Genomic DNA, 57,671 nt, shown 5'->3' with positions numbered 1-57,671 from the left:
CGGGGCCGCACCGTCGAGGAGATCTTCGCCGACCCGGTGGCGTTCTGGCGCTCGCTCAGCGCCGACGTGCAGCTGCGCTGGCTGGGCCCGGAGAAGGGGGTCATCCACATGGCCACCGGCGCGCTGGTCAACGCGGTCTGGGACCTGCGGGCCAAGCTGGCCGGCAAGCCGATGTGGCAACTGCTCGCCGAGCTGCCCACCGAGGAGTTGGTGGCCAGCATCGACTTCCACCACATCACGGACGCCCTCACCCCGGACGAGGCGGCGGCCATCCTCGACAAGGGGCTCATCGGGCTGGACGAGCGCCGCGCCGGGCTGGAGCGCGACGGGTTCCCCTCGTACACCACCTCCGTGGGGTGGCTGGGCTACCCCGACGACAAGGTCCGGGCGCTGACCCGGCAGGCGTACGCCGACGGGTGGCGGGCGATGAAGATGAAGGTCGGCGGGCCGCCCGCCGACGACCTGCGGCGGGCGCGGATCATCCGGGAGGAGATCGGGCCGGACGCGCTGCTGATGATGGACGCCAACCAGGTCTGGGACGTCGACGAGGCGATCACCAACATGGCCGCGCTGGCGGAGGTGGACCCGTACTGGATCGAGGAGCCGACGCACGCCGACGACATCCTCGGGCACGCCCGGATCGCGCGGGCGGTGACCGGGCTGACCGACGGCCGGTGCCGGGTCGCCACCGGTGAGGTGGCCGCCAACCGGGTCATCTTCAAGCAGCTGCTCCAGGCCGAGGCGATCGGCGTGATGCAGATCGACGCCTGCCGGGTCGGCGGCGTCAACGAGGTCCTCGCCGAGATCCTGATGGCGGCGAAGTTCGGGGTGCCGATCTGTCCGCACTCCGGCGGCGTGGGCCTGTGCGAGTACGTCCAGCACCTGGCCGTCTTCGACTACCTGCGGGTGGGCACCAGCCTCGACGGCCGGATGGTGGAGTACGTCGACCACCTGCACGAGCACTTCGTCGACCCGGTGCGCACCCGCGAGGGGCGCTACCTGCTGCCGCAGGCGCCCGGCTACAGCTCCACCATGAAGCCGGAGTCGATCGCCGAGTTCCGCTTCCCGGACGGGCCGGTGTGGCGGTGAGCGTCGGCGCCGCCCGGCTCGGTCTCGGGACGCTGCGCCGGCTGCCGACGGACAGCCGCCCGCTGCTGCGCCCGGGCAGCGTGCCGGCGGGGATCGTCCACCTCGGGCTGGGCGCCTTCCACCGCGCCCACCAGGCCGTGTACACCGAGGAGGCCATGGCGCAAGCCGGGGGCGACTGGGGCATCGTCGGCGTGGCGCCACGCAACCCCGACGTGGTGACGACGCTGGCCGCGCAGGACAACCTGTTCAGCGTCACCAGCACCAGCGCCGAGGGGTGCCACACCCGCGTCGTCGGCGCGCTGGCCGGGACGCGGCACGCCGCGGGTGACCCCGCCGCCGTGGTGGCGCTGCTGGCCGACCCGGCGATCCGGGTGGTCACCCTCACCGTGACGGAGAAGGCGTACCAGCTCGACCCGGTGACCGGTCGGCTGCGGCCGGACCCGGAGGTCGCCGCCGACCTGCGCACCGACCGGTTGCCGGTCACCGTCCCGGGCCTGCTGCTGCGCGGGCTGCTCGCCCGGGCCGCCGCGCAGGGCCCGCCGCTGGCCCTGGTCAGCTGCGACAACCTGCCCGCGAACGGCCGCCGGCTGCGCGGCCTGGTCGAGCAGTCGGTGGCGTACGCGGGCGTGCCGGAGCCGCTGGCCGGCTGGGTGCGGGAGTGCGTCAGCTTCCCCGGCACCATGGTCGACCGGATCGTGCCGGCCAGCACGGCGCAGACCCTCGCCGACGCCGAGCGGGCCCTGGGGGTGGCCGACCTGGCGGCGGTGGTCGCCGAGCCGTACCGGCAGTGGGTGATCGAGGACGACTTCCCGGGCGGCCGACCGGCCTGGGAGCGGGCCGGCGCGGTGCTCACCGCCGACGCCGGGCCCTGGGAGCGGCTGAAGCTGCGCGCCCTCAACGGCGTGCACTCGGCCGCCGCCTACCTGGGCGCGCTGGCCGGCCGGGAGACCATCGCCGACGCGCTGACCCTGCCGCACCTGACCACGGTGCTGCGTCACCTGGTCGCCGAGGACGTGGCGGCCAGCTTCGACCCGCCCGAGGGCGTCTCGGTCGTCGCGTACGGCGAGGAGGTGCTCACCCGCTTCGCCAACCCGGCGATCCACCACCGCACCCTCCAGGTGGCCATGGACGGCTCGCAGAAGCTGCCGCAGCGGATCCTGCACACCATCGCCGACCTGCGGGCCGGGGGGCGGTCGGCGCACTGGGCCACGCTGGTGGTGGCCGCCTGGCTGCGCTTCGCGCAGGGCCACGCCGACGACGGCAGCCTCCTGCCGCTGGCCGATCCGCTCGCCGAGGAGATCCGCGCGGCGCTCGCCACCGGAGCGCGTACCCCGGCGGGGGCCGTGGACGCGGTGTTCGCGCTGCGCGAGGTCTTCCCCGCCGAGGTGGCCGAGGACGACGACGTACGCGCCGAGGTGACCGGGTGGCTGACCGCCCTGCAACGGCACGGGGTGGCCGCGACGCTGGCGGGCGCCCGGTGACGGCCGCCGCCGCGGGGGCGACGCCGGGAGGGGCCGGCGCCGTGCCGAGGGTCGCGGTCGTCGGGGCCAACGGGCACGGGCGCTGGCACCGACGGGTCATCGCCCCGCTGCACGCCGCCGGGCGACTGCGGCTGGTCGCCCTGGTCGACGTACGCCCGGTTGAGGACGACCCGGCGGCGCCGGTGCCGGACGGCACCCTGGTGCACACCGACCACCGGGAGATGCTGCGGGCGGCGCGGCCGGACGTGGTGGTCGTCTGCACCCCGCCGCACACCCACCTGCCGATCGCCCTGGACGTGCTCGCCGCGGGCGCCGACCTGCTGCTGGAGAAGCCCCCGGTGCTGTCCACCGCCGAGCACCGGGAGCTGGCCGACGCCCTCGCCGCGACGGGCCGGGCGTGCCAGGTGGGCTTCCAGGCGCTCGGTTCGGCGGCGCTGACGGAGCTGACCGACGCGGTGCGGGCCGGGCGGCTCGGTACCGTCACCGGCATCGCGACCGTGGCGGCCTGGCAGCGCTCCGACGCCTACTACGCGCGGGCGCCGTGGGCCGGGCGGCGGACGCTGCACGGCCGGCCGGTGCTGGACGGCGCCCTGGCCAACCCGCTGGCGCACGCGGTCATGCAGTGCCTGGCGGTCGCCGAGGCCGACGGGGACGGGCCGGTGGTGCCCGCGCGGATCGAGGTGGAGCGCTACCGGGTCCGGCCGATCGAGGTGGACGACACGGCGACCCTGCGGGTGTCGTCCCGCTCGGGACCGCCGATCGTCGCGGCGGTGACCCTGGCCGGGGAGGACTTCGTCGCCGGGGAGGTGATCGTGACCGGCACCGCCGGCCGGGCCGTGTTGGAGTACCCGACCGACCGGTTGCTGCTGCCCGGCGACGCCGACCCGCGCGAGGTGCCGGGCCGGCGCGGGCTGCTGGAGAACCTCCTCGACCACCGGGCCGACCCGGCGGTGCCGCTGATCGCGCCCCTGGCGCGCACCGCCGGGTTCACCGCGGTGCTGGAGGCGGTCACGACCGCGCCCGAGCCGGCGCCGCTGGGCGGCGACCTCGTCACCGCCACGGGCGACGGCCCGCAGCGGGTGCTGACCGTGCGCGGGATCAACCGGCTGCTGCGCCGGGCGGCCGAGGAGGGGTCGCTGCTGTCGGAGCTGGCGGTGCCGTGGGCGGTGGCGCCGCACCGCACGGACCTGACCGGGCAGGAGGGACCGCAACGCACTGCAACTGAACCGCCCGCCTGACGCGGGTCCATATCGGATATAGCGGCGTCATCCCGACCCAGGGCGGTCGGGACGATACCGGCCGATCTGATCAATTGCAACACTTCTGCACACGTTTGTCATTGACTCGCATAAATCGCGAAACCTACCGTTGCCCCATATCGAACAGGCGACGAACAGGTGGTCCGATAGATGTGGAAGCAGACACTGGGCGCGGCGACGATCGCCGTCGCGCTCGCGGCGACGACCGGGAGCGCGGCGGCGGCCCCGGCCCCGGACGGCGGGGCCGCTCCGGCTCCGGGCGGCGCGGCCGCCACGACCGGCGGGCTTTCCTGGGCCGCCCGGCACCTCGGCCGGCAGGCGCTGCCGGCCGGTGACGGCTGGGCGGCTGAGGGGACCGGCACCACCGGCGGCGCGGCGGCGACGCCGGAGCAGGTGCACGTCGTCTCCAGCCGGGCCGAGCTGGTCGCGGCCCTCGGCGGCGACAACGCCACCAACCGGGGCAACGCCACCCCGAAGATCATCTACGTCAGCGGCGTGGTCGACGGCTTCGAGGGTCCCGACGGCAGCACGCTCGACTGCGCCGACCTCGCCGACCCGGAGTACTCGCTGCCGGCCTACCTCGCGGCGTACGACCCGGCGGTCTGGGGCCGGGTGGCGCCGAGCGGGCCGCTGGAGGCGGCGCGGGTGCGCTCGGTGACGAACCAGACCCGGCAGACCCAGATCAACGTCGGCCCGAACACCACCCTCGTCGGCCTGCGCGGCGCCCGGCTGACCGGCCTGACGCTGATGCTCGACGGCGCGCACAACACGATCGTGCGGAACCTGACCTTCGACGACGCCCGGGACTGCTTCCCCGCCTGGTCCCCCACCGACGGCGCCGCGGGCAACTGGAACTCCCAGTACGACCAGATCTCGGTGCGCCGCAGCGAGCACGTCTGGATCGACCACAACACCTTCACCGACGGCGACAACCCGGACAGCGGCCAGCCGGTGCACCTCGGCCGGCCGTACCAGGTGCACGACGGGTCGGTGGACGTCACGCACACCGCGAGCCTGGTGACCGTCTCGTACAACCGGTTCGTCGGGCGGGACAAGGTCATGCTGATCGGGTCGTCCAACACCGTCGGCCCGGACGTCGGGCGGCTGAAGGTGAGCCTGCACCACAACCTCTTCGACGGGGTGCTCCAGCGGCTGCCCCGGGTGCGCTTCGGCCAGGTCGACGTGTGGAACAACCACTACCGGCTGGCCGGCGACGGGTTCGAGTACGCGATCGGCGTCGGGGTGCAGTCCGCCGTGGTCGCCGAGAACAACTTCTTCAGCCTCGCCGCCGGCGTCGTGGCCGACGACCTGCTCTACGACTGGGGCGGCACCGCCGTCACCACCCGGGGCAACTGGGTCCGCGCCGCCGGGGACCGGGCCCGCCCGGTCGACCTGGTGGGCGCGTACAACGCGGCGCACGAGCCGGACCTGGCCCCGGACGCCGGCTGGACGCCGACCCTTCGACGCGGCCCCGTGCTGCCGGCACCCGCGGTGCCGGTGGTCGTGGGGGCGCTGGCCGGCGCGGACCGGCTGCCCCTGTAGGACGCCGGCCGCCGCGCCGTCCCGCGCGGTGGCCGGACGGCCGGTGGGCCGCCGCGTCCGGCGCTCAGCGCGGCGGCCCACCGGTGCCCACCCCACCACCAGGAGGCCCACCATGAACCGGACACCCCGTCCCCGGACGCGCACACCGAGACTGCTCGGCGCGGCGCTCACCGCCGGCGCCCTGGCCGTCGGCACGGTGCTCGCGACGACCTCATCGGCGCACGCCGACACCCTGTTCAGCGACACGTTCTCCGACGGCGCGGCCGACGGGTGGTCGCGCTCCGGCGGGAGCTGGTCGGTCGTGACCGACGGCTCGTACGCCTACCGGCAGTCCGGCACCAGCAGCGACGCCCGCGCCCTGGCCGGCGCCGGCACCTGGACCGACTACGGGGCGCAGGCCCGGGTCCGGCCGACGGCTTTCGGCGGGGCGAACCGCCACGTCGGGGTGATCGCCCGGGCGCAGAGCAGCAGCAGCTACTACGCGCTGGTGGCGACCGCGAGCGGCGGGGTGCAGCTGATCCGCCGCTCCGGGGGCGACCCGGTGTCGCTGGCCTCCGCCCCCGCCGGGATCACCGTCGGCAGCTGGGCGACGCTGCGGCTGGAGGCGGTCGGCAGCTCGTTGCGCGGCTACGTCGACGGCACGCTGCGGGTGCAGGCCACCGACGGGGCGTTCGCCGCCGGGCGGGTCGGCCTGGCCACCTCGTACGCCAGCGCCACCTTCGACGACGTCGAGGTGGACACGGCCACCGGCGCGCCGCCCACCGGCACGCCGACCGCCGGGCCCTCCCTGCCGCCGACCGGGCCGCCGATCGACCCGGGCGCCCCGCCGGTCGGCTTCGCCTCGGTCAACGCGCTGGGCCAGAACGGCACCACCGGCGGGGCGGGCGGACCGACCGTCACCGTGGACACGGCCGCGGAACTCCTCGCCGCGATCGGCACGGCCGGCCCGTTGAACGTGCGGGTGGACGGGATGATCGCGCTGCCCGGCCCGATGCACGACGTCACCTCGGACAAGACGATCGTCGGCGTCGGCGCGAACTCCGGCATCACCGGCGGTGGGCTGAACATCGGCCTGCCGGTGAGCGACGTGACCAGCCCGCCGGCCAACGCCGTGCACAACGTGATCATCCGGAACCTGAACTTCCGCAACACCGTCGACGACGCGATCAACGTGCAGATGTTCTCGCACCACGTCTGGATCGACCACAACGACCTGGCGTACGGCTACGACGGGCTGATCGACGTCAAGCGGGGGTCCAGCTACGTCACCGTGTCCTGGAACCACACCCACCACCACACGAAGAACATGCTGCTCGGCCACGACGACCGCAACGCCGCCCAGGACGTCGGCAACCTGAAGGTCACCTACCACCACAACTGGTTCGACCGCACGCCGCAGCGCAACCCCCGGGTCCGCTACGGCGACCCCGTGCACGTGTTCAACAACTACTTCGTCTACAACACCGACGTCGGGGTGGCCTGCCAGCTCGACTCCGGCTGCGTGGTCGAGGGCAACTACTTCGAGGACGTCGAGGTGCCCTGGTCGATCAGCTACGCCGGGGACCGGGGCCGGATGATCGCCCGGGACAACGTGCTCGCCGGCACCAGCGAGCCCGGCGACGCGGGGGGCACCGTCCAGGAGCCGCGCACGTTCTACCCGTACACCCTGACCGAGCCGGCCACCGTGAAGTCCGTCGTCACGGCCGGTGCCGGCACCGGCAAACTCCCCTACTGACCACGCCCGCGCGGGCCGCCGGACCCGGTCGGCGCCGGGTACCGGCCCGGCGGCCCGCGGCGCACCACACCCCTAGAGATCGATGTTTATCGATCATTTGATCACCACCAGGGAGGTCCCGTGCACAACTCCGACACTCGTCGGCGGAGGCATCGCCGAGGGTTCCTCACCGCGATCGGGGCCGCGCTCCTCGCGGCCACCCTCGCCGTCGGCATGGCCGCCACGGCCTACGCCGACACGCTCTTCTCCGACGACTTCTCCGACGGCAACTCGTCCGGCTGGACGGCCTCCGGCGGAAGCTGGTCGGTGACCGGCGACAGCGCGCGGGCGCTGCGCCAGAGCAGCACCAGCAGCGACGCCCGTTCGCTGGCCGGCACGTCGAGCTGGACGGACTACTCGGTCCAGGCGACCGTCCGGCCGACCGCGTTCAACGGGTCGAACCGGTTCGTCGCGTTGCTCGCCCGGGTGCAGAGCAGCACCAGCTACTACTACCTGGCGCTGCGCAGCAACAACACCGTCGAGCTCAAGCGGCTGAGCGGCGGCTCCTCCACCACGCTGGACACCGCGTCCGTGCCGGTCGCCGCCGGCACGACCTACACGCTGCGGCTGGACGTCGTCGGCGGCTCGCTCAAGGGCTACGTCGACGGCACCCTGCGCACCGAGGCGACCGACAGCGCGTACGCCAGCGGCCGGATCGGCGTGGCGACCTTCTACGCCAGCGCCGACTTCGACAACGTGCAGGTCAGCTCGACCGGCGGCGGACCCACGCCGACGCCGACCGGACCGACGCCCACGCCGACCGGCGACCCGGGCAACCCCGGCCCCAACGTGGCCGACGGCTGGGCCTCGGTCGACGCGTGGGGCCAGAACGGCACCACGGGCGGCGCCGGCGGACCGACCGTCACGGTCACGACCGCCAGCCAGTTCATCACCGAGGCGGCCTCCAGCGGCCCGAAGGTCATCCAGGTCAACGGGATGATCGCGCTGCCCGGCCCCATGCACGAGGTCACCTCGGACAAGACGATCGTCGGCGTCGGCGCCAACTCCGGGTTCACCGGCGGCGGCCTCAACATCGGCCTGCCGATCGACAACGCGGTCACCGCGCCGCCGGCCAACGCCGTGCACAACGTGATCATCCGGAACCTGAACTTCCGGAGCTGGGCGGACGACGCGATCAACGTGCAGATGTTCACCCACCACGTCTGGATCGACCACAACACCTGGACCACCGGGGCGGACGGCGGCGTCGACATCAAGCGCGGCTCGTCGTACGTGACGGTCTCCTACAACCACGCCGACGGCACCGACAAGAACATGCTGCTCGGCCACGACGACGGCAACGCCGCCCAGGACACCGGCCGGCTGAAGGTCACCTACCACCACAACTTCTTCGACAACACCAACCAGCGCAACCCGCGCGTGCGCTTCGGCGACCAGGTGCACGTCTACAACAACTACTACCTGAACACCGGCAACTACGGCGTCGCGTCGACCGAGAACGCCGGCGTCATCGTCGAGGGCAACCACTTCGAGAACGTCGACGACCCGTACCACCTGGCGGAGGGCTCCTCCGGCGACGGCCGGCTGGTCGCGCGCAACAACTGCCTGGTCAACTCCGGCGCCGGGCAGACCGGCGGCAGCGTGAGCAACCCGCCGTACGCGTACACCGTGGGCACGGCCTGCGACATGAAGGCCGTGGTCACCGCGCAGGCCGGGGTCGGCCGGGTCGGCCTGCCCGGCAACCCGACCACCCCGCCGCCGAGCACCCCGGCGCCGACCCCGACGCCGACCTTGCCGCCGGCCGGGGACCTGGTCGGCTGGGCCACCCAGAACGGCGGCACCACCGGCGGGGCCGGCGGCCAGACCGTCACCGTCTCCGACGGCCAGGCGCTCGCCGACGCCCTGGAGTCCTCCTCGCCGCTGGTCATCCGGGTCACCGGGTCGCTGACCATGCCCGACGCGATGAACGACGTGCGCAGCAACAAGACCGTGCTCGGCGTGGGCGCCGCGACGCTGGACAACGGGCTGAACATCAGCGGCGCGAGCAACGTCATCGTCCGCAACCTCACCTTCCGGGGCTGGGACGACGACGCGATCAACGTGCAGGGCTCGCGCAACGTCTGGATCGACCACAACACGTTCGACGGCGGCTACGACGGCGCGGTCGACGTCAAGCGGGCCTCCGACTTCGTGACCGTCTCGTGGAACCGGGTCACCAACCACACCAAGAGCATGCTGCTCGGCCACGACGACGGGCACACGGCCGACATCGGCCACCTGCGGGTCACCTACCACCACAACTGGTTCGACGGGAGCAAGGAGCGCCACCCCCGCGTCCGGTTCGGTGACCCGGTGCACGTGTTCAACAACTACTACTACGGCGCGGACTACGGCGTGGCGTCCACGATGGGCGCCGGGGTGCTGGTCGAGGGCAACCACTTCGAGAACGTGACCCGCCCCACCGCCGTCGGCTACGCCGAGTCGGGCCCGGGCGACCTGGTCCAGCGCAACAACATCTTCACCAACTCCGGCGCGCCGGAGAGCGCCGGGGACGTCGCCCCCATCCCCTACCCGTACCGGCTCGACGACCCCAGCGGCGTCAAGGCGGCCGTGACCGCCGGGGCCGGCGCCGGCCGGATCACCCCCTGAGGCGACCCCGGGGGGTGGCGGTCTGGCCGACCGCCACCCCCCGGGGCGCGCGCCCGCCGGGGCCGAGCGGGCTGCAACAGACCTGCACGTGCCAGGGCATTGACCGTTCTCTTCGCGGAAACATAATCTGAGGCCCACACGGGGAAGCGCTTTCCAGGCAGCTGACCTCCCCGTCGAGCCTCGCCGGATCCGGGCGTCCGACGCGCGGGCCGGCGGGTACCGGTCCCGGTCGCACCACGTACCGTCCCGGCCCTCCCCTCGGGCCACGGACCGCGGACCGCCACACCGAACCCCCTGCAAGGAGAAGAACATCGTGCACCTCAGACGCACTCACCGACGGGCCCTGGCGGCGGCCTTCACCGCCGGGGCGACCGCCGCCGTGCTGGCCGCCGGCATGGGCTCGTCGGCCTCCGCCGCCGCCGTCTTCTCGGACGACTTCAACGACGGCGACGCCAGCGGATGGTCGAAGTCCGGCGGCACCTGGTCGGTGGTCACCGACGGCTCCGGCGTGTTCCAGCAGTCCAACGCGGGCAGCGAGCTGACCCGGCAGTTCGCCGGCCAGACGAGCTGGACCGACTACCAGGTCCAGGCGCGGGTCAAGCCGCTGTCGTTCGGCTCGTCGAGCGGCCTGGTGGGCCTGGCCGCCCGTTCGGCCAGCAGCACGAAGATGTACCGGCTGGCCCTGCTCGGCTCCGGCCGGGCCGAGTTGCAGGCGGTCAACGGCAGCCAGATCACCTCGCTCGGCTCGGCCTCCGTGGGGGCCGCCGCCGGCAGCTGGTACACGCTGCGCATCGAGACCGCCGGCAGCACCGTCCGGGGCTTCGTCAACGGCACGCAGGTCGGCTCCGGCACCAGCGGCCTGGCCTCCGCCGGCCGGATCGGGCTGGTCACCTCGTACGCCAGCGCCAGCTTCGACGACGTGGCGGTGGACACCTCCGGCGGGTCCACCCCGACCACGCCACCGTCGACCACCGCGCCGCCGACCACGCCCCCGCCGACCACGCCGCCGCCCACCACGCCGCCGCCGACGAACCCGCCCGCGAACTGGCCCACGCCGACGGCCAACGTCAAGGTCGACGCCACCATCGACGTCCCGGTCAGCCTCGACGGCGGGCTCAAGCGGTACTACGGCATCGGCGACGGCGGGCAGGGCGAGAGCCAGGACCCGATGTTCGTGCTCGCCCCCGGGGCCACCCTGCGCAACGTGATCATCGGCGCCCCGGCCGGCGACGGCGTGCACTGCGAGGGCAACTGCACGCTGATCAACGTCTGGTGGGAGGACGTCGGCGAGGACGCCGCGACCTTCCGGGGCGGCACCACGTACACGGTGGACGGTGGCGGGGCGCGCTCCGCCAGCGACAAGGTGTTCCAGCACAACGGCTCGGGCACCGTGTACATCCGCAACTTCCGGGTGGAGAGCTCCGGCAAGCTCTACCGGGCCTGCGGCAACTGCTCCACCTCGTACCAGCGGCACGTGGTGATGGACAACGTCACCGCGACCTCGACGAAGATGCTGGCCGGCATCAACACGAACTGGGGCGACACCGCCCGGTTCAGCCGGATCACCATCCTCAACGACCCGAACCGCACGACCCGGATCTGCGTGAAGTACAAGGGCGTGCCGAAGGGCAGCGAGCCGAGCGAGATCGGTGAGGGCGCCGACGGCACCAACTGCCTCTACTCGGCGTCGGACATCACCTGGCGATAGCCCCCACCAGGGCGACGGCGGCCCCGCGGACCACCCGGTCCCGCGGGGCCGTCGCGTGGGGTCACCCTTTTCGCGGGGGCGTGCGACCGCGACGGTAGCGTGGCGCCACAGCACGGCCCGTGGGGCGGCTCTCACCGCCGGCGCGGCGCTCGCGATCGTACGGAGGAGGATGCATGTCCCACGGCGACGACCCGTTCGCGGCACGCGAGGACGCGGCCGCGCGGCCGAGCTTCGACCTCGCGCTGCGCGGCTACGACAAGCGGCAGGTGGACCGCTACGTCGAGCAGGTCGACGGCGAACGGTCGGCGCTGGCCGCCGAGCGGGACCGGGCCTCGGCCCAGCTCCGCGAGCTGACCGTCGAGGCGCACCGGCTGCGGGCGGAGATGACCGAGCTGCGGGACCGGCCGGCGCAGCCGGACCGGGCGTCCTTCCGCGACCTCGGTCCGATGGTCGACCAGATCCTGGCCCTGGCCGAGAAGCAGGCCGGCGCCATCACCGACGCCGCCGGGCAGCGGGCCGCCGAACTGGAGGCCGAGGCGGAGCGGGTGCTCACCGAGGCCCGCGAGCAGGCCACCACGACGCTGCGGGAGCTGGCGGAGGAGGCGGCCGCGCGGCGCGACGAGCACGACCGGGAACACGAGGAACGCCGCGCCAACGCCCAGGCCGAGCTCGCCAGGATCCGGGAGGCGGCGGAACGGCTGCGCGCGGCGGGCGAGGCGGCCCACGACCACGCGCTGCAGGAGGCGAAGCGGATCGACGAGCAGACCGCCCAGCAGATCGAGCAGGCCCGCGTCGAGTCCGAGTCGTTCCTGGCCTCGGCCCGCACCCAGATCCAGCAGGAGGTGCAGGCGGCGCGCGCGAAAACCCAGCAGGAGCTTGGCCAGTGGCAGGCCGGCGTGGAACGCGAGATCAACGAGCGGCGGGCCGCCGCCGAGCAGGAGATCGCCGAGCAGCTCGCGTCCGCCGAGCGGGAGCTCGGCGCCCAGCGTACGGCGGCCGAGCAGGAGATCGCGACGCTGATCGCGGAGGCCCAGCAGTACGCGGCCAAGGTGCGCCAGCACGTCGACGAGCAGGCCGCGACCCACCAGCAGCAGCTCGCCGCGACGCAGCAGGGCATCCGGGACCGGCGGGAGGCGCTGGCCCGGATGCAGGCCGAGCTGGACGCCGCGCAGCAGCAGCTGGCCCAGGCGCGGCAGGAGAGCGCAGCGGTCGAGCACGAGTTCGCCGAGGTGCAGCAGCGTCTCGCCGAGACCCGGCAGGAGCTGACCGACGAGCTGCGCCGCCTCGACGAGGCCCGCCGGGCCGCGGACTCCGCCGAGCAGCACGCCAAGGAGGTCCGCGCCCGGGTGAAGCGGGAGGCGAAGCGGGTGGCCGACCTGGCCGCGGCGGCGGTCATGGCGGCCGCCACGGGTGGCGCGGAGACCGCGGAGTACCCGCAGGTCGCGGCCCGGCCGAGGCCGGAGCGGCCGGCGCCGGTGGCGGTGGAACGCGCCACCGACGCGGCCCCGGACGGCGGCGACGACGCGGCGGCGCCCGCCCCCGGCGACGGCGGGCGGGCCCCGGCCGAGGCGCCGGCGCCGCAGCCGGCGAACCAGGTGGTGACGGCCGGCTGACCCGGCGGCAGCCGCGGTCCAGGCCGGTCAGCTCAGCCTGGACCAACGCTGGTTGCCGGGCCCGAGTCACCGGGCTGTCAGGTGCCCCCCGCCTGGCCCCAGGGAGCGGACGGCCCCTGAGGAGGCGGGAACGGACCGGGGCCGGCGGGCGGAACCGGCGGATCGAAGGCCACCGGGGGACCGTCGGCCCGCGGCCACGCGGATGGGACGGGCGGTCCGGCGTGCGGCGGCACCGGGTGGTGAGGCGTCGCGGTGTGCCACCCCGTTCCGCTGTCACCCGATGGCCAGGCCGCGGCGGGTGGCGCGGCGCGCTGCCGCAACGCGTCGACGGCTCGTACCGCGTCCACGGCGGCCGCCAGTTTCCCGTACCGCCAGGCGGGATGGAACAGCGCGTGCGTCCAGTGCACCGTCAGCGCCGCCAGCACGAACGGACGAGCGGTGTCGGCCAGCGTCAGTCCCATCAGGCTGACGTCCCGCACCCCGACGAACACGCTCACGCCACAGGCGGCGATGGCGACCGCGGAGGTCCACCTCCGGCGGCGCAGCAGTGCGAGGACGCTCGCGATCAGGGCCAGGACGATCAGGTCGGGGTCGCCACCGAGCAGCAGACAGGTGTAGCCGACCAGTCGCACGTCGAGTGCCCGCCGTGACGAGCGGGCGGCGAGCCGTCCGGTCACCGCCTCGCCCCGGGCGGCCCGCTCGGCCAGGTCGCGCCTGCCGCGGCGGCTGACGAGCACCGCGTACGTCTCGACCAGCGCCAGCACGACGACCGCGACGATCCCCGATGGCTGCCCCCAGTCCCCGTCAAAGGTGCGGCTGCTGACGAGGAGCAGCGCCAGAGGTACGAGCGGGAGCGCCCAGACGGTACCCGGCACCCCGCCGACGCCGACGACGAGCGCCATGGTGCCGGCGAGCACGGCGAGCGGGAAGGCCAGGACCACCACGGGGCCGCTGAGGGTGAAGCCGAGCACCACGGCGGCCACGACGGCGGCGATGATCCAGTAGCGGCCCCAACGCAGGTCGCCGGTCGCGGTGTCGTCGGGTGCTGTGACAGCGTCCGGCGCGAATCGCCTGCGCCAGGATGCGAGGGCCGCCGGTCGGGGCGGCGGTACGGCGGTGGACGTGTGGTCCGGGCCGGGTGCGGCCGGTGGTGGGGTCATGACGTCCTCCCGGGCTCCGCCGGTCCGTCCTGCTGAGCGGCACGCACGTCGTCGATCAGTCCGATCATCGGCTCGGGGCCGATTCGTTCGATCACACCCTTGTCGAGCAGTTCCCGGATGGAGTGAGGGAGCAGGTACTGGGTGCCGCCTCCGTCGCGGCCGAACGCGCCCGCCGCCGGACCGGCCTCCACGTCGTACGGTTCCAGGACCCGGTACTGACGGTCCTCTCTGGCCACGTCGGCCCCGAACGGGGACAGCTCCGCCGGGAGCGGCGGCAACGAGCGCGCCTGCTCCGAGGTCCCCTCCGGGCTGGCGTAGCGCCCCCCGGAGATGGTGCCGTCGTCGTTCTCGTGACCCTCGCCGCCCTGCCGGATCAGCACCTCGCCGGGCTGTAGCGTCCGGCTCTCCTTGACGGCCTCCTCGTCGCGGATGACGAACCCGTCCAGCTCCGGGTAACGCGGCACACGGCGAACCGCACCGCCAGCCGGTTCCTCGGGGCCGCCCGGTTCCGGGGGCTTGACCTCTTTTTCGCGGCCGCCCGGTTCCGAGGGCTCGACCTTGGTGAACTCCTCGAGGAAGCTCTCCCGGTCGTACCCCCGCACCGGCAACGGCGCGATCTGCTCGCGGTACTCCTGCCGCGTCCGCCAAGCCGGGCCGTCGCGGCCGGCGACGTCGGGTCCGTCCGGTGGCGGCCCGCCCGGCGGAGGCGCGTCGGCCACCGCACCCGCACCGGCCTCGGCGGGCCGAGCGTCGGGCGCCGCTGACGACGTCTCGGTCCGAGCGGCACGCCGATCGTCCGGCGCCTCACCGGCGCCACGGGCGGGGGCCTCGACGCTCTCGTCGCGCCGGACCGGGGCGCGGTCGGCGGCCCGCTCGGCGGCCGGTTCCCGTGGCACGGAGCCGAAGACCTCCCGGTCGAACCACCGCTCCAGGTTCAGTCCGTGCCGGGTCGTGAGGACCTCCGCGACGAAGGCGCGCGCGGTGTCGCCCCGTCCAGGGCCGTCGCCTCCGCTGTCACCGTGCTCCGGTCTCGTGTCGTTCTCCCGGTCGATCGGCATCATGCCTCCTCTGGTGTGGGGTCGGGAGTCGGGTTGTCGGTCGCCGCGGCGGGATCCACGTACGCCCGCAGCCAGCCGGCGTCCGGCCAGGCGTGCAGCGCGCTCTCGGCCCGCGCGGCCCAGTCCGGGTCGTCGAACCGCGCGCCGACGGCGTCCTCCAGGGCGGAGGGGGCGCACCCGCCGAGCAGCAACCGCCGTGGCGTCGCCTCGGGGTACGTCGCGACCAGGCGGGCGCGGGTCAGGCGGAGCTGCTCGCCGACGGTGCGTCCGGGCACCGGCGCGCCCAGCCACCGCTCCCACCGCGCGCTGGCCGGGTGCCGGCCGGCGTCGGGCCGCGCGGCCGCGAGCAGGTGCAGGTCACGCAGGACCCGGACCCACCGGTACGCCGGCGCCAGCCAGGCGGGCTCGTCCGGCGGGCACGGCGGCCCGCCGTCGAGCCCGGCGAGCAGCGCGGCGAGCACGTGCGCGGCGAGTCGGGCCGGCCCGATCGTGCGTGCGAACAGCACCGACCTGCTGGCCACCGCGGCGTCCACCGCCTCCGCCAGGCACAGCCGCAGGTGGCCCCGGTCGTGCGCGCGCAGCGCACGGAGGAGGTCCGCGCCGGGCGGCAGCTGTGGGTGACCGACGAGGTGCCCGACCACCGTCAGTTCGGCCCACAGGGCCAACCGTGGATCGGCGGTCGCCAGTCGGCGCGCCCGGACCAGTTCCTCCAGGGACGCGGGCGGCCCGGCGACCGGGTCGACGGCCGTGGCCAGCAGCGCCGCTGACGCGGGCGGCTCGGGCGCACGTCGTTCCCGCCCGGTGCCGTCGGGCATCCGGGCCAGCACCGGCGCGTCCATGCCGTCCGTGAACACGGCGGCGGTGCCCGGCCGCAGGGCGACCAGGTACTCGGACTGGCGCGGCGACAGGTTCATCGTGGCGCCGACGGCGTCCCGATCGTCGCGTGCCGGCAACCGGTGCACGATCTTCACGGCCGTGTTCTTGATGACGTCGGCGATGAGCTTGTCCGGGATCTGCTCGGCGATGACCAGCCCCTCCCCGTACGCGCGGATCTCGGCGAGCATCCCGGCGAACATCTCGACCGCCTGGTCGACCGCGCCGCCGGCGCCGGTGCGCCGCAGCAGTCGGTGCGCCTCCTCGATCACCGTCAGGTGCCGCAGACGATCGGCGTCGACGGCATGCACCCGCAGGTGCTCCGTGAGCCGGACCAGCAGCGTGCCCATGAGGAACGCCTTGTCCCGGTCGTCGCCGACGTCCTCGATCTCGATGACGACGGGGCGGCGCAGCAGCTCCGCGACGTCGATCGGGTAGCGGCCGTCGAAGAAGCGCCCGGTGGTGCCCGACCGGAGGCTGGACAGGCGTACCCGGATGAACCCCCGCACGTTGTCCCGTACCTCCCGCCCGTAGCCGATCTCGTCCACGACGTCGGCGGCGGTCCGCTCCAGATCGGCCAGGCGCGGGTACCGGGGCCGCAGCGGGACGTCGCCGGTCTCCGGGTCGACGTCGGGCCGGCCGAGTACCAGGTCCCAGCCGAGCTCCTCGTAGCACCGCGTGAGCGCGGTGGTGAGGACCTGGGGGAACGGCTCCTCGGCCTGGAACGCGGCGAGGAACGATGCGCGGACCAGGTCGAGGTGCGTCTGCAGCGGAAACCCGGCGGCCGGCTCCAGTGGGTTGAGCCCCACCGGGACGTCGGTGGGCGCGCCGGGCCTGACCACCACCACGTCGGCAAGCCCCGCCAACCGCGTGGCCATCGCCCGGTACTCCGCCTTGGCCGGTTCGATCACCAGCCACGGCAGTCCCTGTCGGGTCGCCTCTTCGAGCAGGTGCCGGACCGTCTGCGACTTGCCCGCCCCGGTGGCGCCGCAGACGAAGGTGTGCCGGTTCAGGCTGCTGTACGGCAGACGGATCGCCCCGGCCGGCCGTTCGTCCCGGTCGAGCACGTCCCCGAGCGTGACGGCGTCCGACGCCGCCTCCGTCTCGGGAACGACGTCGAAGTCCGGGCGGCGTACCCGGCGGACCCCCGGGATCTCGTCGCGGGGCGCGCGGGCGAGCGCGGCGAGCACGGCGGAACCTGCGGCGAAGTGACCGGGAAGCGCATCGGTCTCGTCCAACTCCGCCAGCCCGGCACTCCGGTCGCCGACGACGAGGGTGTACGGCAGGTCCGGCGCCTGAAGCGCCGCCGCCACGAGTGCCGCGACCCGGAGCGCGGCGTCCTCGTCGCCGCCGCCCGCGGCGAGTGTCAGCCTCCACAGGCCGCCGGTCTCCGCCCGGCGCAGTTCCCGGTGGCGCTCTCCGTGCCGCTGCGCCTGCACGGTGGCCAGTGGCGAGGTTCCCGCCCGGCTGCGCGCCAGCCGGTCCGCCGCCTCGACAGCGGCGGTCAGCCCGGCCGCCTCGTCGGCGCCGATCGGCTCGGCGAGCACGAACCAGGCGAAGGGCCCCGCCCAGATGGACAGCAGGCAGTCCTCCAGCGAGGGTGGCGGCTCGCCACGCCCTTCGGCGGGGTTCGGGGACTCGACGGTGAGCGGATCCACGATGGCGCCGATCGTGGTCCACCGCGGCATCCGCGCGCAGAGCGTCCGGGCGGCGCCCGGCGGAAGGGGGCGGCCGTGCGCGCCCAGGGGCAGGGCGAGCCGATGCCCGCTGTCGTCCGTGGAGGTTGCCGGCTCGGCGGTCGGCACACCGCCGGAGAGCAGCCGGACCGGACCGCCCGTCCGCTCCCGGCACCAGGCCCACAACACCGGCAGGTTGCGCCGGTGGGCACCGCTGAGCGCGGCGAGCCGGTGGGTGCGGTCCGGCTCCCCGACCGGCTGCTCGCCGGAGGCGGCGCGCGGGATGCTGTCCACCGAGTGGACCGGGATGCTGGCGAGCAGATCGGGCAGCCGCACCCGCGGCGCGGCGGAGATGGCCTTCACCGGCCACCTCCTGGGGAGGTCGCGACCGACGACGAGCGGTACGGCGCATCAGTCCCAGGTGCCGGAGTGCGGGCGTCCGTCGGCGGCGGATCCATCCGCACGCGGGGTAGCGTCACGATGTCGGGATTGATCTCTATCGGGGTCAGCGACACCCCGTGCGGCGCGTGGTTCACCAGCAGCAGCAGGTAGTCCGGCAGGCGCTGCAGCACCGTGGGCTCGAGGGCGTACTCGTACACGCGGGAGGTACTGGTCGCCAGCGTCCAGTTGCTCCCCTCGGCGACGCTGCGGGTGGTCCCCCAACTGCGTCCGACGGTGTGCGTCTCGCTCGCGCCGCGCGTCGTACCGGTGCCGGTCCCGCCGGTCCAGCCGCTGCCCAGAGTGGCACTGGTCGGCCAGCCGGCACCCGGAGGCCCACTGGCGGAGGCGTTGCCGGACGTACCGCGATTGGTCGATCGGGTCGACGAGCTGTTGGTGCCGGTGCCCGCCGACTCGGTGGTCCCCTCGTTGTCACCCACCGTGTGTGTCTCGTTGCCCCCGAGGGTGGCGGTGAGCTGGGTGAGCGCCACCTGGTGATGGCGGCCGACGAAGTCCGCAGCCCGGGTCGCCTCCTCGTGCTGGCCCAGCCGCATGAACGCCACCGCTCCCGAGCCGAGTCCCCGCAGCGCCTCGTCGCGCAGATGCCGGAAGACGAGCAGCAGCGGTACCCGGTGACGGGCGCACAGGTCGGACAGGCGCTCCAGGTAGCGCTGGGGCAGCTCGTCGGCGCCGGCCACGATCAGTACGTCCGGTCGGTCGGGGGTGTCGACCGCGACGATGTGCGGGAGGGCCTGCACGACCATGTCGCGCAGCAGGTCGTCGCGCACGCCGTTGCCGTCCGTGCGGAGGGCGACACAGGTCAGCTGCGGGGCAGGAGCGCCACTCCGCGGCGCGGTGCCGAGATCGGCAAGCGGCTCCAGTACCGCCACCATGCGACGGAGCGCGCGCAGGGCGTCGCGTTGCTCCCCCTCGGCGAGCAGGGCGTCCGCCAGCTGGCCGGTCTCCTCGGCGGTGAGCAGCGGCGAGGGCTCGAAGCGACCGGACACGACGCGCAGCGCCGCGACGATCCGGCCGATCGAGACGTCGGCCCCGAGCACCCGGCAGACGTCGTGCAGCAGGGTGGTGTCGAGACTGCGGTCCTCACGCCCCTCCGGTCCGGCTCGGCCGTGCATCATCTCCACGAGCGCGTCCACCAGTTCGTCGACGGGCAGGCCGGCGAGGAGCCGGCACCGGGCGAGGTCCCGGGGCAGCCACTGGTGGTCGAATCGATGCCCGGCCCGGTGCGCCAGCCGGACGAGCTCCCGCGCGACCCCCTGACCGGAGAGGTCCGCGACCCATACCCGGCATCCCGCGGCCAGCACACCGGCGCCGTACACCGTCAGCAGCGCTTCCCAGCCCCAGAGCGCGCCGCCGTACACGTCGAGACGACGCGGTGGCGCGGGGACGGACAACCACTCGTCGACGCCGTCCAGCCGGGCGTGCTCGGCGGCCACCCAGGCCTGCGCCTGCCGGTGCCAGTCCAGCAGGTCCTCCCGCACCTGCGCGGGCACCGCCCGGCGGGCCGAGTGAACCGCCGCCTGTCGGGCCATGCAGAGCACCAGCCAACCGGCGGTGGCCACCGCGGCCAGAAGCGCGATCACGATGGTGGCGCCCGCCCGGGTCGGATGCCCGGAGTTGACGACGGCGCCGCAGAACAGAAGTACCACCGCACCGCCGCCGAGCAGTCCGCCGACCTTCGCCTGTCGGCGTATCCGCAGGAGGCTCGCCTCGTGCGCGGCGTCCCGGTCCCTGGCGAGGGCGGCCGGGTCCGGCGCGCGCAGCGGGAACGGACGCAGCCCTCGGGCGCGGTCCTGGAACCGCCAGCCCAGCCGCGGGCCAGGAGTGAACAGCCGGCGCCAGGCGGCCTCAGCGACGGCGGCCGGTGCCGTCGCGTCCGGCGTGGGCGTCGGTACGGGGGACGTCATGCCGAGGCCTCCCGCCGCGGTGCCCGACCCCCGCCGGCCGCCGCGGCGGCGCACCACCGGAGCGGCGGGGTGGCCGCCACTCGGACCTGCACCATGTCCGTCCTCCTTCTCGTTGCAATAGCCGGTCGCTCGCCCGACAACGTGGGAATTGCAGCAAGGGCGGTTATGACTCGGCGGGACGCGCTCCTGGCGAATTCCACAAGTGGGCCCCGCCTCCCGACGGGTCGATCACGCGGTACTGCGATCGCACTTCTGTCTACCGCCCGCGTGTTTTGTTCACGGACCTCGGCTGTTGCTGAAAAACAATGAGTGCACAACGATGGCCGGGTGGGACGCCGTGAGAGGGCGTTGGATCCCGACGCCGACCCGATACAGCGCTTCGCCGTCGACCTGCGGCACCTGCGCCGCCGCGCGGGATTGACCTACCAGGAGATGTCGGGCCTGGCCAACTACTCGGTCACCGCCCTGTCGCAGGCCGCCGGCGGGCGGGATCTGCCGACGGCGTCGGTGCTGCGGGCGTACGTCCGTGCGTGCGGCGGCGACGAGAACGCATGGACCCGGCGGTTGTTGACGCTCACCGCGTCGGTGCCCACCAATCGGCGGGAAACGGTCGGGGCGGAACCCAGGACTCCCCCTTATCTCGGCATGGAGACGTACCAACCCGAGGACAGGGATCGGTTCTTCGGCCGCGAGCGACTGGTCGCGCAGTTGCTGGACAGGCTCGACACGCAACCCTTTCTGGCTGTTTTCGGCCCCTCGGGAAGCGGCAAGTCGTCGTTGCTCCGGGCGGGGATGATCGGCACGATCCGGGCCGACGACGCACCGGCCGGTCGGCACCGGGTGGCCCTGCTCCTCACCCCGGGGCAGCAGCCGCTGCGTGCGCTGGCCAGCAGCCTCGCCGCCCTCGCCGAGCTTCCCCCGGCGGCTGTCCTGGCAGACCTCGACAGGGACCCGGCCGGCGCCGACCTCCTCGTCCGCACCGCCCTGGCCGGGCGACCGCAGGGCACCGAGGTGGTGCTGGTCGTCGACCAGTTCGAGGAGGTCTTCACCCTCTGCGGCGACGCCCGCCAGCGGGACCGGTTCATCACCGCGCTGCTCGGCATCGCCCTGCGACCGCACTGCCCCGGCAGGGTGGTCCTCGGCGTCCGTGCCGACTTCTACGGTCACTGTGCCAGCGACCGGCCGCTGCTCGACGCCCTTCAGGACCGGCAGTTCCTGGTCGGGCAGATGTCCACCGACGAGCTACGGACGGTGGTCACCGAACCGGCCAGACGGGCGGGCCTGCGGGTCGAGTCCATCCTGGTCGCGGCCGTGGTGGCGGACCTGCGGGCAGGCGGCGGGCCCGGGGCTCTTCCGCACCTGTCCCACGCCCTGCTCGAGACCTGGCGACACCGCCACGGCGACAAGCTCACCCTCGACGCCTACCAGGCCGCCGGCGGGCTGAGCGGTGCGATCGCCCAGACCGCGGACCACCTGTACGACAACCTGGACGAGGCCGGCCGCAGGACCGCCAGATGGATCCTGCTCCGGCTGACCGTCGGCGAGGGCGGTGAGGCGACCCGCCGCCCGGTGGACCGTGCCGAACTGACCGCAGGACCGGGCGGTCAACGGGCCGTCGACACGGTACTGACGGCGTTGACCGACGCTCGCCTGGTCTCGGTCACCGACGGCCGGGTGCAGCTCGCGCACGAGGCGTTGCTGCACGCGTGGCCCACGTTCCAGACCTGGCTGACCGACGACCGCGACGACCTTCGCCTGCAGCGACGACTCAGTCATGCCGCCGCCGAGTGGACGACGCACGACCGCGACGCCGGCTTCCTCTGGAGAGGCAGCCGGCTCGCCGTCGCCTGGCAGTGGACCCAGTCGCATCCGGAGGCGGTCAACGAGCGGGAACGCGAGTTCCTGGCGGCGAGTGGCGCGCTGGAGCGCGACGAGCTGACCACGAGCCGCCGACAGAACCGCCGACTGGCCGTCCTGGCGGCCACTCTTGCCGCGCTGGTGCTGCTCGCCGCGACCGCGACGGCCATCGCCGTGGACCAGCGGCGCACGCTCGCCCGGGAACGGGACCGGGCCACCGCCGAGAAACTCGCCGTCCAGGCGGCGAGCAGCCCCCACCCACTCGCGCTGCTGCTCAGCATGGAAAGCCTCCGGTTGAACCCGTCCGACCGCGGTCGCGCGGCCCTGCTGCACGGCGTACTGCGGCCACAACGCAACACGACCACCCTGACGGGACACACCGGCAGCGTGCACGCGGTCGTCCTGAGCGCCGACGGGCGGACGGTGGTCTCCGCAGGTGACGACCGCACCGTCCGCCGCTGGGACGTGGCGACCGGAGCGCCCGTCGGAGCGCCCCTCACCGGTCACACCGACCCCGTCGAGGGCCTGGCGACCAGCCCGGACGGCACGATCGTCTCGGGCGGCGACGACGGCACGATCCGGCGCTGGGACGGCACCACCGGTGAGCCCCTGGGCGAACCGATCCGGGGGCACTCCGACAACGTCAAGTCCGTCGCGATCAGCGCCGATGCCGCGATGATCGTGTCGGGGAGCAAGGACCGCACGGTCCGCCGCTGGCACGCCGCGACCGGTGCCGCACTCGGTCCGCCGCTCGTCGGCCACACCGACCACGTGTGGTCCGTCGCCATGGGCGCCGACCGGCGGTTGATCGTCTCGGCGGGCTGGGATCACACCGTCCGTCGCTGGGACAGCGACACCGGACGCCAGATCGGGGCGCCGCTGCGCGGACACGTCGGTCCGGTGTTGGACGTCGCCGTGCACACCGGCAGTTCGTTGATCGTCTCGGGCGGCCAGGACGGCACGGTGCGGCGCTGGAACGCCGCCGCCGGCACACCCGTCGGCACCCCCCTGACCGGACACAGCGCCCCGGTGGAGGCGGTCGCCGTCACCCCGGACGGTAAGACCATCATCTCGGCCGGTCGGGACCGGACGGTGCGGTTGTGGAACGCCCGCACGGGAGCGCCACTCGACGCGCCGCTGCTCGGTCACCGGGACCAGGTGCGGTTCGTCGCGGTCAGCAGGGACGGCGGCACCGTCGCCACTGCGGGCCGGGACCGGACCGTCCGGCTCTGGCGGACCGAGCCGGGAGCGCCGATCGGCCCGACGTTGCGCGGCGTCAAGGACCAGTTCGCCCGGGTGGCCGCGCACCCCCACCAGGCGATGATCGCCTCCGGCCACGGCGACGGGACGGTCCGCCGGTGGCATGCCGTCACCGGCGAACCGATCGGCGCGCCACTCGCCGGCCACGGCGACCAGGTCACGTCGGTGGCTTTCTCGCCCGACGGTCGGCGCATCTACTCCGCCAGCCAGGACGGCACGCTCCGACGGTGGGACGCCGCCACCGGCGCGCCGATCGGGGCGGCGTCGCGGGGCCACACCGCCGAGGTCGCCTCGGTCGCGGTGGACCCGACGGGTGCCATGGTCGCCACGGCGGGCTGGGACGGCACGGTACGCCGATGGGACGCCGAAACCGGAGCGCCGCTCGGTCCGCCGCTCCTCGGGCACACGGACACGGTCAACACCGTCCTGTTCGCACAGGGCGGCGCGATGATCGTGGCCGCGGGTCACGACGGGACCATCCGCCGCTGGGACACCCGCACGGGAACCGCGCACGGCGGGCCGCTCCCCGCGGGGGCGCCGGTCGAGGCACTGGCCGTCAGCCCGGACGGCACGGTCATCGCGGCGGCGTCCGCGCCGAACGCCGTGCGCCGGTGGAACGCCGAATCGGGCAGCGAGGTGGGCGAGCCGCTGGTCGGGCACCACGAGACGGTGACGCAGGTCGCGTTCGACCCCGGTGGTCGGACCATCTCCGCGGTCGACCGCGACGGCGTGATCATCCGGTGGGACGTCGGGACCGGTCGTCGGACCGGGCCGCCCTTGTCCGGATACGTCGACCACGTGGGGAGGGTGGCCTTCGTGCCGGGTACCGCGGCCGTCGCCGTCGCCAGGCCCGACCAGACGATCCAGGTCTTTTCCATCGACGTACGGCAGTGGGCGGAGCACGCCTGCGCCATCGCCGGACGCAACCTCACCCCTGCGGAATGGAACCGGTACGTCGGTCACGGGCAGCCGTACCACCGCACGTGCGCCCGCTTCCCGGTGCCGACCGGCCCGTAGCCCGCGTTCCACGACGCTCACCGCCACCCGTCGTCGCGACGACGTGCGGGTGGTACCGGCGCTCACGGGCTCGGCATCCCACTGGTCCAACCAGTTGACGGGTTGATGTGCGCTGCGCCACACTCCTCGGCATGGCCTTCGCTCCCGTCCCCCGCTCGTCGGTCTCCGACCACGTCTTCGGCCAGGTCCGCGACGCCATCGTCAGCGGCGCCTACCGCCCGGACGAGGCGCTGCCCGGCGAGCGGGAGCTGGCCGCCACCTTCGGGGTCAACCGGCACGCCGTGCGGGAGGCCCTGCGCCGGTTGCAGCAGCTCGGCCTGGTGCGGGTCAGCCAGGGCGGGGCCACCCGGGTGCTGGACTGGCGGGTGCACGCCGGGCTCGACCTCGCCCTGTCGCTCACCCGCTTCCACGACACCCTGCCGGTGGACACCCTGGTCCGCGACATGTTGGAGATGCGGGCCTGCATCGGCGTCGACGCGGCCCGGCTCTGCGCCGAGCGCGGTGACCCGGCGGTGCGGGCCGCGATCCTGCGGGCCGTCGAGGAGTACGCGGACCTGGCACCCGACCTGGCCGGCATGGGCGAGGCGACCATCGTGCTCTGGCGGCACATCGTCGCCGGCTCCGGCAACACCGCCTACCTGCTGGCCTTCAACAGTCTGGTGGCCGGCGCGCTCGCCGTCGGTGAGGTGCCCCCGCAGCGGCGCGCCGCGGAACTGCTCGACGTCGCGGGCCACCGCCGGCTCGCCGACGCCGTCGTCACAGGCCGGGCCGCCGACGCCGCCCGCGAGGCGCGGGCCCTGCTCACCGCCCCCCTCACCACCCCCACCGCAGCACCGAGAAGGGAAGCCCGGGCATGATCCCCGCCGTGCTCTACGCCGTACCGGCGTTCCTGCTCCTCATCGTCGTCGAGGCACTCTCCTACCGGTTCGCCCCCGACGACGACGAACGCGGGTACGAGTTGCGCGACACCGCCACCAGCCTGACCATGGGCGCCGGCAGCCAGGTCATCGGCGTGCCGTGGAAGCTGCTGACGATCGGCCTCTACGCCGCCGCGTACACGGTCACGCCACTGCAGCTCTCCCCCACCAGCGTCTGGACGTGGGTGCTGCTGTTCTTCGCCGACGACCTCGCCTACTACTGGTTCCACCGCTCCCACCACGAGGTGCGGCTGCTCTGGGCCGGGCACGTGGTGCACCACTCCAGCGTCTTCTTCAACCTCTCGACGGCACTGCGGCAGAGCTGGACCCCGATGACGTCCGTGCCGTTCTGGCTGGGCCTGGCGCTGCTCGGCATCCCCCCGTGGATGATCTTCCTCCAGCAGTCGGTCAGCCTGCTGTACCAGTTCTTCCTGCACACCGAGCGGATCAACCTGCTGCCCCGCCCCATCGAGTGGATCTTCAACACGCCGTCGCACCACCGGGTCCACCACGGCGCCAACGCCGAGTACCTCGACCGCAACTACGGCGGCATCCTGATCGTCTGGGACCGGCTCTTCGGCACCTTCGAGCCCGAGCGGGCTACCGTCCGGTACGGCCTGACCAAGAACATCGACACGTACAACCCGCTGCGGGTGGCGACCCACGAGTATCGCGCGATCTGGGCCGACGCTCGGGCCGCCTCGTCCTGGCGGCACCGCCTCGGCTACGTGCTCGGCCGACCGGGCTGGCAGCCCGCCGCGCACGCGCAGCCGGCGGTGGCCCGGTGAGGCGCCTCTGGCCGTTCGGCGTGGTGGCCGCCGTCGAGCTGATCGGCGTGGCGGCCGACTCGGCCCTCCTGCAGTGGCTGGCCAAGCCCCTGCTCGCGCCGGTGCTGCTGGTCCACCTGCTGCGGGTGCGCCGGCGCGTCGATCCCGTCGCCGTCGGGCTGGTCTTCGCCACCGGCGGAGACATCGCGCTGCTGGTCTCCGGCGACACGGCGTTCCTCGTCGGCATGGGTTGCTTCCTCGGCACCCAGGTGGCCTTCCTGACCGCCTTCCTGCGCCACCGGCGGCCGCCGGTCGTCGCGGTCGCCGCCTATCTCGCCTGCTGGGTGGCCGCCAATCTGGTGCTGTGGAACTCCCTCGGCCCGCTGCGGCTGCCGGTCCTCGGCTACAGCCTCGCGCTCAGCCTGATGGCCGCCGCCGCGGCCGGCGTCTCCCGGCGGGTGGCCCTGGGCGGCGGGCTGTTCCTCATCTCCGACCTGCTGATCGGCATGGAGGCCGCGGGGTCCCGGGTGCCCGGCCACGGCCTGGCCGTGATGACCACCTACATCGCGGCCCTGCTGCTGATCACCACGGGATGGGTGGCCGCCACCGCCGGGCGCGCCCGGCCCGCGGCCGGCGACGACAGTCCCGCGCCCGCCCCGGGGCCCGTGCCCGGCACCGCTCGCTAGCCGAACCGACGACGCCCCCGGTCCAGGCCGGAGCGGGGGCGTCGTCGTCGCGTCCGCCGCCCTCGTCAGTTGTACGGCATCGTCGGGAACCAGCCGACGCCGAAGATGGCCGGCACCCGCAGGTCCCAGTACACGACGGTGAAGACGCCCAGCGCGACCAGCAGGGAGCCGGTGACGGTCGCGGCGCGGCGCGGTGACGCGATCCAGGCGAGGAACCGCCCCCGGCTGACCAGGATGAGGACCGCGAAGAGCGCCGCGACGATGAGGACGTTGCCCAGCGACTGCAGGGCGAAGGCGAGGGCGCCGTACCCGGGGTTGCCCGTGTCGACCGCCCAGTGGAACAGCTTGTTGAACAGCGGGTACGGCCGACCGACCAAAAAGCCCCCGACCAGGGCGCCCATGACGACCACCCGCGCCACCGGGCGCCTCGCGAAGACGTCCGGCAGCAGGCCGAGGGCCGCCAGCCCGAGGTAGGTCAGCGCGAGGCCGATCAGGCCGAAGACCACCGAGGACTGGATCAGGCGTACGGGCATCCCGCCGACGGTGTCCGTGGAGAGCTGCGGCAGGCGCTCGCCGAGCAGCACCCCCAGGGCGCCGTAGGTCGCCGACACCGCCAGCATGCCGACGGTCAACCAGGCGACGGGCCGCAGCAGCGACCGCACGCCGTGGCGGTGGACGGTGGCGCCGGCCTGGCTCATCGGGCCGACCGAGGCCGCCATCGCGATGTTGCAGGCGGTGAAGGTCCCGGCGAAGCCGGACACGAAGGCGAACAGCAGCCCCGCCGCCGCACCGCTGATGGCGGTGCCCTTCGCGTCGTGGCCCAGCAGGGTGTCGGCGACCGTGTCGCCGATCACCGAGTCCACCAGCTCGAACGACCAGAGCACGGCGAGCAGCACGCCCGCCGCCGCACTGATCACCGCCGTCCGTCCAGGGCGTGCCGCCGGCGGGGGTACGGATGTCACCGACGCACCTCGCGGTGGGGCCTCGGGGGTGGGGTGCACGCTCATCGCCTCGCTTCCGTCTGTGCCGTGGGTCGTGGGACGAGGTCCGTCGCCGGCGGACCCATGGGTCGCGCCGACGACGGGCCGACGGTGGATCAGGTGACGGCGGGCCGCGCCGCCGGCGTGTTCGCACTCCGGGAGCGGTCACGCAGCCAGATGCCCCACCAGAGCAGACCCCGGGCGAGACAGACGATCGTCACGGCGAAGAAGAGCGTGTAGACGACGTTGAAGGTGATCAGCACGCCGTACACGGCCGCGACGCTCGCGCCGAACATGAACTGGGCCCGCCCTGAGCTGGGGGTCGTGCCCGGGTCGGTGATCATGTAGTTGGTGAACAGCACGAACGCGACACCGGTGATCGGCAGCAGGGCCGCCCAGAGCGCGACGTCCCAGATGAAGTGGCGCACCAGCGCCTGGATCACGAAGCCACCGACCCAGCCCACGACCAGCGGGATCTTCTTGGTCAGCACTCCGTTGAGCACCGTGCCGGCCGTCAGGATGACCAACGGCACGAGGATCCGGATCATGTCCGGGACGTCCTCGGTGAAGTGGTACGGCGGGGCGATGTTGACCCAGGAGAACGCGACCAGCGTCACCGTGATGCCGAAGTTGGACGGGTTCATGAAGTGCCGCATGCGCCCCTTGATCGGCGCCAGGAAGATCGCCTTCTGGCCGATGGCGACGACCACCGCGAAGGCGATCGGCCAGAAGTTGTCGTTGGCGTAGAGCAGCATGTTCGCGGCGAGCGCGGTGATGTGGGTGGGCAGCAGGAACGTGTACATGCCCCAGGCGCCGTTGCCGGCGAAGGCGGGCGGGCGCTTGTTCGCCCGCGCGGTGACCAGCTCGACCACGATCTCCGTGGCGTAGCCGACCGCCAGGGCGAGCAGCGGCCAGGTCCAGGGCTGCTCGAAGCCGAGCACCGTGTACCCGAGGATGTTGAAGACGCTCATGGAGATGGCGAAGTTGCGCAGGGCCAGGTAGCGGGGGTCCCGCCGGTCGACCCTCGGGGGCGCTCCAGGCGTGGCCGCCACCGCCGCGTTGCGGTCGAAGGTGACGGTCGGCACCGGGCTGACCGGCGCGTCGGCGACCGCGGTGCCCCCCACCCCCCGCGCGTCACTACCGGTACGGGCGCTGTCTCGGACGTCGGTCATTTGGGCATCTCCTGGGCTTTGTCCGTGAGCATGATCGTGTGCCAGCCCGCGGCGAGGTCGAGGGTCTGCTTGTGTACGCCACCGGAGAGGTCGCGCCAGGCGATCTCCGCCGAGACCGGCTTGTCGCCGGCATCGCCGAGGCCGAAGAAGACGTCGAAGCTGCGCTTGCCGGAGTGGCCGCTGCCTCCGTCGAGCTGGGCGATCCGGGTACGACCGTCGGCGGTCTTCACCCGCACCTGGGCGCCGTAGGCGGGCGTGCCGCGGCCGTCCTCGCCCGGACGGCACAGGCGCAGGCCGAGGAAGTTGCCGCGGCCGGGCTTGTCGTTGCGGTAGTACGAGGGAGCGGCCCACTGGCGGGCCACCGCGAAGTCCTGGCCCCCGTCGCCGTTGGTGTCCGCGACGGCCACGCCGCGGCTCGGGGTGCCGTCGGTCATGCCGAGCTCGGCGGCGATGTTGGCGTAGCGCCCGTTCTTCTCCCGGACCCAGAAGGCGAAGGGTTCGGAGCCGGCGATGTCGTCGCCCGGCTCGGCCTTGGGCCACATGGCCGGATTGCGGAGCATCAGGTCGTTGCTCATGGCCAACTCCTGCAGCCACGACCACCGGTTGATGTCGCCCTTGACGAACCCGGCGGTCTGGACGACCGACATCTCGCCGCTGTTGTCGAAGTCCGCCATCTTGGCGTCCCAGCCCCAGCCGACCCAGGCCATGTTGAGTTCGGCGGCCTTGTTGTCGAAGACGGCCTTGCCCTCGCTCAGCCGCTTGCGGGCGTCGGCCATGCTCGACGAGTTGTTGCGCCAGACGAAGTTGCTCTCCTCCAGGCCCCAGGAGGTGGTGATGTTGCTGACGAACATGTCGAACTTGCCGGAGCCGGCGAGGTCGCCGAACTCGATGGACATGCCCTTGAACGAGTCGTGACCGACCACCATGGACTTCGGAGTGAGGGCACCGCGGCGCCCTTCCGCCAGGGCGAACCTGATCTCGCCAGGGCGGGAGACGTTGTGGAAGAAGCGGTCCCGCCCGAAGTCGTTGGCGAGGTACAGCTCCGGCAGCAGGTCACCGTCGATGTCGGCGGAGCCGGCGCCGAGAGTCCAGCCGGTCGAGAACTCCGGCGGGATCGCCGCCTGTTCGACGTACGTCACGGTGGGGTTGTCGCCGCTGGTGGCGGCGGTCCAGCGCAGCACGTGCGCACCGCCCGCGTTCTGCGCCCGGGACAGCGAGTGGTTCATCTCGACGTTCGGTTGGCCGGCCGGGTCGAGCACCTGGCTGTCCGGGAAGTAGTTGAAGACGCCGATGTCCGGGCGGCCGTCGCCGTCGAAGTCGGCGACCGCGACCGCGTTGGTGTTCCAGAGCTTGCCCTGGTACTCACCGGCGGAGGAGGCGGACGGCCGGCCGACGAGCTCGGTGGGCAGGAAGGTCCCCTTGGTCAGCGGCGTCCTCGCGGACGCCCGGTGCAGGAACACCACCGGCGTGCGACCCCAGTAGTAGACCAGCAGGTCGGTCAGACCGTCGCCGTTGAAGTCGCCGGGCACACAGCCCATCGGGGCCATGGCCTTGTGGGTGGGCAGCGGTGCCGGGTCCAGCACGAAGGGCGCGTAACGGGCGGGTCCGTCGGGCGACGGCGTGACGACCACGCTGTCGCTGCGGGTGTCGACGAGGCAGAGGTCGTTGGCGATCATGTCGCCGTCGAGGTCGTTCGCCGCGACGGCGGCGCCGACGGACGAGACCCAGGCGCGGATGTGCTCGTACTCGGGGTTCACGGTGCGTACGGTGCGCTCCGGCAGGCCGGGCGGCAGCGCGATCGGCAGCTCGGTGAACCCGAACCGCGACGCCAGCGTCTGCCGTTCCTCGGCCGACGCGCTGGGCAGTCGGGCGACGACGAAGAACGCGGCCACGAGGACCAGCACGAAGACGGCGGGAGTGATTCGGCGGATCGCGCCGACGGGTTGGGATGGCAAGGGCTTTCCCTTCAGATTCGGCCACCACCCGGATTCGCGCAGCGGCTGATATGCCGTGCGGCCGGGTTTGGCGACGGACAGGCGTCGGCGGCTGAAGAGTGACGCGATTTTCCTGCCATCATCCGCCGACATTTACTGCCGCCGGATCAGGACTTCCACCACGCGGGGAGCTACGGTTCACGTGGTCAGCGCTGCCAATTCTCCACCAGTCGAGGCATGACGTGCGGTCCCTTCACGATGCCTGGCGAACCGTATGCGAAAGTCGCCGGCCGACCCACTTATGGTCGCGGGAGCACGGCCTGAGTTCTTCTCAAAAGTTGCTCAGTGGCCGACTGCGCCGGATGAGCGAGCGCTCAGGGATCAGACCGTCAGCGGTTAGGCGCCCGCACTCAATCGGGATCGGGAAATCGCATCGCGACGTGGCGCTCGTGCGCCATGCGACGCAGAGCGGACAGGGCGACGCCGAACAGGACGCTGCGGAGGAGTGCCGGGCCCTTCTCGACACCACCCTCGTCGGCGGCCAGGTCGAGTTCCGTCATGACGAGCTGTTCGGCGGCGCGGGCGTAGGGGACGAAGAAGGTCACCTCGGCGGCGCAACCGAGGCTGCGCAGCCCCGCCAGCACATGGGCCAACACCTCGCCGGCGGGGGTGGCCTCGGTGGACCAGCCGAGGGCCTCGGCGAGCTCCGCCACCTCCGTGCGTGCGCAGTCCACGGCGGCCCGGCCCAGGGTCGTCGGGCCTTCCAGGTAGAGGGTTCGGTCCAGGACCTTGTACGCGTCCCGCAACGTGGCTTCGTCGTCGTCGATGGCGGCCAGGATCTCCCGGACGGAGGACAGGTCCAGTCCCCCTATCCCGGTCAGGGTCCGGATCAGGCGGATCCGCCGCAGGTGCCGATCGCCGTAATCGGCTTGGTTGCGGCCGGTGGGCAGGCCAGCCGGGAGCAAGCCCTCACGCAGGTAGAACTTGATCGTCGGGACCGACACGCCACTCTGTCGACTGAGTTCCGAGATACGCACGCGTCCTCCGCCCCTGGCGAACGTTTCGGCAATCTTGCCATAGAGATCGATCGGTAGCCATGTATTGATAGCGACCCTGGCGGCGGCAGACGCGACGTGGACCGGACCGCATGGACGCCTGATCACCACAGATCAGAACACGCCCCGGATGTCCGAAAAATTATGCTAAAGATAGACAGACAGCGGCACGGATACTGGCACGTTCCACAATACGATAAGCAATTCTAGCGATCTTCGCCTCGAACGTACAGTGGAACGTGCCAATTTCGGGCAAGAAATGATAAGCCCCGGGCGGTCACTCCTGGCTACGCTTCGATCGCAGAAAGTGTTGACCGGGCGACTGGCCTCGGCTAGCATCGATTACGGTTAGCGGGGAATGGTGGCGGTCGAGACCACGAATCAATCGGCCAAATTCGCCACATCCACACAATGTGATTGTCCGCAATCCGGGGGAGACAAATGCACGACACAGCAGAGCAGGCAGTGGAACGAGCCATCGACACCATGCGGAGCAATTTATCCGAGCAGTTGACGGTGGATGACATGGCACGAGCGGCCATGTTCAGCAAGTTCCACTTCACGCGCATCTTCCAGCGGGTCACCGGAATCTCCCCAGGTCGATTCCTGTCCGCGATCCGCCTGCAGGAGGCCAAACGGCTGCTCACCACGACAAGACTCAACGTCACCGACATCAGCCTCCGGGTGGGCTACAACAGCGTCGGCACCTTCAGCACCCGCTTCACCAAGAGCGTCGGCCTGCCTCCCACCACCTACCGACGCATGGGAGGCTTCGCTCCCCGCATTCCCACGCAACGCCCGACGGGCGTATCGCAGGGCGTCATCACGGGACGGATCACCGCACCCCTCGACGGGCCCGTACCGGGGCTCATCTTCATGGGCCTGTTTCCGCACCGTATCCCCGAGGGCCCGCCGGTGCGGTGCGCCATCCTGGAGTCGCCCGGCGTCTACCGTTTCGCGAACGTGCCCGACGGCACCTGGCACCTGCTGTGCCATTCGGTCTCGGGAGACGTGCTGCGCCTCCAGCAGGGCAGGGTGATGGTGTCCTCGGTGGGCCCGCTGACCGTCCGCGGACAGCTGACCCTGACCGCGGACGCCCACCTCAAGCAGATGTCCAAGATCGATCCACCGGTGCTCCTGGCCCTGCTCGACAGCCGGAAGGCGGCGCTCGAACGGCAGAACCCGGCCAAGGTGCACGCCGCCTGACCCGCCCGAGGGCACGAACAGCTTTCGGTAGCCTTCCACACCGGGCCGCCGGCGCCGACAGGCGCCGGCGGCCCCGCGCGTTGCCCTGCCCTGTCGCCGCGCGTCGGGCACGGGCACGGGCAGCAAGCGGGACAGACCGCGGATGGGCGGGCTGGCGACGAGGGCTGGACGCACAGCGCGGGTCCCGCGGACGCCGGAGCGGCCGCGGGACCGGTGGACGCGGATCAGCTGACCTTGTGGACCGTCATCGGCAGGCCGCCGCGCACCCGCAGCGACAGCATCGGCTCGGGCACCACCGGCCGGCCCGGCACCCCGGCCAGGCGCACGTCCCGCAGCAGCATGGCCAGGACGAGGGTGGCTTCCATCATGCCCAGGTTGTTGCCCACACAGAACCGTGGGCCGGCGCCGAACGGGATGTACGCGTACCGGGGACGCTCCGTGCTGCGCGACGGGTCGAAGCGGTCCGGGTCGAACCGCTCCGGCTCGTCCCAGAACCGGGGATGCCGGTGCAGGGTGTACGGGGAGATGAGGATGTCGGCCCCCGCCGGCACGTGGTACCCGCCGATCTCGTCGGCCTCCTGGGCCTTGCGGGGCAGGAGCCAGACCGGCGGGTAGAGCCGGATGGCCTCCTCCACCACCATCGCCGTGAACCGCAGCCGGTGCAGGTCCTCGTACCCGGGCAGCCGGTCGCCCAGCACCGTCACGGCCTCCTCGCGGACCCGCTGCCGGATCTCCGGATGCCGGTCGAGCAGGTGCAGGCTCCAGCCCAGCGTGCTGGCCGTCGTCTCGTGCCCGGCCAGCAGCAGCGTGACCAGCTCGTCGCGCAGCCGCTGCCGGGCCACCCGCGGGTCCTTCTCGAGCCGGGTCGAGATGATCAGGCGGGAAAGGACGTCGTCCCGACCGTCCACGTTCCGGCCCCGGCCGGCGACGAGTTCGTCGACGACCCGCTGGAGGTGGCGGCGGGCGCGCCGGAACCGCAGCTGCCGGGGCAGCGGGATCCACGGCGGCACGGCGCTGAGCGTCTCCAGCTCGAACATCGCCTGGTCCTGCACGGCGGCGAACGAGCCGCCGACGCCGTGGAAGCCGCTCAGCTCGGCGTCGAGCAGGGTCCGGCCGAGCACCCCCAAAGTCAGCGTGGTCATCTCCTCGAGCACGTCGACCGGAGGGCCGCCGGCCCGCGCCACCAGCCGCTCGACCAGCAGCGCGGCCTCCTCGCCGATCACCCCGGCGTACTGGGCGAGCCGTCCCTTCTGGAACGCCGGCTGGATCACCTTGCGCTGCTTGCGCCACAGCTCACCCTCGCTGGTGAGCAGGCCGTCACCGAGCGCCCGGCGGGCGTGCACCAGGCCGATGCCCTTCTGGTAGTTGGCGCTGTTGTCGGACAGGACGTGCTTGGCGTGGTCGGGGTGGTTGAAGAAGTAAAGCTGCTTGGGACCGACCGGCAGCCGGGCGGCGTCGCCGTACCGCTCCGCGGCCAGGGTCATCATCCGCAGCCGGTCCCGGCCCATCAGGACCAGCATGTGCAGGCCGGCGGAGCGGGGCGGGCCCGGCGGCGTGCGCCGGGCCCCTTCCTCGATCGTCGTCATGCCGCCTCACTCCGTTCCCGCTCGACCTGACGAAACCGCCCGGAGAGGAAGAGCAGTGCCTCCCCGTCCGCCCGGCGCTCCAGCGAGAGCAGCCGGCCGAGGAAGATGGTGTGGTCGCCACCGTCGTAGGAACGCCACACCTCGCACTCGAAGTGGGCGAGTGCGCCGCTGATCAGCGGCGCACCCGTCGTCGCGCCCGGGCGCCAGTCGACCTGGTCGAACTGCTCACCGCCGAGCGGCCGCCGCCCGTCGGCGAAGTAGCGGGCCACCGTCTCCTGGTCGTCGGTCAGCACCGACACCCCGAACTCCCGGGTCTCGGAGAGACAGGCGTGCATCACCGCGTTCCGGTCGACGCACACCAGCACCAGCGGCGGATCGAGCGACACCGAGGTGAACGAGTTGGCGGTCATCCCGTGCGGGGTGGCGCCGCCGACCGTCACCACCGTGACGCCGGTGGCGAAGGCGCCGTACGCCCGCCGCAGCGCCGTCACGTCGGAGATCTCGGCGGTGAGTGTTCGCTGTACGTCCACGACGTCTCCTTCTCGCGCCGTCAGGAGCGCCGCGCCGAGGTGTACGGCGCGAGCGCCGTCACCAGTGCCTCCGGCACCCTCGCCGGCGCGGTGCGGGTGTTCGGGCCGCGCATGCAGGCGATGCGCTGCCGGCCCCGGGCCACCAGCGTCTCGCCGCCGTCCCGGTCGAGCTTGACGTAGTCGAAGCTGAACTCGAGCTGGGTCTGCGCCAGCTCCTCCAGGCGCATCCGGATGGACAACTCGTCGAATGCCGTGATCTCGGCGAAGAACTCGCAGTCGACGCGCAGGGTGAACAGCTTCAGGTCGTCGCGTACGTCGGCCAGCACGTCCGGCGCCCGCTCCTTCAGGAACATCTCCCGGCAGCGCCCCTGCCAGCGCAGGTAGTTGACGTAGTACACGTTGCCGACGAGGTTGGTCTCCTCGAAACCCACCGTGTGCAGGTACTCGAAGTACTTGTCCATCGACTAGGCCCGTCCTTCCGTGAGGATCGCGAACGCCATCGGCTCAGGCAGGTCCCGCACGGTCGTGACGAGCGTGGCGATCCGCAGGTCGCCGGAGGCGAAGACCAGCCAGCCGGCCCGGTCCGAAGGCACCGCGACCAGCGGCGCCCGGTGCGACAGCCCCGCCTTGCGCAGGCACTCGATCGCCGCCCACACCCGCGTGGCCGCCGCGTCCAGGGACTCACCGCCGTCGGCGGCGCAGAGCCGGGCGAGGTCGACGTGCGCGCCGAGAAGCCCGTGCCAGACCGACTCCTCCCGGGCCCGTACCGCCTCCACGTCGCAGGCGAGCGGTCCGGTCCCCACCACGCACAGCGTCAGGTTCTCGCTGTGCGCGGCCGACAGGGACCGCCCGTCTGCCAGCTCGGGGCGGCCGTCCGGCCGGTACGCCACCTCGACCGGCCCGCCCGCCGCCCGGCCGGCAGCCAGGGCGGTGCGTGCCCGCCGCCTGCGGGTCTCGTCCGCCGTGCTCTGCCCGGCCTGCCCGGCCTGCCCGGCCTGCCCGCCGGGCCCGGACGGCTCCGCCGGGCCCGGCTCGACCGCGACCGCCACGGCACCGCCGACCAGGTCGCCGACGGCCCGCTCCAGGTACGACCCGAGCAGCGGTGCCACCCACGGTCCGCGGCCGTCCCTCTTGCGCACCGCCCGCAACCGCAGGCCCTCCCACCGCTCCACGACCGCCCCGTCGGCGGCGCGCAGCGCGATGTCGTACACGTAGGTGTCGCCGTCGCGGCTGCGCTCCTCGGCGCAGTAGCGCAGCTCCTCCGTTTCGGTCAGCCGGCTCCCCGCCGGGTGCAGCCGTTCGATCCCGGCCGGCAGCAGCGTCGCGTCGGGGACGCAGACCTGGTTGCCGTGCATGAGGGCGTCCCGCACGCCGGGGTCGCCGAGGAGCAGGGTGGCCGGCAGGTAGTCGGCGAACCACCGGGTCTGCGGCGCCGTGACGACGTCGGCGTCGACGTGCCGGGCGGCCGAACGGTGGTAGCGGCGCAGCCGCTGGAACCGTCCACCCTGGAACAGGATGTCGCCGTACAGGTCGGTGGCGGGCTCCAGCGGCACGCTCGGCAGCCCGGCGGGCACCTGTTCGGGCGGGCCCGCCGGCGGTCGCGCCCCGGTGAAGTGCAGCCGCGCCCGGAAGTGCGCGGCGCTGAACTCCGTCTCGGCGCTGTAGATGACCGCGTCCACGACCCCGTCGTCGACCACGAGGGTGGCGATCCGGATGGTGGTGCTGCCGTCCGGCGGCACCACGACGGGCCGCAGGAACTCGGCCCGCTCGACCACCGGCGTGTCGGTCCGTCCGGTCAGCGCGGCGGCGACCTGGGCCATCGCCTCCATCCCGAACACCGCCGGGAACAGCAGGTTGCCGTCCAGCCGGTGGTGGTCCAGGTAGAGGTCGGTGACCGGCTTGAGTTCGGCCTCGGTGACCAGCTCGACACCGTGGTAGCGCACGAGCGGCCGGTCCACGAACCGCAGCAGCGGCAGCTCCGGAAGGTCCATCCGGACCGTGTCGATGCCCTCCGTACGCCCGCTGACCACCACCACCGACGGTGCCTGCGGGTCGGCGAGCAGGCGTCGGAGCATCGCCACCCCCTGGTCGGGGGTGACCGGGGTGATCCCGTCGCGGGTGAGCGCCTCGACCACGGACAGCCGCTCGCCCATGCCGACACCGGACCACACGGACCACTCCAGACAGTGGCTGCGGCAGTTCGGGTGGCGTCGGCCGAAGTCGACGGTCAGCTCGGCCAGCCAGTCGTTGGCCGTGGCGTAGTGCGCCTCGCCGCGCAGGCCCGCCCGGCCGATGATGCTGCCGAACGTCACCAACAGGCGCAGCCGGTCGCCGTCGACCGCGTCGAGCACGGCGCGCAGGCCGTCGACCTTCGGCGCGAACGTGCGGCGGAACGCGTCCATGGTGAGGCCGGTCAACGCCGCCGGTTCGTTGCGGCCCGCGCCGTGCAGCACCGCCGTGACCGGTCCCAGCTCGGCGACGAGCCCGTCGACCGCCTGCCGCACCTGCTCCGGGTCGGCCACGTCGGCCCGGGCGTAGCGCACCCGCACGCCGGCGTCCGCCATCCGCTTGAGGTTCGCGGCCAGCTCGTCGTCCCGGGCGGGGTCGGAGCGGCCGAGCACGGCGAGGCTGGCGCCACTGTCGACGGCCATCGCCAGGGCGCACTCCGCGGTGATGCCCTTGCCGCCGCCGGTGACCAGCAGCAGGTCCTCGGCGCCCAGCGGCGGCCGCGTCTCGGCCGGCCGCACCGGCAACGCGCGCAGGGTGGGCACCTGGCGCCGCCCGGCGGCGTCGTAACGGACCTCGACGAAGCCGTCGGTGGCGGCGACCTCCGCCGTCACCCGGGCCACGGCCTCCGGCACCGGCGGGGTGTGCACGATGGTGGTCCGCAGGTGCGGCGCCTCCAGCCGTAGCGTCTTGGCCAGCCCGGCCGCGCCGGGGCCCTGCTGGACGAGGACGAAGCGGGTGCCGGGGGCGGCGGCGGCCGCCGCCTGCGCGCCGCGCAGGGCCAGTTCGAGATCGGCCTCCGCACACCGCTCCGGCAGGCACACCAGCACCCCCGCGCCGACACCGGCGCTCTGCAGGGAGGCGCGCAGCGGCTCGGCGATGAGGTGCCCGGCAGGGGCGAACAACTGCCAGGCACCGTCTGCCTCCGCCCCGGCGACGACCGGCGGCGGCGCGTCGTCGAGCTCGACCGACCAGGCCCGGCACCAGTCGGCGACGCCGTGCACGATGGTCGGGCCGGAGGTATCGGTGTCCCGACCGGTCCGGGCGAGCTGCTCCAGGGCCTCGGCGAGCTGCCCGACGGTGGCCGTCGCGAAGTTGGTCGGGGTCTGCGCGGCCGGCACGCCGAGCTGCTGCGCCGCCTGGTTGACCAGCTGGCCGACGGTGATCGAGCTGAGGTGCAGGTCGTCGAGGAGCTGGCTGCCGTCGTGCACCATCTCCAGCGGCAGCTCGGCCCGCTCGGCGGCCAACCGGCGCAGCAGTTGCAGGCTCGACTCGCCGACCGGCTGCTCCGGCTCCGGCCGCTGCCCGTTCGCGGCCGACGGGCCCGCCACCCGGACGCCGGCGCCCTTGGGCAGCCTCACCACCGGGGCTGACTCGCAGGGGCTGGCGAAGAAGCGGAAGTTCTGGCCCACCTCGAGCGGCCGGACCAGCCGGTCGTGGAAGAGGGTTCCCTCCACGCCGCCGGCGCCGACGACGTACGCGGCCGCCGCGACGCGCAGCAGGCCCGCCAGCGACTCGTCGTCGGTGTTGAGCGCCACCGCCGGCAGGTCGGTGCCGGCCGACGCGAGGCCGGAGAGCACCTGCCCCGGACCGACCTCGACGAACAGGTCGACCTCCTTGGCCGCCAACGCGACAGCCTGGCTGAACAGCACCGGATCGGTGATCTGGCGGCGCAGCAGGGCGGAGACGTCGGTGTCGTGGGCGAGCGGTTCGCCGGTGACGGTGGAGACGACCCGCCGGGTGACGGGCCCGAACCGCTCCCCCGCCAGCGCCTCGAGGAAGGCGTCCGCGGCCGGCTCGACCAGCGGGGAGTGGAACGCGTGGGACACCGACAGCCGCGTGGTCCGCAGGCCGGCGGAGCGGGCCCGCTCGCAGGCGTCCTCCACCGCGGCCTCCGAGCCGGCGATCACGGTCTGCTCCGGCCCGTTGTACGCGGCGATCACCACGGACAGGCCGGCGATCAGCCCGGCCACCCGCTCCGGCGGGGCGCCGATGTTGGCCATCGTGCCGGAGGCGCTGTGCTCCCCCATGGTCCGGCCGCGCACGCCGGCGACCCTGAGCAGGGCCTCCTCGTCGAGCACGCCGGCCCAGTGCAGGGCGGCGATCTCGCCGAGGCTGTGCCCGACCGCGACGGTCGCGTCGAGGTTGAGCAGCGACAGCGCCCGCAGGCCGGCCATCGAACCGGTGACGATCCGCGGCTGGGCCACCGCGGTGGCGACCATGTCGCCGGTGCGCGGCAGCGCCGCCCGCTGGTACACCTCCTCCACGTCGGCGAATCGGCGGCGCAGCGCACCACCCGAGGTGCCCTTGCCGGACCCCTGCCCCGGGAAGAGGAAGCCGATGCGGCCCGGGCCGCTCACGTGGCCCAGGAAGCAGCGGCCGTCGGAGGAGAACAGGCGCACCTCGCCGGCGTCGAGGGCGTCGCAGATCCGGCGCAGCTGCCGCTCGGCGTCCTCCGGCGAGGAGACCACCACGCCCGCCCGGTACGGCAGGTCGCGCAGCTCCCGGTGCAGGGTGGCGGCGAGGTCGCCCAGCTGGGCGTACGACACCGTGGGCGCGAACTCGACGAGGCGCTGCAACCGCTCGCGCAGCTCCTGCGGGTTGCCCCCGTCGACGAGCAGGAGCTCCACGTCCTGCATCGAGGCGGCGAGGTTGCGGAAACGGCTGTCCAGCCGGGACGAGCGACGGGGCTGCCCGTTCTCCAGCACGATGTGGGTGTTGATGCCGCCGAAGCCCATCGCCGTCACGCCGGCGCGGACCGGCAGGTCGCGCGGCCAGGCCTCGGCCTTGCGCAGGGCCCGCAGCGCGGCCTGCTCGGCGGTGAGGATCTCGTGCGGGTCGACGCAGCCGATGGTCGGCGGCAGGATCTCGTGGTGCACCGCCATCGCGGCCTTGATCAGGCCGGCGACGCCGGCCGCCGCCTTGGTGTGCCCGATCATGCCCTTGATGGAGCTGATGGCGGCCTGCGGGGAGTTCGCGTCGGCGGTGCGCCGGGCCAGCGACAGCGCCTGGAGCTCGGTGGCGTCGCCGACCGCCGTGCCGGTGCCGTGGCCCTCGAAGAGCCCGACGGTCTCGATGCCGAACCCGGCCCGTTCGTACGCCCGGCGCAGGGCGAGCTGGTAGCCGGCGACCTCGGGCCGGGTGATGCCGCCCTTGCCGTCGGAGGAGATGCCCCAGCCCGCGATGGTGGCGTAGATGCGGTGTCCCGCCTGGCGGGCCTCCGACTCGCGCATCAGGACCACCATGCCGCAGCCCTCGCCGGGCCAGAACCCGTTCGAGCCGCGGTCGTAGACCCGCATCTCGCCGCGCGCCAGCGCGCCGGTCTTGGCGAAGCCGATGATCTCGAAGGGGTCGATGGACAGGTCGACCCCGCCGGCGACCGCCACGTCGACCTCGCCGTCGCAGAGGGTCTTGCACGCGGTGGCGACGGAGAGCAGGGACGAGGAGCAGGCGCCGTCGACGGTGTAGCCGCCGCCCTTGAAGTCGAAGTGGTTGCAGATGCGCCCGGCGATGGTGTTGGACAGCCCACCCGCGAGGGTGTCCTCGTCGACCTCCGGGAACGGGCCCTTGAAGGTCGCCTCGAAGTCCTCGAGGAACGTGGTGAGCTGGTCGTCGTCCCAGTCCTGCTCCTTGAGCGCGGCGGCGACCATGCGGCGCACGTACGGCCAGCGCAGCCGCAGCTGGTTGGCCCGGGAGAACTCGCCGGTCAGCGTGTTGCCGACGACCACGCCGGTGCGCTCGCGGGGCAGTCCCTCCGCCATCGGGAACCCGGCGTCGGCCAGCGCCATGGCCGCCATGTCGAGGGCGAGCCAGTGGGTGAGGTCGGTGGAGCGGTAGGTGCTACCGGCGACCTTGTACGCGATGCGGTCGAACTCGTAGCCCTCGATGACCGCCGCGTTGCGGGCGTAGAAACGGTCGGGCGTGGCGGGGTCGGGGTCGTAGTAGTCGTCCAGTCGCATCCGTTCCTCGGGCAGCCGCCGGAAGGCGCGGCGCCCGGCGACGGCGTTCTCCCACAGTTCCCGCGGGGATGTGGCATCCGGGTAGCGGCACGCCATCCCCACGACAGCGATCCTGGTCACGAGGTTTCTCCGTTGTCGCGCGTAATGGTGGATCGCCGGGGCATGGACTCGATCGGGACTCGGGGCGCCACGCTCAGCACCACCCCTCGAATTCCGCGGCGATGGCACGTCGCCACCGCTCGTAGGCGGGTTCAGCTCCGTGCGGTTCGGCGGGCACGGTGACGTCGGTGGCCTTCGCCGCCTCGGCGGTCGACACGCCGCAGAACACCTGGGTGGCGATCTCGTTGTGCGGAACGACCAGACCCGCTCGTACCCGGGCCCCTGCCGCGAAGGCACTGCCCTGGGCGAGGTCCACGCGGTAGTCGCCGGCGCGGTCGCGGAAGCGGCGCAGGTCCGCCTCGGTGGCCCCTCCGGCATAGGTGGCGGCCAGGCCGGCCCCGGCGTACAGGTCGGCCCGCCGGTGCGCCGGAAACGCGCCGAAGATCTCCGTCACCCGGTCCACGTCGGTGCCGCCGACGAACCAGGTGGCCCGGCCGATGCCCTGGTCGATGACCCGGTCGGCGTACCCCTGTGGACCGTCGGCCGGCCAGGGGAACCGCGGGTGGCGGTACTGCCCGTACACGTACCGGTCGGTGTGGAAGTACGCCTGGTGGAAGCCGTAGCCGTCGAGCACCAGCCAGCGCAGCAGCGGATCCGGGGCGTGCAGCCGGCCCCAGCGCATCCGCGGCACCCGCGCCATCGCCCAGCCGACGCCCACGTAGATCATGTAGACGTGCGCGTCGCCCCGGCCCGCGAGCAGGTTCGCCACGTGCCGGGGGCGGCCCGGCCGCAGCGCGTCCCGGACGGCGAAGCCCATCCCGGCGCCCTCGTACGCGAAGCCACGAAAACGCGTCGGCACCGTTTCCAGGCGACGTTCGGCGGCCGCCGCGGTCGGCGCCTCGGCGGCGTATCCGTAACCGGTGAGGAATGAGGCGCCGACGGTTTCGAGCAGCGCCTTCGATTCCTCGTCCTTGACGTGGAATCCGCGTACGTCCATTTTTGTGTCGGAGATATCTGGCGTCAGGATTCTGCGCCGCAGATCACGCAGGCTCTGCATCGCACGTTCCCCCAAAGGGTCGGTGTTTCCGTCGAACAGGGATGGACATCTGTTTTGATGATGACAAGCGCGCGATGAGTTGATTTCTTCAAATTTGCGCATTCATCGCAACTATTCGAAACGTTCACGTCCGCCCCGGACTCCGTGGGTCCACGGAGTCCGGGGCGGCACGGCGCCGCCACGGCGGGCGACGCGGGCGGGCTCAGTGGTCGTGACCGACGCCGGCCGGCTCGAAGTGCGCGCGGACGTTGCGCCGCCAGAGCTCGTACGCCGGCAGCCGCCCGGCCGGCTCCGCGCGGACCGCCACGTCGTCGGCGAGAGCCGCGGCGGCGGCCACCGAGCACCCGCCGAGCGCGTGCATGGCCGCCTCGCTGTGCGCCGGCACGTACCCGGCGTGGCTGCGGGCCTTGGCGGCGAAGACCGCGCCCTGGGCCAGGTCCGGCGCGCAACCGCCGGCCTCGCCGCGCAGCGCCACGAGCGCCTCGGTGTCGGCGCCGCCGGCGAAGGTGGCGGCGAGCCCCACCCCGCTCCAGAGGTCACCGTGCCGGTCGGCGGCGAAGGCCCGCACGGCCCCGGCCACCTCCGCGGTGCGGGCGCCGTGGATGAACCACAGCGCCCGCCCGAGGCCCTGGTCGGTGGCCCGCGCGAAGTAGTCCCCGTGCCCCTGCCACGGGTACGCCGCCAGCCGCTCCTGCCGGGTCACCCACCGGTCGAGGTCGAAGTAGGCGCGGTCGAACCCGTAGCCGTCCACTGCCAGCCAGGTCATCGTCGGGTGGTACGGGGAGCCCGTGAGATCGGGCACCACGTGCCGCCAGAGGGGCCGCGGGAGGCGCGCCATGGCGAACCCGATGCCGATGTAGGCGAGGAAGAGGTGGGGCGCGCCGGGCCCCCGCAGCAGGTCGCGGGTGCGGGTGCCGCGCCGGGGCCCCATGACGTCGAGGATGGTGCAGGCCATCGTGGCGCCCTCGTAGGCGAAGCCGAGCAGTTCCCGGTCGACGAGGGCGAGCCGGCGCTCCAGCTCCCACGGGTCGCGGGTGTCGATGCCCCACTCGAACCCGCAGACCACCGACTGCGGAACCGCCTCCAGCCGGCGGGTGACCTCCGTGGCGGGGCCCGGGAAGCCCCGACGCGCGAAGGTCACGTCCGCGAGCGTCGGCGCCATCAGCAGTCGACGTACGGAGCCCAGTACCGTCGGCATGGCAGATCCCCCTGTCGGTACGACGACGCCGGCCCCGGCCGGCGGGTGACTTCATCGTCGCCGCGCGCCGGCCGGGGCCGCCTCTTCCGCTGTGCGCTCATCCGCCGCGGCGGCGGACTGCCGCGCGGGCCGTCACCAGCCGTTGCGGCGCCGGGGTGGCCGCCGTCCGGGCCGGGTCACGGGCCCTCGACGGGGCCCGCCCCGCGCCGTGGCCGCAGGAACATCAACAGCAGGGCCACCCCGACGAGACCCAGGTCCAGCAGGAGGAGCACGCCGTTGATGCCGTCAATGCGCGCGTGGTCGTGCCCGGCGCTCGCGGCCGGGTCGTCGATCGGCGCAGCGACGGGGCCGGCCGGGACGACGCCGGGGGTCACGGTGAAGCCGGCCAGGCCGGCGACCTGCCGACCGTCGGGCAGCCCGGCGCGGTAGGCGACCCGGTAGGCGCCCGGGCCTGCGTCGCGCACCGGCACGACCAGGCGGCCGTCGCGGACGGCCGGTCTCCCGGTCGAGACGGTCGCCCCGGTCGGTCCCGTGACGGCCAGGTGCACGTTATCGGCCGACTCGGCGCCGCCGAGCGTGAGCGTCACCTCGGCGGGCGCGGCCCCGACGACCGACCCGTCGCCCGGGTTGAGCACCAGTCTCCGGCTCGCGGCCGGGCTGCCGAAGACGAGCAGCGCCAGGACCGACAGCACGACACCGGCCGCCACGACGATCGCCGCCCGCTGCACCGCCCCGACCGACGTCGCCGGTGCGGGCGGTTCGGGCCGGCGGGCGTCGTCCACGGTGGTCACGAGGGCTGCGCCGCGGCCTCGGGCTGCCGGCAGCTGCACCACATCTGCTCCGCCTCCGCCACGGAGGGCCGCAGGTGCAGGTACATCGCGATCACCATCGGCACGAAGACGACCGTGTTGTAGAACAGGTGCAACTCGACCCGGGGGATCACGACCTGCAGCAGGCTGGTGGGCACGGGGCTGTCGAACAGGTGCCGGCCGGTCTGCGCCTGCAACAGCAGCAGCAGGTGCTCGATGTGGTGCCAGAACTGGATCGCCAGGGCGGTGGTCCACCAGCCCCGGCTACGCCCGACGAAGCCGGGCCGCAGCATCCACATCCCCACGAGCATCACGATCGCGTAGCCGTAGTGCAGCCACTCCGAGCTGACGAGCCACGGGAACGGCATGCCGAGCACCCCGCGCGCCTCCGGCCGCGACCAGCCCAGACCCCAGATCTGGTACGCCTGCACCAGGTGCTCGGCCCAGTGCGCCAGCACGATCAGGAGAAAGAGGTTCAGCGCCGTCCGGTGGTGCGCTCCGTTCAGGGTCGCCCAACGCCCGGACGCGCCGGGCAGGGTCGTCTGGTTGCTGGTCACGTTTCCTCCTCGAGAGGGTGACGGGCGCACGAGAGCGCCTCACCTTCACCCAGCGTGTCGACCCGGACACGGGCAGACGCCTCCGATGTTGCTCAGTCCGGGTCGGGAATCCGTCAGACCGGCTCCGGCGAGCTGGCGGGGGCGTACCACGCGCCGATCCGGCGGGCCGCCGCGAAGCTGGCCCAGGCGACCGCGTCGACCAGGGCCGCGTCGCCCGGCCGGTGGCGGCGGAACTCCGTGACCACCTCCTTGTCGACCTGGTAGGAGGCGAACGCGGTCAGCAGGGCCAGGCGGCCGGCGGCCCGCTCCGCCTCGGGCAGCGGTGCGATCAGTCGTTCGCACCACTGTCGACTCAGGCCGGTCTCCTCCCCCCGCCAGGCGTCGAGGCGCTCCGCGACCAGCTCCCGGACGGCCGGCGGAACGGCCCGCTCGCCGGCCGCCTCGAACGCCGCGTACGCGCGGGCCATCGCCCCGGCCACGTGCGGGCTGCCCGCCGCCCAGCCGGCCTCCGCCGGCAGCGGCGCCGGCGGCAGCAGCCCCACCGAGCGGCCCGGCGCCCGGGGGTCGCGCAGCGTCCCCTGCATGATCCAGCCGATGCCCCGCTTCAGGCGCCGCCGTGCCCGTGGCGCCAGCCCCGGCGGGAGCAGGAAGTTGGGGAGGAAGACGTTGACCACACGGGCGATGTAGTGGAAGCCCACGACCACGCCGACCAGCTCCGGGCGGTCCCGCTCCGAGAACGGCAGGACCGGCCGCGGGGTCCGCGGCTGGTGCGCCGTACGGGCCCACTCGGCCGCGTCGCGGATGCGCCGGTCGGTGATCTCGGCGAGCCGGTCGGCCACGATCGCCTCCGCGTCGTGCTCGGTCGACAGCTCGTAGAGCCCGACACTGTGCATGTCCACGCAGTACGGGCAGATGTTCGCCACCGACACGGCGGCGGCCACCGCCTCCTTGGTCGCCCGGTCCAGGGGCTCCGTCGGCAGCAGCGGCTCCCGCATGACCATCCAGTACGCGGCCAGCACCTCCGGCGACGGGGAGTGCAGCTGCGCGGGCGGCACGACGAGCTGCATCTCCTGCGCGACCTGCGCGTACACGGTGTCCACCAGCCCTCGTGCGGCTCCCGGCGGGACCGGCGTGACGTAGTTGACCTGGCGCTGGACCACCGACGAGGCCACCCGACGAGCGATCATGATCTGCCTCCTGCTCCGCGTCGCCCCCGTCGGACGGTCACGACGGCGGCTCCCGACGACTGCGGCACTGCCAGTATTGGGAGTCCGGCGGCCCGGATGACGCGGTCGGCACCGGTTGAGCACCTTCGGAGAAGGCCCCGCCAGCGGGGCCTGCCGATGATGGCGACGACCCCAGTCCCCCACCCATGGGAGTCGCGATGCTGGTCCTGGTAACCGGTGGCACCGGATTCATCGGCTCCCACTCGACGGCCGCCATCCTCGGTGGCGGCCACCGCGTCCGGATGCTCGTGCGCGACCCGTCCCGCGCCCGCCGGATGCTGACCGCGCTGGGCGCCCACGCCGAGCGGGTCGAGCTGGTCACCGGCGACGTCACCGATCCCGCCGCCGTGGGCCGGGCCGCCGACGGCTGCGCCGCCGCGCTGCACGCCGCCGGCGTCTACAGCTTCGACGCCCGGGACCGGGCGCGGATGGCGGCGGTCAACCTGCGCGGCACCGAGGTGGTGCTCGGGGCGGCGCGGGCGGCGGGCCTCGACCCGATCGTGCACGTCTCCACCTTCGGGGCGCTGCTGCCGGCCGCGCGGTCGCCGCTGACCGTCGACTCGCCGGTCGGCGCGCCCGGGGAGGCGTACCTGCGCAGCAAGGCCGCCGCCGAGCGCGTCGCCCGCCGGCACCAGGACGACGGGGCGCCGGTGGTGATCACCTACCCGCTGGCCTCGCTCGGGCCCGACGACCCCCACCTGGGCGACCAGACGACGCGGGTACGCAACGTGCTGCGCGGGCTCATGCCGCTGTGGCCGACCGGCGGCTTCCCCGTCGGCGACGTGCGGGACGTGGCCCGGCTGCACGCGGCGGTGCTCGAACCCGGGCGCGGACCCCGCCGCTACCCGGCCCCCGGCCGCTACGTCACGACCCGCGAGTTCGTCGACGCGCTGCGCCGGGTCACCGGGCGGACCCTGCCCACCCTGCGGCTGCCGGCCCGCGCCCTGCTGCCGATGGGCCACCTGGTCAGTGCGGCGCAGCGGCTGTCGCCCGTCCACCTGCCCGCCGAGCACGGCGCCATCTACCTCTGCGCCACCGCCCGCCCGATGGACGCCACGCCCACCCAGGAACTGCTCGGGCCGGCGAGCCGGTCGCTCGACGAGACGATGACCGACACCGTGCGCTGGCTGCACCGCACCGGGCGGCTGAGCCGGCGCCAGGCCGGGCTCGCCGCGCTCCCGGCGACCGCCGCGCCGCGCCGGGCCGCCAACCCGCTCTGACCCGCCCGACCCGCCGCGACCGGCGGCGCCCCGCCGCGCGGAGCGGTCGCCGCAGCTGGCGTTGCCTCAGCGGCGACTCCGGGTGACCCGGGCACCGGTCGACGTGGCCCGCACATTTGCGTGACGCGCCACCGCGCACAGTTTCGCTGACCTTTCCCACGGCCCGCCGGTGATCGGCCTCAGCAAAACAGGAGGTGCGTCCCAGCTGCGTCGGTAGCCAGGATTATGCAGAACTTCGCGCACCATCCGCGCCGCACGGAGTAATTCCGGGCGACCACCATTTCACCCCTTGCTTCCGTCGCCTTTACCGGCGTTGGCAAAAGGCTGCCCGAAAACGACTCGGCGGGACTAGAGACCGACGCGCCCGCCCTTAAGGAGGTAGCGCCGTGCAACCGGAAACACCCGAGGAACAGCAGGCGCGCGTGCTGACGCTGGAGGCGTTCGCCGACACCATCATCCCCGGGACGAAGCGGTCCGCCGACGACCGGGCGATCGCCGGCGTCTCGCCCGACGGGGGCGCGGTCGAGTCGGGGGCGTTGGCCCTGATGGAGGACCCGGCCGGCGGGGTGTCGCTGATGCTGGGCACGCTCAGTGAGGCCCTCAACGCGCACGCGACCAGGTACGCCGAGGCCAACGGCCTGACCCTCGACCCGGCGGTGCCGCCCTTCGTCGGCCTCGCGTTCGACCATCGCACCGCGCTGCTGAGTCACCTGCTCGCCCCGGACAACCCGGAGAAGGAGATGTGGGTGGGGCTCGCCCTGTTCAGCAACATGGCCTACGACAGCGCAGCCCACATGAACACGCGCGACGCACTCGCCGCGGGGCACCCGGGGCTGCTGGCGATCGGCATCACCAGACCCGACGACGACGGACTGTGGCGGTTCCCCGAGTACTCGTACGGACGCCCGCTGTCGCGACCGCACCCGCACACCACCCCCACAGGGAGTCCGGCATGACCAGTGGCGCAAGCACCGACGTCGTGGTGATCGGCAGCGGCTTCGGCGGGGCGATCCCCGCGTACCACCTGGCCGCGGGCGGGGCGCGCGTGGTGGTCCTGGAACGGGGACCGTGGCTGTCCAGCGAGGAGTTCGACCACGACTTCAAGCTCGGCTCGTCGTACACCCGGATCTTCGACTTCACCGTGGGCGACGGGATGAGCGTGCTCGGCGGCAACTGCGTCGGCGGCGGCAGCGTCGTCTACTTCGCCACCATGCCGCGCGCGCCACGGTTCGTCTTCGAGCGGCAGGGCAGCATCGGCCGGCGGATGTGGCCGGCGGCCATCACCCGCGACACCCTCGACCCCTGGTACGACCGGGTCTGCGAGGCGCTCCCGATCACGATGCAGAGCTGGGACAAGGTGCCGTACGCCGGCGGCCTCTTCGCCGCGGCCTGCGCGCACGCCGGGCGCACGGCCAACCCGGTGCCGTCCGCCGTGGACGTCGACAAGTGCACCAACTGCAACTGGATGATGGCCGGGTGTCGCTTCGACGCCAAGCGCTCCCTGCTGCTGAACTACCTGCCGGCGGCCCTGGCGCACGGCGCCGAGATCCGGCCGCTGCACGAGGTGCAGCACCTCTCCCGCACCGACGACGGCGGCTACCGGGTGCACTACCGCGTGGTCGACGGCGAGGACTACCGGATCCTGCACGACAGCGGGACGATCGACGCCAAGATCGTGATCGTGGCCGCCGGGGCCGGCGCGACCCCGGTGATCCTGCAACGCTCGGAGCCCACCCTCGGCACGATGCCCTCCGCCGTCGGCCGGTACTTCTCCGGCAACGGGGAGCGGCTCAACACGGCCGTCTTCGACGACGACCGGGTCCGGGAGGTGCTCGGCCTCAGCCGGCCCGACGGCCGGGGATACGACGCCAACCAGATCGGCCGCGGGCCGACAGTGGCGACCTGGGACAAGCTCGATCCGGACCTGCCCGAGTACGAGCGGTACTCGCTGGAGCAACTCTTCTTCCCGCTGGGGCTGGGCACGATCCTCGCCCAGGTGCCCGACGCACAGGGACCGAGCTGGTTCGGCCTGGCGAAGAAGGACATGCTGCGCCGCTGGCAGTCGTGGCTGACGCTGTTCACGATGTCGGAGGACGACAACGAGGGCGTCTTCGGACCGCCGCCGGCGACCGGCAACGCGGACCGCATCTCCCAGCAGATGCTCGGCCGGGGTCCGCTGCGCTACCGGCCCACCGCCAACACCCTGCGGGGCTGGGCCGCCGCCGACGCGGACGCCCGGGACATCCTGGAGCGCGACGGGCTGGCCCGGGTGATGCCGTGGACCAACGACGTGGTGGGCGCGTACACGGTGCACCCGCTGTCGTCCTGCCGGATCGGCGACGACCCGGCGACGTCCGCCCTCGACGACCGGCACGAGCTGCGGCAGCACCCCGGCATCTTCGTCACCGACGGCTCGGCGGTGCCGGGCGCGCTCACCGTCAACCCGGCCCTCACCATCGCCGCGCTCGCCGAGCGCGCCGTGCCCGGCATCGTCCGCGCGGCGCAGGAGCGCGGCGTGCCGGTCACCTACCACGGCTCGCTGCCCGAGGGGACGGCCACCGCGGTGCCCCAGGTCGTGCCCGGCTAGGACCACGACGGGCCGGGGGCGCGCCCCGCTTCCGGCCCTCGGCCCGCCCGACCAGGAAGGAGACCGATGGGCAGGCGACTGGCTCGGGTGACGAGCCGCACGATGCTGACCCACGTCCGGCACGTGACGCCGGTCGCCCCGGACGCCGCCGACGGGCCCGTCGCCCGGGTCTACCGGCAGATGGTCGACGACTTCGGGGTCCTCGCGCCCCCGGTGCTGCTGCACTCCCCCGCCCCCGACGTGCTGCGCGCGTGCTGGCTCATGCTGCGCGAGACGCTGCTCGCCGAGGGGCTGGTCGGCCGCGACGCGAAGGAGGTGGTGGCCACCGCCGTCTCCGAGAGCAACCGGTGCCCGTACTGCGTGGAGGTGCACGGCGCGACGGCGGCCGGGCTGCTGGGCGACGCGGGCGGGTGGCTGGCGGCCGGGGTCGGCGGGATCGGCGACCGGCGGCTGCGGGCCCTGGCCGAGTGGGCCCGGCACAGCGGGGCCGACAGCCCTGCGCGCCGCCGTCGGCCGCCGTTCCCTGCCGAGCACGGGCCGGAGCTGATCGGCGTGGTGGTGGCCTTCCACTACCTCAACCGGATGGTGAGCGTCTTCCTCCAGGACTCCCCGTTGCCGCCCACGCCGGCCGGGATGCGCACCGGGGTCCGGCGCACGGCCGCCCGCATCATGGGGGCGCTGGCCCGCGCCGACAGGCCACCCGGTCGTTCCCTGGAGCTGCTGCCACCCGCCCCGCCGGAGGCCGACCTGGCCTGGGCCGTCGGCCAGCCGCACGTGGCCGCCGCCTTCGCCCGCGCCGGCCAGGCGGTCCGCCGCCGCGGCGAGGCCGCCCTGCCGGAGCACGTCCGGCGGCGGGTACTGGCCTGCCTGGCCGACGCCCCGCCCCCGGCGCCGGGCGGCGGGCGGTGGGTCGACGCCGCCGTCGCCGAGCTGTCGCCGGCCGAGCGACCGGCCGCCCGGCTGGCGCTGTTGACCGCGCTCGCGCCGTACCGGGTCACCGACGCCGACGTCGCCGCCTGCCGTGCCGGCGGTGCCGACGACGCCACGCTGGTCGCGGTCACCGCCTGGGCGAGCCTGGCCGCGGCCCGCCGGATCGGGGCCCGGCTGTACGAGGACGGCCCCGCCCCGCCCCCGGCCGGCGTACCCGGCGCCGACCTCGCCGTCGGGGAGGAGGCCTCGCGTGCGGGCGAGTCGTGATCCGGGGCCGGCCGTCGACGCGGTGGGGACGCTGCCGCGGGCGAGGTCCGGCAACCCGTGGGCGGCACTGCTGGTGCTGTGCCTCGGCAACTTCCTCATCCTGCTCGACACGAGCATCGTCAACACGGCCGTGCCCGACATGATGCGGTCGCTGGACACCGGCATCGACAGCATGCTGTGGGTGCTGAACGGCTACCTGCTGGCGCTGGCGTCCCTGCTCATCGTCGCCGGGCGCCTCGGCGACCTGTTCGGTCCGCGTACCGTCTTCATGGCCGGCATGGCGGTGTTCGCGGTGGCCTCGGTGCTCTGCGGGGCGGCCCAGTCCCCGGGGCAGCTCATCGGCGCGCGGGTGGTGCAGGGCGTGGGCGCCGCGGCGCTGCTGCCGCAGGCGCTGGTCCTCATCTCCGGCATCTTTCCGGCCGCACGGCGCGGCGCCGCCTTCGGCATCTTCACCGCCGTCGCCGGCGTGGCCGCCGTCAGCGGACCCACCCTCGGCGGGCTCGTGATCACCCGGTTCGGCTGGGAGTGGATCTTCTACCTGAACGTGCCCCTCAGCGTGGCGGGCGTCGCCCTGGCCTGGTGGCTCGTCCCCGACCTGCGCACCCGCCGGCCGCGCCACCTCGACGTGCCCGGCGTGCTCCTGGCCACCGCCGCGCTGGTGGGCCTCATGTACGCCCTCATCGAGGGCGAACGGCACGACTGGGGCACGGTACGCGGGCCCGTGAGCATCCCGGCGATCCTGGCCGCCTCGGCGGTGTGCGCGGTGGTGTTCGCGCTGCGCGAGCGCCGACAGCGGGAGCCGCTCGTCCCGCCCGGCCTGTTCCGCCTGCGCAACTTCGCCCCGGCGACCCTGATCACGCTCGTCAGCTCGTTCGGGCTGTACGGCTTCCTGCTGGTCTTCGTGATCGAGACGCAGTCGCTGCTCGGCATGAGCCCGCTGGAGTCCGGTCTCGCCGCGTTGCCCTGGACGCTGGTGCTCAGCGCCGTCGCGCCGGTCGCCGGGCGGCTCACCGACCGCCTGGGCGGCCGGCGCCTGCTCGCGGGCGGGCTCACCGTGTACGCGCTCGGCGTGCTGGGCATGGCGGTGCTGGTCACGCCGCGCTCCACCGTCGGCACGTTCGTCGTACCGCTGATCGCCGTCGGCGTCGGCATGGGGGCGTCCATCGCGCCGACCACCACCGAGGCCATGCGCGAGGTGCCCGCCCGGCTGGCCGGCGCCGCCGCGGGCGTGCTCAACACCGCCCGCCAGGTCGGCGGCGCGCTCGGCGCAGCGGTCGTCGGGGCGGTGCTGCAACACCGGCTCGCCGACACCCTGCCGGAGGCGGCCCGCGCCCGGGCGGCGACGCTGCCTCCCGAGGCCCGGGCGGCCTTCCTGGACGGCTTCGGCGCCGCCGAGCAGGGCATCAGGCTGGGTGCCGGCCAGGCCGGCGGTTTCGTCGTGCCGGCGGGAACGCCGCCGGCGCTGGCCGACCGGTACGCGGCGCTGGCCACGGACGCCTTCAACGCCGCGTTCCTGCCCGCCGTCCGGCCGGCGCTGGCCGTGGTGGGGGGCGTCCTGCTGCTCGGCAGCCTGGTCGCGTTGCGGTTGCGCGCGCACCCGGCGGTGGGGGCCCCGCCCTCGGCACAGCGGGAGAAGACGCCCGCCCCACCCCCTGCCGATGATTGAGGCGGCGGCGCCGACGCGGCTGCCGATCTCCTTCCTTCCCCGTCGACCATCGGGCGCGCAGCGCCGGCGACGTGCACTCGACACCCGCAGCGAGAGGATCAGCGCGTGACAGATCAGGATGTGTTCGCCGCACTGGAGGCCGAGGGCGACGACGTCGACCGCATGCTCGTCGACCTGGACGACGCGGGGTGGCGGAGGGCCACCCCGGCCGAGGGCTGGACGGTCGCGCACCAGATCGCGCACCTGGCCGCGACCTTCCGGATGGCCGGGCTGGCGGCCGCCGACCCGGACAAGTTCCGGGCCCTGACGGGCCGCCTGAGCGACGACTTCGACGCGAACGTGGACGTGGCGATGGCGCCCTATCTGGCCGAGGCGCCCGCGGCGCTGATGGGCCGGTGGCGTACGGAGCGGGCCGCCGCGGAGAAGGCGCTCGCCGCCGTCGAGCCCGGGCAGTTGGTGCCCTGGCTCGTCCGGCCGCTCCCGGCGCCGGTGCTCGCCGCGGCCGGGATGATGGAGCTGTTCGGCCACGGCCAGGACATCGCCGACGCCCTCGGCGTACGCCGCGAGCGCACCGACCGGCTGCGCCACCTCGTCGAGTTCGCCGTGCGCACGTGGGACTTCGGCTACCAGGCGCGCGGTCTGCCCACTCCGGACGTCGCCCTACGCTTCGAGATCACCGCGCCGTCGGGGGCGCTCTGGCGGTTCGGCCCGTCCGACGCCGAGCAGGTCGTCACCGGTCCCGCCGCCGACTTCTGCCTGCTGGTCACCCGACGACGGCACCGCGCCGACCTGTCGGTGACGGCGGTGGGCGCCGAGGCCGAGCACTGGCTGGACATCGCCCAGGCGTACCGAGGGCCGGCCGGTCCCGGCCGGGCTCCCGGGCAGTTCGCCGACTCCTGACCTTCCGCGGGGCGACCTGCGCGTAGCCGACCGGGATCCCGCGCCGCGGCGGGCTCCGCCAGCGGTTGCCCCATGTCGAAGGGGCCGTCCGACGGACGGCCCCTCCGACATGGGGGCGGGCCCCGCCGGTGTTCAGCCGACGACCTCGGCACGGCGGCGGTCGTACCAGCATCCGGTTGCCCGGCTCCGGACCGGCTGCGCGTCGCCCGGCCTGATCCGCGTGTCCCGGCGGCCGGCGACCCGTCGAATGCACGGAGCTGCGCAGTTCCGGGCGAGGCCGGGCACGACCGGCAGCCGCGGACGGAGCGTCACCGCCGGATCAGAACCTCCGGCAGCGGCTTTCGGACCAGGTCCGGCACCGTGGCGTCGGGCGCCGGATACCCGACCGGCATGACCAGGTACGCACGCTCCTCCGGCGGCCGTTCGCACACCTCGTTGAGGAAGCGCATCGGGCTCGGCGTGTGGGTCAGGGTGGCCAGGCCGGCGTGGTGCAGCGCAGTGATCAGCACGCCGACCGCGATGCCCACGGATTCCTTGACGTAATAGGGCTTCGGGGACCGCGGGCCCTGGTGCACCTCGAACACCACGATCACGACCGGCGCCACCTCCAGGAAGGGCTTGTGCCAGTCCGTACCGATCGGGGCGATCGCCTCCAGCCACTGCGCCGACGCGCGCCGGGCGTAGAACTCACGTTCCTCGGCCTCCGCGGCCTCCCGCAGCCGGCGCTTCCGGGCGGCGTCGGTGACCACGACGAACCGCCACGGTTGCAGGTTTGCGCCGCTCGGCGCGGTCGCCGCCGCGCGGATCGCCTCCTCGATCACCTCCATCGGCACCGGCTCGGGCGAGAAGTGTCGGATGGAACGTCTGGCGGCCATCCGGTCGGCGAAGGTACGCGCGCGACGCACCATGTCCCCCGCCGCCATCGGCGAGTCGGATGCGAGGTCACCGGTCGTACGAGCCATGAGCGCCTCCCCGGGGCGATCGACGGATCCAGCATCGCCCAGCGGCGCGGGGCGCGTTTACGAAACCGTGCGGACTTCGACCGCCGAGCGGCGGACGCCACGCGAGCGGGGCGCTCACCCGTCCGCCGGCGAGCCCTGGGCGGCGGGTACGGCGCCGAGCGGTCCCTCGGCTGCCTGGTCCGGGCCGGGCGCGGCGAGAAGCCGGGCCACCATGGCGGCCAGCAGCGCGGTGCGCTCCGGCATCCTCGCGACGTCCACGTACTCGCCGCGGGCGTGCGGCAGGCCCCCCACCCCGCCCAGCCCGTCCAGGGTGGGCACGCCGAGCGCGCCGGTGAAGTTGGCGTCGGAGGCGCCCGGGGCGGCGACGCCGCGCACGGCAGGCAGCCCGAGCTCCGCCCCCACCGACTGCGCGACGCGCAACAGCGATGCCGACACGGAGGCCGGCAGCGGGTACCGGTTGATCCCGCCGCCGACCGTCAGCCGCGCGTCGGGCAGCCGGGGGGTCAGCTCGCGGACGAGTCGGTCCACCCGGTGCAACTCCTCGCGGGTCCAGGCCCGCACGTCGACGCAGAGGACCGCGGACTCGGGGACGACATTCGTCATCGTGCCGGCGGAGAGGACCGTCGGGGTCACACTCGTCTCCCCAGCGGCGAAGGACTGCACCGCGAGGACGTGGTGCGCGAGCTCCACCCCGGCGTTGACGCCCCGGTGCGGCTCGACGCCGGCGTGTGCCGCCCGGCCCCGCACCGCGATCCGGTAGACCGAGCCGCCCTTGCGGGCGACCTTCAGATCGCCGCCCTCGGTGCTCGGCTCGCCGACCAGCACCGCCCCGGAGCGGCGGGCCTGCTCCTCGATGAGCGGTCGGGAGGTGCCGGATCCGCTCTCCTCGTCGCAGGTGAGCAGCAACCCCACCCGCGAGGTGTCCGGCAGCAGCTCCAGCGCGGTCAGCATCTGGACGATTCCGGCCTTCATGTCGCAGACCCCGGGCCCCGTGGCGGTGCTTCCGGTGACCGTGAAGGGCCATTCCCGGATGGTTCCCGCCGGCCAGACCGTGTCGTAGTGCCCGAGCAGCAGCACGCGCTGGTCGGGGGCCGCCCAGAGCAGGTGCGGCAGTCCGTCGAGGACCACCCGACGCCCCCGCCGGCCCAGCGCGGCGTCGCCCCACGCCTGGAGCAGCTCGGCGCAGGCGGTGAGTTCCGGACCCGGTTCCGGCGGCGACTCGCAGGTCACCAGCCGGCGCAGACGCGCCGTCATCACCGCCGCCCGGGCCCGCGCACCACGCCGAAATACATCGACATCCACCATGGTCTGATGGTGGCACCGCCGCCCCCGGCGACCACAGGGCACGATGCCGAGACCGCACGGATGCGGTGGTGCGGCGCCCAACACGACACCCTGGAAGACAGGGCGGACCGGCCGATCGCCTTCGGTCCTGCGTCGGGGCGCCGGCTGGCGGCGGCCAGGTCGGGAACCTGCCGGGGCCGAGGACCGCGACACCGCGCCGGCCATCGGCGGCGACGATCCGGGAAGTCGGAAACGAAATCGTCCGCCCCGCCGGGTACGGCGGGGCGGACGAGGACGGTACGCCCAGGCGGGACGGCGACGGTGCCGCCGCGCCATGGGGATGTCGTCAGCGGCTGCCTTCGAGCTGGCCGCGCAGCTTCCCCAGCGCGCGGGCGAGCAGTCGGGAGACGTGCATCTGGGAGACGCCGACCTGCGTGGCGATCTCGCTCTGGGTGAGGTTGCCGTAGAAGCGGAGAGTGAGGATCTTCTGCTCCCGCTCGTCGAGGGTGGCGAGGGCCGGGCCGAGGGCGACCCGCAGCTCCGCCAGCTCGTACTCGCTGTCCTCGGCGCCCAGGGTGTCGCCCAGCTCGGTGGCGCTGTCGCCGTCGCCGATGGGGGTGGACAGGGAGACCGCGTTGTAGGCGCGGGCGCCTTCGAGCCCCTCCAGGACCTCTTCCTCGGTGACGCCGAGGTGGGCGGCGATGTCGGCGACCGTCGGCGCGCGGTTGAGCGTCTGGGTGAGGGTGCCGTTGGCCTCGGAGATGCGCAGCCGCAGCTCCTGGAGGCGGCGCGGCACGCGGATGTTCCAGGTGCGGTCGCGGAAGTGACGCTTGATCTCACCGAGGATCGTCGGGATGGCGAAGCCGGCGAAGTCCACGCCCCGGGAGGCGTCGAACCGGTCCACGGCCTTGATCAGCCCGAGGGCCGCGGTCTGGGCCAGGTCCCCGTTGGGCTCGCCGCGCCCGCTGTAGCGGAAGGCGAGGTGGTTGGCCAGCGGCAGCCACGCCTCGATCACCCGCGCCCGCAGCGCCGGCCGGTCGGGGTGCCCCTCCGGCAGGGCGGCGAGGGCGGCGGTCAGCTCGCTCGCGCGGGTCTCGTCACCGGAGACCGTGGTGGCGGCGTCGGTGGTGGTGCTCGGCGCGGTCGTCGTGGTGATCATGCTGCCCTTCCTGTCCCACAGATGCGGCGACGCCGGGAACCGGCGAGCGCAGTGTCACCACCCTAGACCAACGGCCGGCGCCATATCAACCGAACGGCCGATGGACAAAAGCGGCAGGAGCTCCCAAATGAGGCGCGAAGGGTGTGGCTCCCGCCACGCGCGGCCGGTGCCGCCGGCACTCAGGAGGCCGGCGGCCCCACGTAGAGCCGACTCACCGTCTCGGCGACGCAGACCGGCTTGCCGCCGGCGTCGCACTCCACGGTCGCGGCGGTGACCAGCTGCACCCCGCCGGCCACCGGGGACACCTCGGCGATGGTGGCGACGGCCCGGACCGCCGTGCCGACCCGCACCGGGGCGGGGAACCGCACCCGGTTCAGCCCGTAGTTGACCCC

General features: G+C 73.6%; 40 protein-coding genes (2 of these 40 only partly in view). 19 read left to right on the top strand and 21 right to left on the bottom strand.

The window, feature by feature from the left end; translation table 11 throughout:
• The 8 genes from DER29_RS32505 to DER29_RS32470 all read left to right on the top strand — a co-directional run.
• Positions 1–1,089, top strand: the 3' portion of a protein-coding gene (locus DER29_RS32505; protein WP_121401422.1) for an enolase C-terminal domain-like protein. It extends 216 nt beyond the left edge of the window; the window shows 1,089 of its 1,305 coding nt (coding positions 217–1,305); the start codon falls outside the window, past its left edge; the stop codon is at positions 1,087–1,089.
• A complete protein-coding gene (locus DER29_RS32500) occupies positions 1,080–2,570 on the top strand; it encodes a mannitol dehydrogenase family protein (protein ID WP_199729642.1) in 1,491 nt (496 codons plus the stop codon). Before DER29_RS32505 ends, DER29_RS32500 begins: the two co-directional genes overlap by 10 nt.
• A gap of 41 nt (positions 2,571–2,611) precedes the next feature.
• Positions 2,612–3,808: a Gfo/Idh/MocA family protein gene (locus tag DER29_RS32495; protein WP_233600301.1), complete on the top strand. Its 1,197-nt coding sequence runs from the start codon at positions 2,612–2,614 to the stop codon at positions 3,806–3,808.
• Between the two features lie 171 nt (positions 3,809–3,979).
• A complete protein-coding gene (locus DER29_RS32490; RefSeq protein ID WP_121401420.1) occupies positions 3,980–5,371 on the top strand; it encodes a polysaccharide lyase family 1 protein in 1,392 nt (463 codons plus the stop codon).
• A gap of 112 nt (positions 5,372–5,483) precedes the next feature.
• Positions 5,484–7,106, top strand: coding sequence for a polysaccharide lyase family 1 protein (locus DER29_RS32485; protein WP_121401419.1), 1,623 nt, complete (start codon positions 5,484–5,486; stop codon positions 7,104–7,106).
• 120 nt (positions 7,107–7,226) lie between these two features.
• Positions 7,227–9,755, top strand: a complete 2,529-nt coding sequence (locus tag DER29_RS35860; protein ID WP_233600300.1) for a polysaccharide lyase family 1 protein — start codon at positions 7,227–7,229, stop codon at positions 9,753–9,755.
• Between the two features lie 313 nt (positions 9,756–10,068).
• Positions 10,069–11,463 (top strand): pectate lyase, encoded by a 1,395-nt coding sequence (locus tag DER29_RS32475; RefSeq protein ID WP_233600299.1) that lies wholly within the window; start codon positions 10,069–10,071, stop codon positions 11,461–11,463.
• A 173-nt stretch (positions 11,464–11,636) separates the two neighbouring features.
• Positions 11,637–13,076 (top strand): hypothetical protein, encoded by a 1,440-nt coding sequence (locus tag DER29_RS32470; RefSeq protein ID WP_199729641.1) that lies wholly within the window; start codon positions 11,637–11,639, stop codon positions 13,074–13,076.
• A 77-nt stretch (positions 13,077–13,153) separates the two neighbouring features.
• Here DER29_RS32470 and DER29_RS32465 read toward each other — a convergent pair whose 3' ends face one another.
• The 4 genes from DER29_RS32465 to DER29_RS32450 are packed head-to-tail and all read right to left on the bottom strand — an operon-like array spanning position 13,154 to position 20,206.
• Entirely contained in the window at positions 13,154–14,236 is a 1,083-nt protein-coding gene (locus tag DER29_RS32465) for a hypothetical protein (RefSeq protein ID WP_121401418.1), read from the bottom strand.
• Positions 14,233–15,294, bottom strand: a complete 1,062-nt coding sequence (locus DER29_RS32460; protein ID WP_158619135.1) for a TNT domain-containing protein — start codon at positions 15,292–15,294, stop codon at positions 14,233–14,235. The genes DER29_RS32465 and DER29_RS32460 overlap by 4 nt, the downstream gene beginning before the upstream one ends.
• Positions 15,294–18,206, bottom strand: coding sequence for an ATP-binding protein (locus tag DER29_RS32455; RefSeq protein ID WP_121401416.1), 2,913 nt, complete (start codon positions 18,204–18,206; stop codon positions 15,294–15,296). Before DER29_RS32455 ends, DER29_RS32460 begins: the two co-directional genes overlap by 1 nt.
• Entirely contained in the window at positions 18,203–20,206 is a 2,004-nt protein-coding gene (locus DER29_RS32450) for a hypothetical protein (RefSeq protein ID WP_148710165.1), read from the bottom strand. The genes DER29_RS32455 and DER29_RS32450 overlap by 4 nt, the downstream gene beginning before the upstream one ends.
• Before the next feature lie 327 nt (positions 20,207–20,533).
• On the opposite strand from DER29_RS32450, the gene DER29_RS32445 reads away from it, so the two are divergent.
• The 4 genes from DER29_RS32445 (at position 20,534) to DER29_RS32430 (ending at position 26,710) form a co-directional block, all read left to right on the top strand.
• Positions 20,534–24,340, top strand: a complete 3,807-nt coding sequence (locus tag DER29_RS32445) for a helix-turn-helix domain-containing protein (RefSeq protein WP_158619134.1) — start codon at positions 20,534–20,536, stop codon at positions 24,338–24,340.
• Between the two features lie 131 nt (positions 24,341–24,471).
• On the top strand, positions 24,472–25,197 hold the full coding sequence (locus tag DER29_RS32440; protein WP_121401413.1) for a FadR/GntR family transcriptional regulator: 726 nt from the start codon (positions 24,472–24,474) through the stop codon (positions 25,195–25,197).
• Entirely contained in the window at positions 25,194–26,045 is an 852-nt protein-coding gene (locus DER29_RS32435; RefSeq protein WP_121401412.1) for a sterol desaturase family protein, read from the top strand. Before DER29_RS32440 ends, DER29_RS32435 begins: the two co-directional genes overlap by 4 nt.
• Positions 26,042–26,710 carry a lysoplasmalogenase gene (locus DER29_RS32430; protein ID WP_121401411.1) on the top strand — a complete coding sequence of 223 codons (669 nt, stop codon included), beginning with the start codon at positions 26,042–26,044 and terminating at the stop codon, positions 26,708–26,710. Before DER29_RS32435 ends, DER29_RS32430 begins: the two co-directional genes overlap by 4 nt.
• A gap of 65 nt (positions 26,711–26,775) precedes the next feature.
• On the opposite strand, the gene DER29_RS32425 is transcribed toward DER29_RS32430, so the two are convergent.
• From DER29_RS32425 to DER29_RS32410, 4 genes are all read right to left on the bottom strand, one after another.
• Positions 26,776–27,672: a hypothetical protein gene (locus DER29_RS32425; RefSeq protein WP_233600298.1), complete on the bottom strand. Its 897-nt coding sequence runs from the start codon at positions 27,670–27,672 to the stop codon at positions 26,776–26,778.
• Between the two features lie 134 nt (positions 27,673–27,806).
• Positions 27,807–28,862, bottom strand: a complete 1,056-nt coding sequence (locus DER29_RS32420) for an enediyne biosynthesis protein (RefSeq protein WP_121401410.1) — start codon at positions 28,860–28,862, stop codon at positions 27,807–27,809.
• Positions 28,859–30,766: a CRTAC1 family protein gene (locus DER29_RS32415; RefSeq protein WP_121401409.1), complete on the bottom strand. Its 1,908-nt coding sequence runs from the start codon at positions 30,764–30,766 to the stop codon at positions 28,859–28,861. The genes DER29_RS32420 and DER29_RS32415 overlap by 4 nt, the downstream gene beginning before the upstream one ends.
• A 440-nt stretch (positions 30,767–31,206) precedes the next feature.
• On the bottom strand, positions 31,207–31,833 hold the full coding sequence (locus DER29_RS32410; RefSeq protein WP_121401408.1) for a MerR family transcriptional regulator: 627 nt from the start codon (positions 31,831–31,833) through the stop codon (positions 31,207–31,209).
• Between the two features lie 459 nt (positions 31,834–32,292).
• Here DER29_RS32410 and DER29_RS32405 point away from each other — a divergent pair, with 459 nt between their 5' ends.
• The gene (locus tag DER29_RS32405) at positions 32,293–33,057 is read left to right on the top strand and encodes a helix-turn-helix domain-containing protein (protein WP_121401407.1); all 765 of its coding nucleotides are present in this window, start codon (positions 32,293–32,295) and stop codon (positions 33,055–33,057) included.
• A gap of 224 nt (positions 33,058–33,281) precedes the next feature.
• Here the strand turns inward: DER29_RS32405 and DER29_RS32400 are convergent, their stop codons facing one another.
• The 9 genes from DER29_RS32400 to DER29_RS32360 all read right to left on the bottom strand — a co-directional run bounded on the left by DER29_RS32400 (position 33,282) and on the right by DER29_RS32360 (position 46,265).
• A complete protein-coding gene (locus DER29_RS32400; RefSeq protein WP_121401406.1) occupies positions 33,282–34,643 on the bottom strand; it encodes a cytochrome P450 in 1,362 nt (453 codons plus the stop codon).
• Positions 34,640–35,173: a flavin reductase family protein gene (locus DER29_RS32395; protein WP_121401405.1), complete on the bottom strand. Its 534-nt coding sequence runs from the start codon at positions 35,171–35,173 to the stop codon at positions 34,640–34,642. Before DER29_RS32395 ends, DER29_RS32400 begins: the two co-directional genes overlap by 4 nt.
• Positions 35,174–35,193: 20 nt before the next feature.
• Positions 35,194–35,634: a thioesterase family protein gene (locus DER29_RS32390; RefSeq protein ID WP_121401404.1), complete on the bottom strand. Its 441-nt coding sequence runs from the start codon at positions 35,632–35,634 to the stop codon at positions 35,194–35,196.
• Positions 35,635–35,637: 3 nt separating this feature from the next.
• Complete coding sequence (locus DER29_RS32385; protein WP_121401403.1) at positions 35,638–41,478, bottom strand: type I polyketide synthase; 5,841 nt, start codon at positions 41,476–41,478, stop codon at positions 35,638–35,640.
• 73 nt (positions 41,479–41,551) lie between these two features.
• The gene (locus DER29_RS32380) at positions 41,552–42,514 is read right to left on the bottom strand and encodes a DUF1702 family protein (RefSeq protein WP_121401402.1); all 963 of its coding nucleotides are present in this window, start codon (positions 42,512–42,514) and stop codon (positions 41,552–41,554) included.
• A gap of 202 nt (positions 42,515–42,716) precedes the next feature.
• The gene (locus DER29_RS32375) at positions 42,717–43,712 is read right to left on the bottom strand and encodes a DUF1702 family protein (RefSeq protein WP_121401401.1); all 996 of its coding nucleotides are present in this window, start codon (positions 43,710–43,712) and stop codon (positions 42,717–42,719) included.
• Positions 43,713–43,888: 176 nt separating this feature from the next.
• Positions 43,889–44,503 (bottom strand): copper resistance CopC family protein, encoded by a 615-nt coding sequence (locus DER29_RS32370; RefSeq protein ID WP_158619133.1) that lies wholly within the window; start codon positions 44,501–44,503, stop codon positions 43,889–43,891.
• Complete coding sequence (locus tag DER29_RS32365; RefSeq protein WP_121401399.1) at positions 44,500–45,078, bottom strand: hypothetical protein; 579 nt, start codon at positions 45,076–45,078, stop codon at positions 44,500–44,502. Before DER29_RS32365 ends, DER29_RS32370 begins: the two co-directional genes overlap by 4 nt.
• A 113-nt stretch (positions 45,079–45,191) precedes the next feature.
• A complete protein-coding gene (locus DER29_RS32360; RefSeq protein WP_121401398.1) occupies positions 45,192–46,265 on the bottom strand; it encodes a carboxymuconolactone decarboxylase family protein in 1,074 nt (357 codons plus the stop codon).
• A 197-nt stretch (positions 46,266–46,462) separates the two neighbouring features.
• On the opposite strand from DER29_RS32360, the gene DER29_RS32355 reads away from it, so the two are divergent.
• The 6 genes from DER29_RS32355 to DER29_RS32330 all read left to right on the top strand — a co-directional run bounded on the left by DER29_RS32355 (position 46,463) and on the right by DER29_RS32330 (position 53,874).
• Positions 46,463–47,524, top strand: a complete 1,062-nt coding sequence (locus tag DER29_RS32355) for an NAD-dependent epimerase/dehydratase family protein (protein ID WP_121401491.1) — start codon at positions 46,463–46,465, stop codon at positions 47,522–47,524.
• Between the two features lie 386 nt (positions 47,525–47,910).
• On the top strand, positions 47,911–48,480 hold the full coding sequence (locus tag DER29_RS32350) for a DUF5987 family protein (RefSeq protein WP_121401397.1): 570 nt from the start codon (positions 47,911–47,913) through the stop codon (positions 48,478–48,480).
• Positions 48,477–50,111, top strand: coding sequence for an FAD-dependent oxidoreductase (locus DER29_RS32345; RefSeq protein ID WP_121401396.1), 1,635 nt, complete (start codon positions 48,477–48,479; stop codon positions 50,109–50,111). Before DER29_RS32350 ends, DER29_RS32345 begins: the two co-directional genes overlap by 4 nt.
• Before the next feature lie 102 nt (positions 50,112–50,213).
• Positions 50,214–51,308 carry a carboxymuconolactone decarboxylase family protein gene (locus DER29_RS32340; RefSeq protein WP_121401395.1) on the top strand — a complete coding sequence of 365 codons (1,095 nt, stop codon included), beginning with the start codon at positions 50,214–50,216 and terminating at the stop codon, positions 51,306–51,308.
• Positions 51,292–52,974, top strand: a complete 1,683-nt coding sequence (locus DER29_RS32335) for a DHA2 family efflux MFS transporter permease subunit (RefSeq protein WP_158619132.1) — start codon at positions 51,292–51,294, stop codon at positions 52,972–52,974. The genes DER29_RS32340 and DER29_RS32335 overlap by 17 nt, the downstream gene beginning before the upstream one ends.
• Before the next feature lie 105 nt (positions 52,975–53,079).
• Entirely contained in the window at positions 53,080–53,874 is a 795-nt protein-coding gene (locus DER29_RS32330) for a TIGR03084 family metal-binding protein (protein ID WP_121401393.1), read from the top strand.
• A 308-nt stretch (positions 53,875–54,182) separates the two neighbouring features.
• On the opposite strand, the gene DER29_RS32320 is transcribed toward DER29_RS32330, so the two are convergent.
• From DER29_RS32320 to DER29_RS32305, 4 genes are all read right to left on the bottom strand, one after another.
• Positions 54,183–54,797, bottom strand: a complete 615-nt coding sequence (locus tag DER29_RS32320) for a nitroreductase family protein (protein WP_370040916.1) — start codon at positions 54,795–54,797, stop codon at positions 54,183–54,185.
• A 153-nt stretch (positions 54,798–54,950) separates the two neighbouring features.
• The gene (locus tag DER29_RS32315) at positions 54,951–56,090 is read right to left on the bottom strand and encodes a M20/M25/M40 family metallo-hydrolase (RefSeq protein ID WP_233600297.1); all 1,140 of its coding nucleotides are present in this window, start codon (positions 56,088–56,090) and stop codon (positions 54,951–54,953) included.
• Between the two features lie 376 nt (positions 56,091–56,466).
• Complete coding sequence (locus DER29_RS32310; protein WP_121401389.1) at positions 56,467–57,279, bottom strand: SigB/SigF/SigG family RNA polymerase sigma factor; 813 nt, start codon at positions 57,277–57,279, stop codon at positions 56,467–56,469.
• A gap of 179 nt (positions 57,280–57,458) precedes the next feature.
• Positions 57,459–57,671, bottom strand: partial view of a MaoC family dehydratase gene (locus DER29_RS32305; RefSeq protein ID WP_121401388.1) — the end only. It continues 255 nt past the right edge of the window; the window shows 213 of its 468 coding nt (coding positions 256–468); its start codon lies off the right edge, out of view — the gene reads right to left on this strand; its stop codon occupies positions 57,459–57,461.

Origin of the sequence: Micromonospora sp. M71_S20 (assembly GCF_003664255.1) — a bacterium.
Classification (GTDB): domain Bacteria; phylum Actinomycetota; class Actinomycetes; order Mycobacteriales; family Micromonosporaceae; genus Micromonospora.
The sequence above is the reverse complement of the archived record's forward strand: the minus strand, read 5'-3'. Positions and strand labels throughout refer to the sequence as shown.

Bases quoted from the DNA above. Each gene is read 5' to 3' on its own strand.
- DER29_RS32490 (WP_121401420.1), top strand. From the start codon at position 3,980: ATGTGGAAGCAGACACTGGGCGCGGCGACGATCGCCGTCGCGCTCGCG.
- DER29_RS32485 (WP_121401419.1), top strand. From the start codon at position 5,484: ATGAACCGGACACCCCGTCCCCGGACGCGCACACCGAGACTGCTCGGC.
- DER29_RS32470 (WP_199729641.1), top strand. From the start codon at position 11,637: ATGTCCCACGGCGACGACCCGTTCGCGGCACGCGAGGACGCGGCCGCG.
- DER29_RS32465 (WP_121401418.1), bottom strand. From the start codon at position 14,236: ATGACCCCACCACCGGCCGCACCCGGCCCGGACCACACGTCCACCGCC.
- DER29_RS32460 (WP_158619135.1), bottom strand. From the start codon at position 15,294: ATGCCGATCGACCGGGAGAACGACACGAGACCGGAGCACGGTGACAGC.
- DER29_RS32450 (WP_148710165.1), bottom strand. From the start codon at position 20,206: ATGACGTCCCCCGTACCGACGCCCACGCCGGACGCGACGGCACCGGCC.
- DER29_RS32440 (WP_121401413.1), top strand. From the start codon at position 24,472: ATGGCCTTCGCTCCCGTCCCCCGCTCGTCGGTCTCCGACCACGTCTTC.
- DER29_RS32435 (WP_121401412.1), top strand. From the start codon at position 25,194: ATGATCCCCGCCGTGCTCTACGCCGTACCGGCGTTCCTGCTCCTCATC.
- DER29_RS32420 (WP_121401410.1), bottom strand. From the start codon at position 28,862: ATGACCGACGTCCGAGACAGCGCCCGTACCGGTAGTGACGCGCGGGGG.
- DER29_RS32405 (WP_121401407.1), top strand. From the start codon at position 32,293: ATGCACGACACAGCAGAGCAGGCAGTGGAACGAGCCATCGACACCATG.
- DER29_RS32400 (WP_121401406.1), bottom strand. From the start codon at position 34,643: ATGACGACGATCGAGGAAGGGGCCCGGCGCACGCCGCCGGGCCCGCCC.
- DER29_RS32390 (WP_121401404.1), bottom strand. From the start codon at position 35,634: ATGGACAAGTACTTCGAGTACCTGCACACGGTGGGTTTCGAGGAGACC.
- DER29_RS32380 (WP_121401402.1), bottom strand. From the start codon at position 42,514: ATGCAGAGCCTGCGTGATCTGCGGCGCAGAATCCTGACGCCAGATATC.
- DER29_RS32375 (WP_121401401.1), bottom strand. From the start codon at position 43,712: ATGCCGACGGTACTGGGCTCCGTACGTCGACTGCTGATGGCGCCGACG.
- DER29_RS32360 (WP_121401398.1), bottom strand. From the start codon at position 46,265: ATGATCGCTCGTCGGGTGGCCTCGTCGGTGGTCCAGCGCCAGGTCAAC.
- DER29_RS32355 (WP_121401491.1), top strand. From the start codon at position 46,463: ATGCTGGTCCTGGTAACCGGTGGCACCGGATTCATCGGCTCCCACTCG.
- DER29_RS32345 (WP_121401396.1), top strand. From the start codon at position 48,477: ATGACCAGTGGCGCAAGCACCGACGTCGTGGTGATCGGCAGCGGCTTC.
- DER29_RS32340 (WP_121401395.1), top strand. From the start codon at position 50,214: ATGCTGACCCACGTCCGGCACGTGACGCCGGTCGCCCCGGACGCCGCC.
- DER29_RS32320 (WP_370040916.1), bottom strand. From the start codon at position 54,797: ATGGCGGCGGGGGACATGGTGCGTCGCGCGCGTACCTTCGCCGACCGG.
- DER29_RS32315 (WP_233600297.1), bottom strand. From the start codon at position 56,090: ATGACGGCGCGTCTGCGCCGGCTGGTGACCTGCGAGTCGCCGCCGGAA.
- DER29_RS32310 (WP_121401389.1), bottom strand. From the start codon at position 57,279: ATGATCACCACGACGACCGCGCCGAGCACCACCACCGACGCCGCCACC.